We start from the raw sequence: 57,671 nt of genomic DNA, 5'->3' as shown, positions 1-57,671 counted from the left end.
TGACTTCCGTCTCCTTTCCGGCGATGTTTATGAACATACGCTGCCCTGAAGGGGAGGGCTCAAAACGCATATCTGTATTTTCAAGGATTTTTATGAAGGAAATGTCATCATCGGCGAATGACGTTCTGATATATGCGCATGCTCTGTACATTGCGCCAGTGTCAAGGTATGTGAAACCGTATTTTTTCGCTATAAGTTTTGAAACACTGCTTTTCCCGCTGCCTGCGGGGCCGTCAACGGCAACCTGAAAACTCATTAAATCATGTCCTTTACTATAATAGTTCAGAAACGGCACATCCTGTCCGTTTCTTCACACGCTCGCGCCTTGCAAAGCAAGGCTTCGCTTCGCACGGCGCAACTCCGTCCATGGAGTTGTTTATGTCATTGCGAACCCCGACGGGGGTGAAGCAATCTCTGACTTATAATAGTTCGAAAAAACCTACATCCTGTAGTTTTTTCTCACGCGCAGCCTGCACAGTAAAGCTGTTTGCTGCTTTGGTTGCGTTTGCGCTGCCCGCGTTCGCTGTGCTGCGCACTCTTTCGCTTCGCACTGCGCAACTCCGTCCATGGAGTTATAAACACAGTAACCGACTTGTTCATCTTTATCAAATCCCCCTTTTATAAAGGAGGAAGCTGTTGACGCTAAAAGCAAAACCCCCTCCTTTTGTAAAGGAGGGCGGGGGAGGATTTATGCAAATATATACATTGTTATTTTTAAAAGTATTTTATCAGCAAGCCGCCTGTATCCTGCTTCAGCCGAAACTCACTTAACTTCTGTCTGCTCCAGAATGCTTGCGAAGTTGGGAAAAGATACATCAACGCTTTCTGTCTCGTCAACAGAAACCTTCTCCCCGAAACGCTTGCACATAAGGATGGAGAGCATGGCTATACGGTGATCGAAGAAGGAGCGGAGGTGTGCCTGAACAGGTTCTTTTTTCAGCGGATATATCTTCATCCCGTCCTCAAACTCCTCGGTTTCTGCGCCAAGCTGGCGGAGGTTGTAGAGTGTTGAGGCTATGCGGTCGGATTCCTTGACCCGCAGCTCGTGGGCATCCCTTATTTCAACGGGCGAGTCAGCAAACATGCCGAGAAACGCCAGAAGCGGAAGCTCATCTATCAGGTTCGCCACCAGATCCCCGTCCACCCTGCCGCCGCTGAATGACTGATGTTTTATGTGGATGTCGCCCATGGGCTCCACTGTATTTTCATAATAATTGAGCTCAAACTTTACGCCGAATGAGGCAAGGGCGGTGAGGAGCCCTGTTCTGGTTTCATTGAGGCCGACATTTCTGATGGTTATGTCAGAACCTTCAAACATGAGCGCCGCACCGATGAAGAAAGCAGCGGAAGAAAAATCTCCGGGTACTGCCGCATCGGTTCCGGTGAGCGGTCTGCCGCCGTTTATTATGACAGTGCCTCCGTTTACGGAAATATCCGCACCGAAGCTTTTCAGCATTATTTCAGAATGGTTCCTTGTGGGCGCGGGTTCGGTGTATGTTGTGCGCCCCTCGATCTGGGCTGCCGCCAGAAGGACGGAGCTCTTCACCTGCGCGCTCTTGGTTTCGCCTTTGATGTCCGCCGGGTGCATTTTAGCGGGGAGGATGGAGAGGGGAAGCAGCGTTCCGTTGGAGGCGGCTTCCATCCTTGCCCCCATGATGGAGAGGGGTTTGATCACCCTTTTCATCGGTCTCTTGCGGAGGCTGTCATCCCCGGTGAGGACAGCGTAAACTCCCGCGGGAGCAATGAGCCCGCTGATGAGCCTTGCTGTTGTGCCGGAGTTGTCACAGTTGATAACGTCACTCGGTTCCTGAAAAAATCTGTAGCCTTTGGAAACAACAATGAACCCGTTCTCGGCAGTGAGAAATTCCGCACCGAGGGCTTTCATTGCGTTCATTGTGGCTATGGTATCGCGGGACATGAGCGGGTTTGTCACCCTTGTGCTCCCTTCTGCCATAGCGCCGAGCATGAAGGAGCGGTGAGTTATGGATTTGTCCGCCGGAACCGTGATTTCCCCTTTGACTGATTTGATCTGTCCGAAAGTGATCATTTTATGCCTCTCCTGATGCTGCTGGCTTCTTCTATGCGTTTATATATTTTTTCCTCATTCTTAGCCTCTATATCCTCCCGCCATGTTTTGAGGAAGTCTATATAGGCATCAATGAGTCCTATGATTTTTTTGTCATTATCCAGAAATATATCCGTCCACATGCGTGGATTGCTGGCCGCTATTCTGGTGAAGTCCTTAAACCCGCCGCCTGTATAAGCGAAAGCTTCGGGGCATACAAGGTTCACCGCCTCCACAAGGGAAAAGGCGGTAACGTGGGGCAGGTGGCTTATGGCGCCGAACACAAGGTCATGCCTTTCAGCGGTCATCACAGTTACCCGCATGCCGATTCCTTCATGGAGGGCTCTTAAGTCATCTTCGGGAAAGCCTTCCGCAACGGGGGTGAGGACATGTACAGCGCCTTCGAACAGCCCGTTTTGTGATGCTGAAAAGCCCGAAACCTCACGCCCTGCGATGGGATGACCGCCGCAGAAGTTCAGTCCTAGTTCGCCTGCCAGTGCGCAGACCGATGTTTTGGTACTCGCACCGTCTGTTACGGGGGTTGTCACCCCTTTTTCAGCGAGGGTTCTCAGCACGGACTTTGTGGCCTCAACCGGAACGCATATGTATATGAGCTCCGGCTCAAGAGCCAGAAACTGATCCGTCTCATCCGTCAGGGCGCTGAATATGTCAGCCCCTGCGGCTTCCGCCAGCGCGGAGGAAGAGCCGTCAAGCCCGTATACACAAAGACCCCGATCGAAGAAGGCTCTTGCGAAGGAGCCGCCTATCAGACCGAGGCCTATGATACCTATGGATTTAAAAGCCATCGTCAGCTTATTTTCTTGCCTATGGCTTCGGCGATTATCTTCATCCTTTTCATAAGGATGTCGAAATCATCGGGAACTATGGACTGGTCGCCGTCGCTCATTGCATCCTCAGGGCAGTTGTGAACCTCGATCATAACACCGTCCGCTCCTGCTGCCACAGCGGCCTGAGCCATGGGGAGAATGCAGTCTCTCCTGCCTGTTCCGTGGCTGGGGTCAACTATGATGGGCAGGTGGGTGTTTGCCTGAACAACGGGTACAGCGGAGAGATCAAGGGTGTTCCTTGTCTCCGTTTCGTATGTCCTGATCCCTCTTTCGCAGAGGATAACCTGATGGTTGCCGCCGGCTGCTATGTATTCCGCCGCCATGAGGAACTCTTTTATAGTTGCGCAGAGGCCGCGTTTAAGCATAACGGGGGTTTTTATTGTTCCGAGCTCACGCAGGAGACGGAAGTTCTGCATATTGCGTGCGCCGATCTGGATTATGTCGGTGTATTTGAGGATGTCGTCCATGTCTCTGGGGTCCATCATCTCGGTGATTACAAGCATGCCGTACTCATCAGCCACTTCACGGAGATATTTAAGCCCCTCAACGCCGAGACCCTGAAAAGCATATGGCGAGGAGCGGGGTTTGAATGCTCCCCCTCTGAGGATTTTGGCTCCGGCCTCGCTGACCCTTTTGCCTATTGCAAAGAGCATGTCCCTGTTCTCCACGGAGCAGGGGCCTGCCATTATCGCCACATTTTCGCCACCGATTTTTATTCCCTTAATGTCGATTACTGTGGGCTCTGCCTTGAAATCCTTGCTCACAAGCTTGAAGGGCTTCACGATGGGCAGAACCTTTTCAACTCCGGGGATGGAGGAGAGGGGCTTGTCGCGGAGGGTTCTCTCATCGCCGATTGCGCCGATGATTGTTCTTTCCGTGCCTTTTGATATATGGGTCTGGAAACCGTATTCCGTAAGCTTGGTTGCTACGTGGTTTACCTGTTCGTCTGTCGCGCCTTTTTTCAGTACAATTATCATCTTTATGCTCCCTTAAAGGACAGCTTTTAGCTGTTCGATGAATACTTTGTTCTCTTCTTCCGTGCCGATGGAAACCCTTATGTAGTCTTTCAGTCCGGGGCCGAGATAGCGCACTATCACCCCTTTTTTCAGCAGTTCTTTGAAGATTCTCTCCCCTTCGCCGGTTTTGACGAGGATGAAGTTTGCCTGAGTGGGTATATATTCAAAGCCGAGTTTTTCAAACTCGCCGTAAAGGTAAGCTTTGCCCATGCGGTTTTCACGGATGACTTTTTTGAGGTGGTCTGTGTCCTCCAGTGCGGCTTCCGCTGCAATCTGCGCTGCCATGTTGGTGTTGAAGGGCTGGCGGACACGGTTCATCATGTCTATGGCGATGGGATCAGCTATGCAGTAGCCCACACGGAGCGCCGCCAGACCGTATGCCTTGGAGAAGGTGCGCATAATCATGAGGTTAGGGTAGCTTTTCTGCATTTTGAGCGTGTCGGGGAAGTCCGGCGCATCGACATATTCGCAGTACGCCTCGTCCAGAACAACTATGGTCTCCGCGGGAACCTTCTGCATGAAAGCCTCAAGGGCTTCCTGGCTGAAATATGTTCCCGTGGGATTGTTGGGGTTGCCGAGGAATATGATTCTCGTTTTATCATCTATATTAGCCGCAAGTGCTTCAAAATCGAAGGAGAAGTCGCTCCTGACGGGAATCCATCTGCATGAGGCTCTCATCGCCTGAGCTATTATTCCGTAAACGGAGAAAGAGGGCGAAGGGCTCATGACATGTTCGTCACGGGCAAGGAAGGTTCTCATGGCGAGCTCTATTATTTCGTTTGAGCCTGTACCGAAGATAAGTCTGTCAGCACTGATGCCCAGCTTGGAGGCAAGTCTGGTGCGGAGATAGAACACATCGCCGTAAGGATAGCGGGACATCTCCGGCAGAAAATCCGCCACAGCCTTGATGACTTTAGGTGAAGGCCCCAGCGGGTTTTCGTTGGAGGCGAGCTTCACCGCCTTTTCTATGCCCAGCTCTCTTTCCAGTTCCTTAACCGGCTTTCCGGGCACATAAGGGCTTAAACCCTGAATCTCTTTACCTGCGAGTTTTGCGTAATCTATCATTTTTCCCCCTTGGGATATGAACCCAGCACTTTGAAGTGGGTTACGTTTCCTGCAAATTCGTCTATCACGGCTTTCAGGGGTTCTTTGTCCCTGTGACCGTCAGTGTCCACGTAGAAAACATATTCCCACGCCTGTTTCTTTGAAGGGCGGGATTCGATCTTAGTCATGTTTATACCCTTGGAGGCAAATACTTCAAGAGCTTTGTAAAGCGAGCCTGATTTGTGGGTTATGCTGAAAACCATCGAGGTTTTGTCATTGCCTGTGGGCAGGGGCTCAAAGCCGCCTATGATGATGAATCTCGTGTAGTTGTTCGGCATGTCCTCTATGCTGCGCTCAATTATTTTAAGGTTATAGCATATCTCAGCCATTTCGGAGGCGATGGCAGCCGCCCCGGCATCCTTGGAGGCTATTTCGGCGGCTTTTGCTGTGGATTCCACATCATAAAGGGGAATATCCGCCGCATGTTCCGACAGCCATTTCCTGCACTGGGGTATGGCGTGGGGGTGCGAGTAGATTCTCTGCACATCCTCAAGCCTGCCGGACTGGTTCATCAGGTTCTGGCTGATTTCCAGATACACTTCGCCGCAGATTTTGATGGATGAACCGGCGAACATATCCAGCGTATGGTTCACCACCCCTTCGAGGGAGTTTTCCACGGGGATAATGCCGTAATCCAGCCTGCCGCGCTCCACAGCGTCAAAAACGTCCGGTATGCTGCGCATGGGGATAAGCTCGGCGGATAAGCCGAACTGCTTTATGGCGGCGAGGTTGGTGAAGGTTCCCTCCGGCCCCAGATAGCCGATTCGCTGAAGCTTTTCCAGCGAGAGCGAGGCGGAGATAATCTCCCTGTAAACCCTGCGGACGGCTTCAAACGGCAGAGGTCCGTCATTTATCTTTGAAAGACGCTCATAAATCTGCTTCTCCCGCGAGGGAACATAAAGGGGCTTGCCCAGCTCCTTCTTGATTTCGCCGATCTTCATGGCTTCTTTTGCGCGTGCGTTCAGAAGCCTGAGTATCTCGGCGTCCAGCCTGTCAATTTCCTGTCGGTGTTTATCAAGTTCATCCATCCGACAAATCTACCAGAACCCTCTTGTTTAAGCAAGGCTAAAGAACTGTTCAGCGGGGCTTTAACAACAATATGAGCTTGACGGGTATGGGCTGTTTTGGGATAAACTGAAATGAATCTTTTTCCCTGAAATAAAATCAAAGGAAATATTTTGAAGATACTTGTGTTCAACCCTTCATTCCTTGGCGATTCGGTGCTCACCACACCTCTTATAAAAGCTGTGAGGCATTATTTTCCGGACAGTGCCGTGGATTTCTGCGTGCGGCCGGAGAATGCGCCGCTTTTTCAGGGGATGGAGCTGATAAACGAAGTCATTGTCTTTGACAAACGCAGATCGGCAGGCGGCGCGGGCGGTATTTTCCGTTTTGCCCGTGAGCTGAAAAAGCGTGATTACGATATAATAATATCCTGTCACAAGTCCTTCCGCAGCACGCTGACAATGGCTCTGACAGGCGTTCTGCGCCGTGTGGGGTTCAGGCAGTCGGCTTTTTCATTTCTTTATACCGAGACGGTGAACAGAGACATGAGCCTCCACGAAGTTGAGCGCAATCTTATGCTTCTTGAACCGCTTATTGACGGTTTCAGGCAGGATGAGGTGAAAGCGGCTGCGGGAAGCGCGGAGGTTTTTGTTGATGAGAGGATAAGCACAAACGCCGCGAAATACATAAAATCCGCCTCCGGCGGGCGCAGGCTCATCGGCATGAACGCGGGCAGTGTATGGGCTACTAAGAAGTGGCAGGGGGAAAAGTTCGCCGAAGTAAGTGATAAGCTGTATGAAGAGGGTTTTTTCTGCGTTCTCTTCGGCGGCCCCGGTGATTTCGGTGACTGCGAAAGGGTGAAGGCTCACGCCCGGTATCCTTTGATGAATCTCTGCGGCAAGCTTCCCCTGGGGCAGCTTCCTTCATACATAAAGGCTATGGAGGTGCTTGTCACCAATGACAGCGGGCCGATGCACATAGCCTCCGCCGTGGGCACTCCCGCTGTGGGGATATTCGGCCCCACTGTGAAGGCGCTGGGCTTTTTTCCGTATGATGATAAAAGCATCGTGGTGGAAAAGGAGCTTTACTGCCGCCCCTGCGGGCTCCACGGAGGCAACGAATGTCCGGAGGGGCATTTCCGCTGCATGGGCGAAATCAGCGCCGATGATGTGTTTCAGGCTGTTAAAAAGGTGCTCGGTAATGAATAACTCAAAAGATGATAACAGAAAAATAATACATGCTCCTGTAAAGGAGCGCAGAACAAGAGTCCTCTTCGTGCGCCTGAGCTCACTGGGCGATGTTATACTCATCACCGGAGTGATTAAGCTTTTCAGGGAGCAGTTTCCTGATTATCTGTGCGATGTGTTCACCTCCTCCGCTTTTGCCCCGGTTTTTGACGGTCTGGATTTTGTGAACCGTGTTATAGCCTTTGATAAAAAAGGCGGATTCAGAGGGTTTGCAAAAACCGTTCAGGAAGAGCTTAACGATTATGATTATGTTATAGATCTCCACGCAAATCTGCGCTCATTTCTGCTCAGATTCATGGTGGACGCAAAATTCCTTAAATATAAGAAAGATTCCGCCGCACGCAGGGCTTTTGTGAAAAACAGGAAAAGAACAGAAAGATTAGGAATGCACGTGGTGAAAAAGTACGCTGAGGCACTTAAACCGCTGGGTATGAAGGATTACTCAGTAGAGGAGCTCCGCCCCGTTCTGCATTCCGGTAAAAGGGAGGAGGGCGGTATAGTCCTGAACCCCTTTGCCAGCAAACATACCAAGCAGTGGGACAAGTTTCCTGAACTGGCGGAAAGGCTTGCGGGCATGGGGCAGAGGGTTACGGTCATTGGTCAGGGGGATTTCCCGCAGATTGACGGTGTAAATGACCTCACGGGCAAAACCTCTTTACGGGAAATGATTGACGTTATAGCTTCCGCCTCCGTGCTGATAACCACCGACAGCGGGCCCATGCACGCTGGAGCCGCACTGAATAAAAAAGTTATCGCCGTATTCGGCTCCACAACTGCGGACTTCGGCTTCGCGCCGGAGTTTGAGGGATGTTCCGTTGCTGAGGTCAAGGGGCTGGACTGCCGCCCGTGCCATGTCCACGGACAGGAAAAATGTCCTCTGGGGCATTTCCGCTGCATGCGCGATATAAGCACTGATGATGTTTTAAAACTGCTCTGAACCTGCTTTCGTTGACATTGACCGCGCTCATTGGTATATTCTTTTTCTCAAAATATAATGAACATAGTTTTTATAAATTTCAGGGGTGTATAAATGTCCGAGAAAGGCTTCACAGGCTCACTGAGCGAAGCGGAAATCAATGAACTCAAAACCGTAGCGACCCATTGCAGGGGCGACATACTGAAAATGACCACAATTGCCGCCAGCGGCCATCCCGGCGGCTCCATGTCCTCCATTGACATGTACCTCACTGTGTACAAATACGCCAACATCAATAAGGACAACTGCAAATCCTCCACAAGGGACAGGATCTTCGTTTCCCACGGGCACACATCCCCCGGCGTTTACAGCACCCTTGCCAGAAACGGTTTTTTCCCCGTGCAGGATGCCATAGCCTACTTCCGCCTCGCGGGCTCCATATACGAAGGGCACATTGAGCGCATGGTTCCCGGAGTTGAATGGTCAACGGGCAACCTCGGTCAGGGGCTTTCCGCCGCATGCGGAGCGGCAGTTGCGGGCAGGATGCGCGGAGAAGAGTTCGACATATACGTTTTTATGGGTGACGGCGAGCAGCAGAAAGGCCAGATCCCCGAAGCGAGAAGGTTCGCCGCCAAATACGGCTACAACAACATAACAGCGTTCATAGACTATAACAAGCTCCAGATAAGCGGCAATATAGCCTCTGTCATGCCCCAGAACATCAGAGGCGAGTTCGAGGCAGACGGCTGGCACGTTATCGAGATAGACGGACACAGCTACGCGCAGATATTCAACGCCGTTGCCGCATCCAAAAAGATAGAAAAGCCTGTTCTCATCCTCGCCAACACTATAATGAGCTTCGGTGTGAGCTTCATGGAGAACATAGCGGGCTACCACGGCAAACCGCTCACGGAAGCTCAGCTTGCCGATGCTCTTGCCGAACTCGGCATTGAGAACGATCTGGAAGAGCTTAAGGTAAAACGTGCGGCGTTCAAGTTCAGCCACGCTGAGCATGAGCTTGTTCAGGAACCTGCCAAAATTTTCGCAGGAACCCCCAGAACATACGCCGTCACCGATAAAACAGACAACCGCTCCGCCTTCGGCGATGCTCTTCTTGATGTTGTGAAGGAGACCAAGGCTAACGGAGGCACACCCGTTGCGGTTTTCGACTGCGACCTTGCAGGCTCCGTAAAGACAGACGGAGTTGAGAAGCACTGCCCCGAAAACTTTGTTCAGGCAGGTATTCAGGAACACCACACAGCCACATGCGCAGGCGCGGCCAGTGTTAACGGTGTTGTGAGCTTCTTTGCTGATTTCGGTGTTTTCGGTGTGGATGAGGCATACAACCAGCAGAGGCTGAACGACATAAACGGCAGCAATCTCAAGGTTGCCACAACTCACGTCGGGCTTGATGTGGGTGAAGACGGCAAAACCCACCAGTGCCTCGATTATGTGGGCGCTATGCGCAACATATACGGTTTTAAGGTAATAGTTCCGGGAGACCCCAACCAGACAGACCGCGCTGTGAGATACGCAGCCGCTGCGCAGGGGAACTTCCTCATAGCCATGGGGCGCTCAAAAATACCCACAGTGGCAAAAGCGGACGGAACACCCTTCTTCGCGGGAGATTATAAATTCGAATACGGCAAAGCGGATGTGCTGACAGAAGGGGATGCTGCCTTCGTAACCTACGGAGCCATGCTTCCCAGAGCGCTGAAAGTTGCTAAACTTGCCGCAGAGAAGGGAGTTAAACTCGCAGTAATCAACATGAGCTGCCCCCTTGAACCGGACATGGAGCTCCTGAAAAAATATGCCTCAAAAACTGTTTTCGTTTATGAGGATCATAACGCAAACACTGGTCTGGGTTCAATAATCGGCGCTAAGGCGGCTGAGGAAGGGCTCGGACTCAAAGTGAAAACTTTCGGTGTGCGCTCATACGCTTACTCCGGCAACCCCGACGGCATACTCAGGCTGCTGGGGCTTGACGAAGAGACTGTGGCGGCTGAAACAGTCAGGTCAGCCAGATAATAATTACATAGGGAGCCTTTAAAGGCTCCCTTTTTTTGTCAACCAGTCTCCGAATATTCTATTGCATTTTCGGAATGCGGGTATAGTTTATCCGTATTGTATATATGAATACAATATACAATCTAAATGTTTTTACTGTATTTCTAAGCGTTAAAGGGGAACAACAATGAATGTCTCTTTCAGAATGAAAATTCTTATCCCTGTCATTGCGGCCATTATCGGTTCATTTCTTGTCACAGGAGTAATCATCTACAGAGTGGTTTACACAGAAACGGAGTACATCGCCAAAAACGATGTGCGGAACCTTTCCAGAAGTTACGGCAATCTCTTCAGGGGTGACATGGAGAAAACTATAGCGGTTTCCCGCTCTCTTGCTTCTGCCGCCGAAACTTTTACCACAGCCGGAGTAAGCCGTGAGCAGGTCATGGAGCACTTGGTAAAGGTGCTGGATGATAACCCGCATCTTTTTGATGTGTGGATAGTGTGGGAACCGAACCAGTTTGACGGACGCGACGCGGAGCTTGCGGGCTCAGGTGCGGCCGGTACAAACGAACAGGGTCAGTTCTGCCCCATGCCCTACAGAACCGGCGGCGGGATAAGCAGAGCCCACACCACCTCAATGTATGACACAGGGGCGGTGAGCGACTGGTATCAGCTTCCGCTCAGAGACGGAAAGATTCACATCTCCGAACCGGCCACTTACGACTTTGAAGGGAAACAGCTTACGACGGTTACAATCAGTGTTCCCTTTGAAATAAACGGGCGGACAGCAGGTGTTGCCGGAGGCGATATACTTCTGGACAGCCTCACCGACATGCTGAAAGACATCAAGGTTTATGATACAGGCTACACCTTCCTCCTTTCGGATAAATTCACAATGGTAGCCCACCCTGTTAAAGATCGTGTGGGCAAACCCTCAGAGGTTGTTCAGCAGATAGCCCCTTACCTCAGCGAAGGCAAGGAGCATTTTGTTGAGAAAGCAAATGCCACAACAGGCAAAATGGCTTACACCCTCTATACCCCTATCCCCATAAACGGGGCCGACTACAGGTTTATTTTCGGACTCAGCGTACCCCTTGAAGAGATATACGGTGCTCTCAGCCATATAAAATCAGCAATTGCCATGGCGGCTTTTGCCGCCGTTCTGCTTGTGGGCGGACTCATATTCCTCATAGCTCAAAGACTTGTCAGGCAGCTTGGCGGCGAGCCTGAGCAGGTTGTGGTAACTATGCAGAAAATTGCCGACGGTGATTTCACGGCGGATCTCAAAGTTGCTCATGGCGACACAACGAGCCTTACCCATTCTGTTCATGATATGGTGGGGAGACTCAGCAGCATGATAAATAACCTCACCATTGTTGCGGACGACCTGAAAGCCTCAAGCTCAGATCTCTCAGCAGGTGCACAGGAGCTTTCTGCGGGAATGAGCGAGCAGTCAGAACGCTCCGAGCTTATCTCCGCAGCGGCAAATGAGATGTCTGCCACAACAGGCGAGATAGCCCGCAACCTCTCGGATATATCCACATTTGCACATAAAACAGCCGATAAGGCGGTAAACGGCCGTAAAGTAGTGGACGAATCGCTCAAAGGCGTTGTCAAAATAAAAGACACGGTGGATAAATCATCGGTGCTTGTTCATTCTCTGGGTGAAAAGTCTCAGGAGATTAAGGATATTGTCAGCGTGATCAGTGATATTGCAGACCAGACGAACCTTCTGGCTCTCAACGCAGCCATTGAGGCGGCAAGGGCAGGGGAAGCGGGCAGAGGCTTTGCCGTTGTTGCTGATGAGGTGCGCAAGCTTGCTGAGCGCACACAGAAGGCAACCTCTGAAATTTCCGATCTCGTTATGGGCACTCAGTCGGAGATGGACAATGTTACCAAATCCATGGAAGGGGTGACGGGTCAGGTCAATACCGGGCTTGAATCCTCCAAGCAGATAGCCGTTGTTCTCAAGGATATTGAAGAGGGCGTATCCCAGCTTCAGTCCATGGTGGAGAACATATCAACAGCCACTCAGCAGATGGCGGCAACCAGCGGACAGATACAGCAGGATATAGACTCAGTGGCCACTGTCTCCATAGAGGTTAAGTCAACCTCTGACCATCTGGCGGAGAGTGCCTCCGGCCTTGAGAATATTTCCGTAAGGCTCAGGGATATGATGGGCGCTTTTAAGATAAGATAAAGAAATCATATTGCAGATAAATGAGGCGGGGTATAAGCCCCGCCTTTTTGTTTACAGCAGCATTCCGCCGGAAGCCTCTATTCTCTGGCCGTTTATCCATCTGCATTCATCAGAAAGAAGCGCCGCAACAGCCCCGCCTATGTCATCAGGAAGGCCGACCCTGCCCAGTGCGGTGATCGAGGCGATATGTCTGTTGATTTCGCTGTTATCCCTCACGCGTCCGCCGCCGAAGTCGGTCTCAATTGCTCCGGGGGCAAAAGATACCGCACTTATTCCCCTGTGACCGAGCTCTTTTGCCAGATAGTGTGTGAGAACCTCTACAGCGCCCTTCATGGATGCATAAGCCGAATAACCGGGCATGCTGAATCTGGTAAGTCCGGTTGAGATATTCATTATTCTGCCGTTATCGTTCATAAGCGGAAGCAGCTTTTGGGTGAGGAAGAAGGTTCCCTTGAAGTGCGTATTCATCAGGAGGTCAAACTGTTCCTCTGTGGTTTCAGCAAAAGGAGTGTTTATCCCCATGCCTGCATTATTCACCAGCATGTCAAAGCCTGTTTTGCCGAAGTCTGCCAGAACTTTTCTTACTTCATCGGCAAAGGCGGGAAAGGTTTTGCTGTCTGAAACATTAAGCTGAACAGCTGCGGCTTTCTGCCCCTTTGCTGCTATCTGACTGACCGTATCTTCCGCTTCCGTTTTTTTGCTCTGGTAAGTTATTATTACGTCTGTTCCTTTGTCAGCCAGTGCCAGTGCCATGCTTTTACCCAGCCCTCTGCTGCCTCCGGTTATGATTGCTGTTTTCATTTATGCCCTCCGCAGGAATCTTTATACATAATGATAACCACGTTTTGCCGTTTTTAAATACACATAACTGCTCAAGTCTTGCCCGATCCTCCGGCAGAAGCAGATATTTCTTTTTTGTTTCAGCCAGAAAAACTATACTCTAAAGATGCTAAACAGCAGATGTGAGGGTTTATGAACGAGCTTCAACGTCAGGAACTTGCTTTTCTGATTGATAAATACTCCGAGCCGGATGTGGCCAGCCGGACAGTGATTCCGGAACTCAGCGTGCTGAAATCCGAGAGCCGGAGGATTAAGTCATCAGTGGTTTATGTGCCTTCCTTGTGTGTCATTGTACAGGGGAAAAAGGAAGTAATGCTTGAGAATGAACTCTACAGCTATTCTCCTTCGGAGTATCTGGCGGTTTCGGTGGAACTTCCTGTCGTGGGGCAGGTGACAGAAGCTTCCAGAGAGAAGCCGTATCTTGGGCTTACGGTAACCATAGATCCTCTGGTGATAAATGAGATGCTAATGCACGCACCGGAAGGGGGCAGCACTTCCAGAGGGCTTTTCGTAGGCAGGACAGATGAGGGGATGGCAGACTGTATTCTCCGGCTGGTAAGACTTCTGGAAACTCCTGGTGATGCGGGTTTTATGTCGCCGCTGATACTGAAAGAGCTCTATTACCGTCTGCTTAAAAGCCCGCACGGGGCAAACCTAGCGCAGATAGCTGTCGCGGGAAGCAGCATGCAGAGGATAGCAAAGGTGATAAAGGTTCTGAAAACCGATTTCTCAAAAAATATGCGGATAGAGGAAATGGCGGAAATAGCCAACATGAGCCAGTCATCGTTTCATCACCATTTCAAGGAGGTTACGGCGATGAGCCCTCTCCAGTTCCAGAAGAGGCTTCGCCTCACCGAGGCGCGCAGGATTATGCTTTCGGAATCTGCCGATGCGGCGAGCACCGCGTTCCGTGTCGGTTATGAAAGCCCTTCCCAGTTCAGCAGGGAATATTCGCGCATGTTCGGCGCTCCCCCCGTAAGTGATATAGCAAACCTGCGGCGCGGAATCAGCATGGCGGAAACGGCAAGGTAAAACGCCCTAGTTCAGCCCTTTGATAAAACCTGCCACGGCTTCAGTCACCTTCGGCGAAACAGGGTAGGCGGGGTTTGTGTAGCTCTCCTGCTGCTGCTTCATATCCGCTCCTGCTTCCTTCATCACATGGTTGACATCTTTCAGGATGGCAAGGCGGGCTTTCTTATTTGATTTTGCCAGAAGCTCCGCATCGCTCACGCTGACCTGAATGTCTGTGGTTCCCTGAACTATGAGAACGGGCATTCTCAGCCTGCCGGTAATCTCAGCCGGGTTATACCTGTACCATGAAATGACATAAGGCTGAATATCCGGCCTGAAAGCAGGCATCAGTTCAGGAGAGATGCTCCCCACTGTATCCCCTTTTTTCAGGTGTTCATTTATTCTTTTGACCTCGTTCTTAAATGCAGGGAATTTTTCAAACTGCTCCTCAATAACAGTGTATGCGGGTCTGCCTACACCAGCTATGGAGACAAAGCCGTCGGCATTGAGCTTCTCCGCTGCTGCTGCGCCTATTAATGCTCCTTCGCTGTGGCCTATGACTGTCAGTTTCCCGAAACGCCCGCTCAGCAGCAGGTATTCACCCCAGAAAACAGCATCATCTATGTAATGCTCAATCCGCAGATCCTTTTCTGCTGTCGCAAGTTCCCTGCTTGCACCTATTCCGCGCTTGTCATAACGGAGAGAGGCTATGCCGTTTTCTGCCAATGATTCCGCCAGTTGTTTAAGGCTGTCGTTTCTGCCTGCAAAGCGGTTGTTTCCGTTTCTGTCAGTGGGGCCGGAACCTGCTATTATGAGGGCAACTGGCGGTTTTCGGACACCTGCCGGAATTTCTACGGTTCCGTAAAGCCTCCCGGTCGGGAGTGTGAGAACTGCATCCTCCGCTGCCTGTGACTGCACAGAGAAGAGAACGGTAAGTAAAAAAACAGCAACAGCAATACGCATAATTCTCTACCTCGTCAAAAGTTTGAGATGTCGAATTATAGTTGCTTTATTTCATAATGTCTTTAGCAAACAGCAGATCAATTCTGGACTTAATGTATCTTGCACACTCCTGAAAATCGTCTGAGCAGGTATCAAGGTCAGATTCTGTCATGAAAAACTTATAAGGCGGAATATCAAATAAGGAAGCGATTTTCTCTATCATTTCGGCAGATGCAAAACTTTTTCCCGACTCCATCTTATAAATCTGAGTTGTGGATACATCCAAAAGCTCCGCAAGGTGTTCTTGCGTCAATTCCTTGCTGTTTCTGTACTTTTTCAAGTTATAACCGAAAATTTCCTTAATCATCTATGCCTCTGATTACTATATATCATAATAAAAGTTATTTTTGACTGGACAACTGAATCATATTCTTATATACGGTAATTAAATTCAGTTAAACGGATAAAGGCTTGCAGAACAAGCGTTTAACAATAGCTGGATACTATCTGACGGCATAGGGATGCCATGGGGGGCTGAAAAGTCCCCTTCAACTTTCATGATGATTCAGATGAAAAAGAAAAGCTGATAAACAGCTTTTGAAAACAGGTAATCAGGCTTTCATTATGACGGCGGGCTGCCGTACCTAATCCTAAAAGATTATACCTCAGAATTGTTTCAGCGTCATATGAACATCGGCCTATAACTGCGTATTTGCCTGCTGCGTGGAACTATTGATTTTATAGAAGGGCTGTGTGTGCGGTTGCCGTTATTATTTCAAGCCTTTTGTGATTATCGATTTCATGCGGCTATTATCTGCGGAGCAGACGGTTTCTATCGAAGCTTGTATGTATTCTTCAGAAGTGGTCAAGGAGTAATCAATAAACTTATACCCGTTAAAAGCACAGAGAAGGTCAAAGAAAAGACGGGTTGTTCTGCCGTTTAACTCGTAAAACGGGTGCAAGGCAATGATTTCACACTTGAAATATGTAAGTTTCTCTATAAAAATCTTTTTATCTTCAATATTCCGCAGATAATTCTCATTTTCGAGCTCAGAAAATATTCTTTTTGATTGCTCTTCAACAAACTGCCCTAAGCAAAAGGTCGAATCACCTTTGTGTATAGTAATTATTCTGTATTCTCCTGCCCAATCATAAAGGCCTGAGAATGTTCTTCTGTGCAGGGATTTAAAGTAACTTTCATCAAACACTGAATTATCTGACAGTTCTGTCGTAAAAATTTCATAAGCTTTTGTAAGGAGATATTCTTCAACGGCGTGAAGCTGTGCGGAATCGGATATGTTGAGTTTATTTTTAGGTATATCTGTATTTTCCAGATAAATATGGCTGAGACTATGATGATACTTTGACATTGTACTTGCGTATTATTGCAAGCGCTGAAGCCTTGGTTTTCCCTTTGGACATAGAGTATCCTTCTATGCGCTGGCTGTTTTTTACAGCGTTATTAATGTCTTTTTGAGAAAAATTCAGTATTTTCATATTTTAAATATACCTTTGTGTAGTCGTATAATCAAGAGGAAACCTCCCTGATCCGGTTTCCTTTCGCACGGCGGCGGCACATCTGATTACCGCGTAAAAAACTACATCCTGTGTTTTTTACGTACACGCTCGCGGCTTGCAGAGCAATCCTTCGCTTCGCGCGGCGGCGGCACATCCTGTGCCTTGAGTACGCGGTGATTTAAGGTGTTATTCTTTCGGGTCGAGAACGTCCCGCAGACCTTCACCCAGAAGGTTGTAGCCGAGGACAGTGATAAAAATCGCCATACCGGGGAAGAAGGAGAGCCACCACGCAAAAATTATGTTGTCCTTCCCTGCGGTGAGGATATTGCCCCACGAAGGAACCGGAGGCTGAACACCGAGGCCAAGGAAGCTCAGAGCTGATTCAGTGAGAATAGCCCCTGCTATGCCCAGTGTGGCGGTTATGAAGATAGGTGTGAAAACGTTGGGGAATATATGTTTGAAGAGAATTTTCGCAGTGCTGACACCCTGAACCCGCGCCGCTGTGATGTAGTCTCTGGTGCGGACGCTCATTACCTCCGCCCGCACAAGCCTTGTTACGCCCATCCAGCTTGTGAGTCCGATTACAGCCATAACGTTGAACACGGACGGATTTAAAAAGGCGATAACGGCAAGTATAAGGAAAAAAGACGGAAAGCAGAGCATTATATCCACAAAGCGCATGAGCACAGTGTCAATAAATCCGCCGAAATAGCCGGAAATAAGCCCCAGTACAGTGCCGATAATAACGGAGATTCCCACAGCCACAAAACCGACAAAAAGGGATATGCGTGTTCCGTAGACAACTCTGCTGAAAATATCGCGCCCAAGCTCATCTGTGCCGAAGTAATATTCAGATGACGGAGGGAGCAGGACTGATTTGAAGTCAATATACGCTGGGTCATGAGTGGCTATGAACGGCGCAAACAGCGCCACAAGAACGAAGAACGCAACCACGGAAGCCCCGGTGAGGAACAGTATGTTCCCCTTTGCCTTGTCAGCTACTCTTCTTCGAGCCATACCTAATCCTCGGATCCACCGCGGCATATGCTATATCCGCAATGAGATTGCCGGCGAGAGTGAGCATTGCGCCTATCACAAGCACACCCATCACCACCGGGTAATCCCTCATCATTACTGCCTGATAAAAAAGCTGCCCCATGCCCGGAATGCTGAAAATCGATTCAAAAATTACGCTGCCGCCAATGAGGCCGGGCACAGAGAGGCCGATTATTGTGACAACAGGGAGCAGGGCGTTTTTCAGCGCGTGGGTGAAAACAACTTTCCCCTCACTCAGACCCCTTGCCCTCGCAGCGGTGATGTATTCCTCCTTGAGGACATCCAGCATGCTGTTGCGGGCGAAACGGCTTATGCCCGCCAGTCCGCCGAAAACGGAGATCACAACGGGCATGAATGTATGTTTGAAGATGTCTGCTATTTTTCCGAAGGTTGTGAGATAGTCATAATTGAAGGATCGCAGTCCGGAGATGGGGAACCAGCCTTTGACCACGCCGAAGTAATACATGCAGAGCAGAGCCAGCCAGAAAGTGGGCATGGCGAACCCCGCAAATACAAACACGGTCACTCCTTTGTCAAATATGCTGTCCTTATAATAGGCAGAGAGCACCCCAAGAGGCAGGGCGAAAAGGAATATAAGCACCATTCCAGCCACATTCAGCCAAATGGTTACGGGCAGACGTTCCTTTATCTTCTCCATGACTGTTTTGCCGTCCTGACTGAACGAATCGCCGAAGTCAAAGCGGGCAAATTTCCCCAGCCAGTTGATGTAGCGCTCCAGAACAGGCTTGTCCAGATCGTACATTTTGACAAATTTTTCGTAGGCTGTTTCGGAGAGTTTGGGGTTCATAGACGCAATAAACTGCGCCGGATCGCCCGGCGCAAGATGTATCACTACGAAGCTTATTAATGTGATCCCCAGGAGAAGAGGTATCATCCCCGCGAGGCGTTTTGCTATGTATCGGAGCATATCCACCGATTCAGGATTTATTTCTCAAAGCGGTATTTCTGATCCTTGGAGGGGACATACCAGTCTTCAATGTTGTATGTCACCCCTGCGGGAGCCGGAGAAACTTCCTTAAACCTTTTGCTCAGTGCAATCAGAGCGTTGGGAACATAAAGGAAGGTGTAAGGCTGCTCCTCAGCGAGGATCTCCTGAAACCTGTCGTAATATTCCTTGCGCTTGGCAGGGTCAAGGGCGTGTCTGCCGCCTTCAATAAGCTGATCAGCCTCTGCGTTTGAGAAGCATATGAAGTTCAGCATTTTGGGGCCGCATTTGGATGAGTGCCATACATCAAAGGGGTCGGGATCGACAACTATGTTCCATCCGAGGACAATAGCGTCAAACTTGCCTTTGTCTATGTATTCGTTTATGAAGGATGCCCATTCAAGGACTCTTATATCAACTTTTATGCCGACCTTCTGCCAGCTTTGCTGAACAGTCTCGGCTATTTTTGTTCTCACGCTGTTCCCCTGATTGGTGAGCAGTGTGAAGGTGAAGGGCTTGCCGTCTTTGTCAAGGATGCCGTCACCGTTGGTGTCTTTCCAGCCAGCTTCGGCCAGAAGTTCTTTTGCCTTTTCGGGGCTGTACTCATATTTTTTAACGTTGGTGTTCTGCCACATAGTGCCAGGTTTGTAAGGGCCTTCCGCGGGAACGCCTTCTCCGAAGAGTATTCCGTCAATAATTTCCTGTTTAGGGGTAGCGTATGTGAGTGCCTGGCGAACCCTTTTGTCGGCAAACATAGGATTCTTCATGTTATAGCCAATGTATGCGTAGCTGGGAGCTAGATATGTGTATTTGTCATAGCTGTTTGTAAAGAGAGCCGTATCCGTCTGTTTGACCCACTGGGTGGGTGTAAGCCCCATTATGTCAAGGCTGCCGTTAAGCAGTTCCATGAAGGTTGTGTTGAGATCGGGGATAATACGGAAAATTATTCTGTCAAGGTTGGGACGGCCTTCGAAGTATTCCTCATTTGCCTCAAGGGTGATCGATTCGCCGGATTTCCACTCCTTAAACCTGTAAGGGCCTGTTCCGACAGGCGAACGCATAAGGGATGATTTCGCAGCTTCTTTCCCTTCCAGCAGGTGTTTGGGCAGAACCGCCATACTCCAGCTTAAAAGAGCAGGCGCGAAGGGTTCAGCATAGCTGACCTTCACTGTGAGGGGGTCTATAACCTCAAACTTTGTAACAAGGCGGAAATCTGCATCGTAAGAGGTGGGGGTATTGTTGTCGATCATGAAGTTGTACATAAATTCGACATCACTGGCGGTGAAGGGTGCGCCGTCATGCCATTTTACGTTATCCCGCAGCTTGAAGGTTATGCTTCTGCTGTCATCCGAGATTTCCCATGACTCTGCCAGATCACCTGTTATATTAAGGTTTTTGTCCAGCTTCACCAGGCCGTTGTAGATGTATTTGGCCACATCGTGGGATGCGCTGTCTGATGTGATGTTGTAAATCAGCCCGGAGGCATCCCCAAGGCTGGAGGTTACGAGGGCATCACCTGCGACGCCCCCTCTCGCTTTGCGTTTTTCCGCGGATTTGCCGCCTTCCTTGTTCCTGTCCCCGCATCCGGAAATTACGGACACGCATAAAACTGCAAGCAGCAGAAAAACTAACTTTTTCATTTTACTTTGATTCCATCGGTACTTGGGGCGCCGCATCGGAAGGAGCCATAGGGGCTGTCTGCTGAAGGGGCTGAGGAATCCTGTCTGTGATGCTGCCTGATGATCTCTCTTTTGACATAACAGCGAGACCAAGGGAAGTTATCATAAAGGTTATGGCGATTACAGATGTGATTTTGTTCATAATGTTTGCAGGTGCGCCGGGGCCGAAAAGGCTGCCTGAACCGCCGCCGAGAGCCGCTGAAAGCTCAGAGCCTTTGCCTGACTGGAGCAGAACGGCAATGATAAGGAGCATACAAACAAAAATGTGGAAAACGAGAAGATAAGTGTACATTTAAACTGACCTCTTTTATTTGCTTGAATTTATAATACCGAGAAAATCTTCGGCCTTGAGGCTTGCGCCGCCCACCAGAGCCCCGTTAATATCGGGCTGGTTCATAAGGCCTTTGGCATTGTCGGGTTTAACGCTGCCGCCGTAAATAATTCTCAGTTTGTTTGCCATAACGGGTCCGTAGAGGCTTTTCAGCATCTCACGGATTTTGGCGTGCATAGCCTGCGCGTCTGCGGGGCTTGCGTTTACGCCTGTTCCTATAGCCCAAACGGGTTCATAGGCTACAGTAACCTGCTCTATTTTGTCAACCGGTACATCCTTAAGCCCCTTTGCGACCTGAGCCGTGACGGTTTCGAAATGAGCGTCCGCCTCTCTCTCAAATAAGGTTTCACCCACACAGAGAATGACATTCAGTCCGTGGCTGAGGGTAAGGCGCACTTTTTTGTTTATGATCTCATCGGTCTCACCGAAAATCTGTCTGCGTTCCGAGTGACCTATGATGACCGTTGTTACGCCGACGGATTTGAGCATGGATATGGAAGATTCCCCGGTAAAGGCTCCCTTCTCCTCTGCGGATACGTTCTGTGCCGCTACGGTAAGCCTGCCTTTGCTGCTGGCTATGGTCTGCTTAACGGGGTAAAGAACGGGGAAAGCCGGAGCAACGCCTACATCCACGCTGTCGTAGTCTATGCTTGCATGAAGGAGTTTGCCTGTGAGTTCGGCTCCTTCCGCAGCGTCAAGGTTCATTTTCCAGTTGCCTACTATGTATGGCTTCATCATTCCGCATCACCTTTCTTGGGGACAGCGGTTTTCAGGGAGCCGCCCATTTCAAGGCTTCCGTTGAATATAACCCCTTCCTCCATCTGCACAGCAGCGGAGCGTATAGTACCTGTGACATTTGCGGGCTTATAAAGTTCCACTTTGTTTTTAGCGGTTATTGTTCCGTCAAACTTGCCGGAGATTTTCACCTGTCCGGCTTCTATCTCGGCTTTGACATTGCCGGAGTTGGCTATAACAAGCGTGTCGTTGGTCTTTATGTTTCCTTCAAAATTACCGTCCATGCGCACAAGCCCGTCAAAGATGAGTGTTCCCTTGAAGGTTGTGTTCTTGCCGAGAAAAGCGTCGATGCCGCCGTTGTCTTCTTTTCCTTTGATCATTCTTCGCCTCTGATTCTTTTTATGATCCGGTCAAGCTCATCGTCCGAGCTGTATTTGATCTCAATGGTTCCGCCGTTTTTGGCTGTTTTAAGGGTTATTCTGGTTTTGAAGAACTCCTCAAGCTCATCTTTGAGACCCATGAGAAAAACATCCGCCTCAGCAGACTTTTCCGTTTTCTGCGCGGGCTCTTTTTTGAGCTTGGCAACCAGACGTTCCGTTTCGCGGACGGACAAAGCGCCTTCGATGACTTTTTTCAGCGCGCTTATTATCTTCTTATCATCATCAAGTCCCAGAAGCGCCCTTGCGTGCCCTTCTGTTATGAGGTCTTCCTTCATGGCTTCCAGAGCCTTGGCAGGAAGGTTCAGAAGCCTTAGTGTGTTTGCGACCGCGCTTCTGCTTTTGCCTATGACCTTTGCGACCTCTTCCTGGGTGTAGCCGTGCTGCTCCATGAGTTTTTTATATGCCGCTGCCAGTTCGTATGCGCCTAAGTCCTGTCTCTGGACATTTTCAATGAGGGCAAGTTCAAGCCTTTCCGCCTCGCTGTCCACATTTCTTACAATTGCGGGGATTTTCTTGAGCCCGGCGAGCCCTGCCGCGCGGAACCTGCGTTCCCCGGCGATTATCATGTAGCCTTCGTCTGTTTTGGTGAGAACTATGGGCTGAATAACCCCTTTCTCCCTGACGGAGGCCACAAGCTCATCCAGAGGCTCCTGATCGAAGCGTGTGCGGGGCTGGTTTACGTTTGCGTATATGAGGGCAAGGTCTATCTCGCCCACGGGAGCTTTTGTTTCATTTTTGGGTATAAGGGATTCAAGCCCCCTTCCTAGAGAGTTCTTTTTCATAATCTGGGAAGTATCTCTTTAGCCAGATCGATGTAGCTGGCCGCTCCTTTAGATTTTATGTCATATTCTATTATGGACATGCCGAAACTGGGAGCTTCGGAGAGTCTGACGTTTCTGGGGACTATGGTGCGGAACATGCTTTCGCTGAAAAACTCCTCAATCTGCGTCATAACCTCTTTGGAGAGGTTGTTGCGCGGATCGTACATGGTGAGGAGTATGCCTTCCAGAGCAAGTTCTTCGTTAAGGCTTTCCCTGATGAGGCGGATGGTGTTGAGAAGCTGCCCCAGTCCTTCCATGGCGTAGTATTCGCACTGGAGAGGGATAAGCACCGAATCCGCCGCAGTGAGTGCGTTCACGGTGAGAAGCCCAAGGGAGGGAGGGCAGTCAATGAGGATAACCTTGTATTTGTCCTTCACTTTTTCCAGATTTTTTTTCAGCCTTGTTTCCCTTGAAAGGGCAGTTACAAGCTCAACCTCCGCCGCGGTAAGGTTTATATGGCTGGGGAGCAGATCGAGATTGTCCACCTTGCTTGGCACAATTGCTTCCTCTATATCGGCATTTCCGATAAGCACGTCATAAATGCTGGCGTATTCGCCCTTTGTCTCAAAGCCTATTCCGCTTGAGGCATTCCCCTGCGGGTCCATGTCCACAAGGAGAACCTTGGCCTCCGCAAAGGCGAGTGACGAGCCTAAGTTAATGGCGGTAGTTGTTTTTCCAACTCCGCCCTTCTGGTTGGCGATTGCGATTATTTTTCCCATAGAACTCATACATTAGATAATACCTGTACAAAAATCAAGATCAATCACCTGAACCTGTTAAATAAGCTCAAACCCTGAAAATACTGGTGTTTTTGATCCTTTAACATGCGAAACATATGCTTTTACCGTGTAAAGATGAGAAATTTTTCAAATATGTTGAAAACGTTTGAATTTTTAATATAATTCAAGGGCGGTGAAATCCGTATAAAGGCAATTTATATGTTTATATAAATGCTTTTGTGTTTAAACGAGGTTTGTTGATGAAAATATCATGCAGGAAAAAGACTGCTTTCAACTCAAGAAAAGAAGCGGTGATTATTCCCGTATATAAAAATATGGGTTCACTTAAGCTGCTTACAGGAAAAAGGATAGACGATGAGATCGCCAATATAGTCAACTCTGACTACTTCAACTTTGAAGATAAGGAGATAAAAAGCTTCTACATTGATATGAAAAAGAAGCTGAAAAGGATTTTTCTTGTGAATGTTCCGAAAGATCCGGAGGATTACAGGTACTATCTCGAACTTGGCGCACAGTTTTCAAAAATTATCAGAAAAGATAAGCTTTTTTCATTTTCCCTCGTCTCCTTTGAGGATGTCTACGCCGAGAAGAAAGAGGGGAGCTACACCAAGAGCTTCCTTGAGGGGCTGTGCTTCGGCCTGTATTCATTTGAAAAATATAAAAGCAAAAAGGAAAGCTTCGATTTTGAAGAGGTTGAGGTTATCACAACCTTCACCAAACTGAAAAAATTCATAGACACCGGCGCGGAGAGATGGGCAACTATCTTCCAGAACGTTTATCTGGCAAGGGATCTTATTAATACCCCCCCTATGGATATGACTCCTGCGATTTTTGCAGAAACCGTTCAGGCGGAAGAGGGCGCGGATTTCAGCGTCACTGTTTACGATGAGGCAAAAATCAGGGAAGAGGGGCTGAACCTCATAGATGTGGTTGGTATGGGCAGCGTGAACAAGCCCAGATTCGTTATGATCGACTACAAAGGCGATCCCGGAAACGAAAAGCACGTGGCTCTTGTGGGCAAAGGCGTTACATTTGACTCCGGCGGAAGCAACCTCAAGCCCACCGGAAGCATGGAAACCATGAAGTGTGATATGGCAGGCGCGGCAACTGTTTTTGCAGTTACCAAACTTGCCCGTGAACTGAAACTCCCTGTAAACATCAAAACATATATACCCCTCGTGGAAAATATGATAGGCGGCGGCGCCTACAGACCGGGGGATATAATAACCTCCGCCTCCGGCAAAACCGTTGAGGTTCTTAATACGGATGCGGAAGGCAGGCTTATACTTGCGGATGCTCTGTACACCGCCACAAAGACAGACCCGGAGGTTATAGTGGACGTGGCGACCCTCACCGGAGCCTGCGTGGTTGCTCTGGGAAGTCACTGCGCGGGGCTTTTCAGCAACAGGAAGTTCCTTGCTAAAAATATAAGCGACCTTTCCGGCGATGTCGGTGAGGACATATGGGAGCTTCCGCTGCTTAAAACCTATGAAAAAAGAATTAAGAGCGATATAGCCGATCTAAGAAACATAGCCAGACAGAGAACAGAGGCCGGCTCAACCATTGCGGCGCTCTTTCTGCGCGAGTTTGTGGACAACTGGCCGTGGATACACCTTGACATTGCGGGACCCGCTTATCTCGAAGAGGAGCACCCCGTTTTCGGGAAGCATGCTTCCGGTTTCGGCATAAGGCTTCTCCTTGAATTTATAGAAAGGTATTATTGCAGAAATGAAGATTGATATTGATATTTTCAGGGGCAGCGCGGCGAAGGGGCTGGGAATAACAGCCATCGCCCTTGCCCTTGTGTTTATTGTTTCGGCGGGGCTTCGCTATATCCAGCTTGAGAGATGGCGCGAACACAGGGACTATTACTTTGTTGATAAAATGCCGCAGATGACCACCCTCGACTCATACAAGTGGCTCAGGTATGCGGATGAGTATAAAGAGGGGAGCTACTATCCGTCAAATGACGATCCTCTGATGTTTTATCCTGATGTTAAGGCGAAGCATGAAAAAATCCCCATGCTAAGCTGGCTCATTGCTAAGCTTTCCGTTTTCTCCGACGGCAATACCTACCGCACGGCAGTTTATCTCCTGCCTTTTCTGGCTTCGCTTTTTATAATCCCTCTGGGGCTGTACTTCTATTTCACAGGGATGGTTCCCGCAGGGATAGCAGGGGGCATAGCCGGATCTCTGGGGATAATTTATCTTGTCCGCTCATCCATCGGCAGGGTGGACACGGATGCAATGAACCTTTTTTTCCCGTTTCTCTGCTCACTTTTCATGCTTCTGGCTCTGGAGGGGAAGAACTCAAAAAAACTGTTCATTCACTCAGCTTTGGCCGGACTTTCCATGTGGCTTTTTCACTGGTGGTACGAGCATCCGGGAATAACCATAGCCTATCTCGGTGTCTTTGTGCTTGCCCTTTTGGTTTCACGGGCGGAATTCAAAAAAGCGGCGCTGGCAGTGCTTCTGTTTGTGCTCTTCTCAAATCCGCTGCATATATATTCCGGCCTGCACCATCTCTTTGACTTTGCAAAAACCTATATAACTCCCACCGGCAGTATTATTGCGGGCTTTCCTGATGTTTATGCCACTATAACGGAGGCAAAAAGGACGGAGATAGACAGGGTTCTGGCAACCCTCGCGCCTGTTAAGGCTTTATCAGTCGCCGGGCTCTTTTTGTTTGCGGTATGCGTAATATTCAATTTCCGGAGAATGCTACCCCTCGCGCCTGTGTTTATACTCGGCCTTATGGTTTTCAAAAGCTCAAACAGGTTCGGGATGTTCCTTGCCCCTTTTGTGGGAATCGGCCTCGGTTACGGAATTTATCTCCTCGGCAGGGCTCTTGAGGACAGGGTGAAATTCAGCGCACAGATAAAAACAGCGGTTCTTGCCTGCGTGACGGCGGGTTTCATGTTCCTTGTTTACAAATCCTCGTTCGATTTCAATCCTGTTCCGTCCATAGAAGTGGGGATATATAAACAGATTAAGGAGCTTAAAAAGGCCGCTCCGGCGGATTCCGTCATATATTCATGGTGGGACTACGGCCTTGCTTACGAATATGCCGGGTTTACCACTTTTCACGACGGAATGACGCAGAGAACGCCCAAGACATACTATGTTGCGAAATCACTCTCTTCCGACAGTCAGAATGAGTTGTACAACACCATAGCCTTTCTTGCGTCCGAAGGGAAAAGCGGCATAGACAGAATGCTCTCCGAAGGCAAAACCCCGCAGGATATTTCCGCTGTGGCCGCAGACAACTCCCTGCCTGTTGACAGTGATAAATACGTGGTGCTTTTCACAAAGGACATGCTCTTTAAAATCGGAGCAATAAGCCAGCTTGGCACATGGGATTTTGAAACCGGGCAGTACACCCCGTTTACGATCATCAACATGCGCTGCACACAGAAAGAGGGGGATGTGCTGATATGCGGTCAGGACAGGGTTAATCTCGCTACAGGGCTGGTGAATAACACTCTTCCGCTTAAAAGCCACACTGTCACCATCAACGGAAAAGAGTTCAACTCCCGCGCATTTCCGTACAGTCAGGGCGTGCATCTCATTGAAAGCAGATGGGAATCCGGCTTCACTGATTTTATGGTTCTTGATGACGACGCGTTCAGATCAAATATGGTACAGATGTTTGTTATCGGCAATGTTGATAGCTCAAAGTTTACCGAAATTTTTAATGCTGTGCCTTTTATGCGGGCTTTTACGGTTAACGGGCGCTGAATGTAAAGAATTTGTTGTTAAAATGACATAAAACTCAAAAGAACTATTGATTTTATCTATATAGTGCTGATAATATACCTGTCAGCACTACCACTTCAAGGAGTCTCCCCATGGATTTTAAACAGATAGAAGCGTTCGTATATGTTGCGAAATACAAATCCTTTTCCCGCGCTGCTGAAAAGCTTCTTCTCAGCCAGCCCACTATCTCCACGCATATAAGCACCCTTGAAGAGCAGCTCGGAGTCAAGCTTTTTGACAGGCTTTCAAAAGAGGTTATCCTAACTGAGGCAGGGCAGGTTTTCTACCCCTACGCAGTGGATATACTCGACCTGCGTGAGCGTTCTCAGGAAGCTATAAAAGAATTCCTCAACGAAATCAGCGGCCACCTCCACATAGGGTACAGCACTGTTCCCGCTGAGTTCATACTTCCCGAAGTCATCAGGAAGTTTAAGGAGGAGTACCCCAAAACCTTCTTCACCCTCGACATAAACGGAACCCAGAATGTTGTCCAGAGGCTGTCTGACGGCATACTGGATCTTGCGATAGTTGCAAGGAAAATCCCTAAGAAGGATCTTGAGTACAAGGTGCTCCTGCGGGATAAAATAGTTCTCATAGTTCATAAAAACCATAAATTCTACGACCGCGCCAGCGTCTTCCTTGAGGAGATCCTTCAGGAAAGCTTCATTATAAGAGAGATGGGCTCCGGAACAAGGGCGGCTGTGGAACACGCCTTTAAACAGAAAGGGTACGATTTCGAATCGCTGGATGCTGTGGCCATGCTCAGTTCCACATATTCCATAAAACACGCAGTAAAACGCCAGCTAGGCATAGCATTTATGAGCCAGATGGCGCTCTCAGAGGATGAGTGCGGCGGCGGAATAAAGGCTATTCCCATAACGGATCTTGTTGTTGAGAAAGAGATCTATGTGGTTTACAGCAAAAAACGCACTAACAAGAAGCTGATGAAGCACTTCATCGATACTCTTCTTAAACACGCGCGCGAATAAAAAAATCTTCTCCGGGGCGGCTTAACAGGCCGCCTTTTTTCTTCTTTCCCCAAACTTCCCGCCCGCTAAACCGTCATTACTATTAATGTGCAAACTTCCCTGTACAAAATGAGTCGGTGCAGGGTAGTATAAAAACCGTATATTTACTCTTCGGGGGATTTGGTTATGAGACTTAAACACAGTCTTGGAATTTTTCTTACACTCACCTGCGTTTCCTGCGCTTCCGTGCAGCCTGAGCCGCTTTCGGCTATTAATGTTCCTGATGACGACATAAGACCGTTTGTGGATTCCCCCGTCATGCCGGAGGTTAAAAAAGCTGTCCCTGCGGAGGAACCGCCTGTGCTAAGGTTCCCCGACACTGTATTCGCAGCGCCCGCGGAGGAGCCCGCTGCCCCTCCGGTATCTGGTGAACCCATAGAAAAAGATCACAGGATTCCGCCTGATGCCAGAATGACAGGCGCAGTCTATGACAAGCCTTATGTAGTGCGCGGCGAAACCTACCACAGGCTTAAATATGTTGAAACCTTCGAGCAGGAAGGGATAGCAAGCTGGTACGGCGGCCCCGACCACGGACGTGATACGTCAAACGGCGAAATATACAATATGTACGCCATGACGGCAGCCCACAAAAACCTCCCGATGGGCAGCATGGTTGAGGTGGAAAATATCTCAAACGGACGCAAAGTGACCGTCAGGGTCAATGACCGCGGACCCCATGTGGAAGGAAGAATAATCGATCTCTCCAAAAAGGCAGCAAATGAGATAGGTATAAAGGATAAAGGACTCGGAAAAGTCAGAATCAGGCTCCTTTCCCCCGCCGGAGAGAAAAGTGATGACGATTTCGCGCCGGATTCACCCAATATCGCATACGCCGGAACAGTTCAGGCGCTTTTTGCAGTGCAGATAGCCTCATTTACCGATAAGGAACAGGCAGACGCGCTGGCAAATACATTCGATAAAGGGAAAGTGGAGCGCGCCAATGTCAAAGGCACAACCTACTACAGGGTAAAGGTCGGCGGGTTCGAAAGCAGGGAAGCTGCTGAGGCCCACAAATCAAAAATGACCTCAAGATACCCGAAAGCATTTGTGGTGACGGAATAAATAACAATTTTGCTGTTTCAGTTAAATTTTTTGAAGAAACCGTGTCCGCTTTGCGAAGCAGATTAAGAAATTTTGAAGGAGTTCGGGGAAAGCTTTTTTAAAAGTTCCCCATATAAATAAATTTAATAAGGAATAAGTTAATGCGCAGACATAACAGGGCAAATGACAGCATGAGAGAGATAAGGATCGCAGGCGATTATATAAAGCATCCTGCGGGTTCCGTTTTAATAGAGTTCGGCGATACAAAGGTGATATGCACGGCTTCGTTCAGCGAGGGAGTGCCTCCGTTTCTTAAGGGTTCGGGCACGGGCTGGGTTACTGGTGAGTACGGAATGCTCCCCGCCTCCACCCACACCCGCAACCAGCGTGAGGCGCGCAAGGGCAAGGTGGACGGGCGTTCTCAGGAGATTTCCCGTCTTCTTGGCAGGGCGCTGAGGGCTTCTGTTGATATGACAAAGCTCGGCGAGAATACGATCATAATAGACTGCGATGTTATTCAGGCGGACGGCGGAACCAGAACCGCTTCCATAACCGGCGGTTTCGCGGCGCTCAGGCTTGCGGTGAATAAAATGCTTTCTCAGGGTGTTCTGGCGGAAGATCCGGTTATTCAGGCTGTGGCAGCGGTCAGTGTAGGGATCGTAGACGGTGTTGCTATGCTTGATCTTGATTATGACGAGGATTCCTCAGCGGAGGTTGACCTCAACCTTGTTGCGGGAGCGGACGGCAAAATAGTGGAGATTCAGGGTGCGGCGGAGAAGCTTGCCTTCGGGCGTGACAAGCTTAACGAACTGCTTGACCTCGGTTTTCACGGACTTAATGCCCTGTTTGCCGCTCAGAAGAAGGTGATAGAGCTGTGAGACTCTGCGTTGCCACAAAAAATGCCCATAAACTGAAAGAGATAAAAGAGATTTTAAGCGGGCTGAACGTTGATGTGCGTTCGGCTTACGAGTTTACAGAAAATGACTTTGACGTGGAAGAGACAGGCTCCACTTTCGAGGAGAACGCAGCTATCAAGGCTGATGCGCTTTCCGCACTGATAGACGGATATGTGATAGCTGATGATTCCGGCCTGTGTGTGGATGCACTCGGCGGAAATCCGGGGATATATTCCGCGCGGTATGCGGGCGTCAAAGCTTCGGACGCGGAGAACAACGCTCTTCTGCTGAAAAATACGGAAAATACCGCCGATGAGGATCGCACCGCGAGGTTTGTCTGCGCCGTTGCGCTTTCAAAAAACGGAATCACGGAGAAGATTTTCCGCGGTGAATGCAAAGGGATGCTCGGCAGGGCGGAGAAAGGGGCGAACGGCTTCGGCTATGACCCTCTCCTTGTAATGCCGGACGGGCGTTCTCTGGCGGAGTATTCGCCGGAAGAGAAGAACAGGATAAGCCACAGGTTCCGCGCACTGGAGCTTTTAAGAAAATATCTGGCGGAGAAATAGCCGCTTTTATTGAGAAGGTGAGTTAAGGTGAGACTGTTAAGGTTCTTCAGCGGGCTTATAGTTCTTGTTGCCATGCTCTGTTACGGAGTCCTCACTTTTTATAAGGGTGAGAAGATGTTCTTCGAGCATTTTCTCCCTGCTGATTATTCCATCCCCAGCCTGAACAGGCACGGACAGTCCTTCACAGTGTATGATTCCGCAGGAAACCTGCTGGAGCAGAGGACATTTCTGCGCAGCGAACCGTTCACCCCGGAGGAGACGGAGCTTCTGGGCGAGTGGTTCAGGGTGCTGGATCTTGAGCTTGACGGGTATCCGCTTCCGAAGGAGACGGCAGACCTCTACTTTATGGACTGCATGAAGATAGAGACCGAAGCAGTGAAAAGCTACATAGTCAGCCATTATACCGACAGGCTGCTGGAAGGAACTCCCGTTACGGGGATAAGGCTGAGGTTTCTGCGCTATCTCACTGCGGACAGGCTCCTGAAAAGCACCGGATTTCCCGCTCTTTACGCCGCATATGCGGACAGCATAGTCATCGGCGGCGATACCTACGGCATAAAGGCCGCATCCCAGACATTCTTCAACCGCAACATCCACAGGGCAAATCAGAAGGAGAAGGCATTTCTCTTCACCATGCTGAAGGACTACACCCTGTATGACCCGATAGAAAACTTTGCCGCTGCGGAACGCAGGGCTAATATATATCTCCACCTGCTTTACCAGCGCGGCATACTGGAGCGGGAGGAGTATCTGCATGCCAGAGACTACAGGCTTGCCCTCAACATGGCTAAAGACCCCGAACCGCAGGAGATAGAGTACCTCCGTGCAGTGGCGGAAGAGCTCAGGACGCTTGGTGTGGAGGCGGGTGAGCCATGCGAGGTTCATACATTCTTTGACCCTGAAAAGACAGAGATGCTCCGCAGCACTGTTGCTGAATATATGAAAACACAGGAGGCCGGGCTGCAGTCCGCCTTTGTTCTGCTGGATGCGGAGAAGGGCGGGATAGTGGCGATGACCGGCGCCCGTGAAGGGAAAAGCCTGAAAAGGGCGTATTACACCAAAAGGCAGACCGGTTCCACCTTCAAGCCCATAGTTTATGCCTCCGCTTTTGACAGCGGCCTGCGCCCCACTGATTTTGTAAACGACAGAAGGCATGTTTACAAGCTTGGGCGGGGCAGCTATTCCCCCAGAAACTTTGAAGAACTGTACATGGGTAACATCCCCGCACGCAAGGGGCTGGTTTACTCCCTAAACAACGCCACAATCCAGCTTGCTGTGAAAACAGGGCTTGAGCGTGTGGCGGAGAATGCCGTGAAAATGGGTATGAAGGCTGATGTGCGTCCTTATCTGGCGATGCCGCTGGGCATATTCGCAGTTACTCCTGCCAATCTGGCGCAGGTATACGGAACCATGGCCGGATACGGTATTTACAGTGAACGGGGGCTGATTGAGAGAGTGCAGTTCCCCGACGGCAGAATCATAACGCCCGGTGCGGAAAAAACCAGAGTGCTGGATGAGAAGGCAGTGTTTCAGACCCTGTACATAATGCAGGATGTGCCGAGAATAGGCACTGCCAAGGGCAAAGGGCTCATAAAGGGAACCGCGGCAAAGACAGGAACCACTGATGAATACCGCGATGCATGGATGGCCGCCGTTTTCCCGCCTTATGTGGCTGTGGTCTGGGTAGGTTATGACAGCAACAGAAGCATGGGGGAGAAGGGAACAGGGGGAACAAAGGCTGCGCCTCTGGTGGCGGCTGTGCAGAAGAAGCTCTTTGAGGAAGGGCACGAAGCAGTTTTTCCCGTGCCGGACGGAGTAGGTTTCTACAAGGTTTCCTCAGCGGACGGCAGACTGATAACAGACAGATGTGCATCGAAAAGGGGCTACACCGAAGCTCTGGCAGCGGACAATCTGCCTGAGGAATGCGTCAGGTAAGTCAAATATAGCTAAATAATTCAAAATGATATAAAGTATAAAGTAAACTGAGGGCGGTCTTTATGAAAAAAAATATATATTTAATCGGTTTCATGGGAACAGGGAAAAGCACAGTGGGCAGACTTCTAGCTGACAGGCTGGGCATGGAGTTCTGCGATACGGACGCTATGGTGGAAAAGAGAGCGGGAAAGACAATCACAGAAATTTTCGAGGATCTGGATGAGGATGCTTTCCGCGTTATGGAGACTGAAATCCTTAAGGAGATAACCGGAAAAGGGAACCTCGTTGTTTCCACCGGAGGCGGAATAGTTGTCACCAAAGGGAATATGGAGATAATGCGCTCTGCCGGAAAACTGATTACGCTTATGGCCTCCCCTGAGCAGATTTTTGAAAGGATAAAGGATGACCGCGGCAGACCGCTTCTTAATGTGGACAGCCCGCTGGACGAGATAAAAAGGCTTATTTATGACAGGGCTCCGTTTTACATAAATACGGATTATATAGTCGAGACCACCGAGCTCAGCCCGGAGGATGCGGCGGAAGAGATAATAAGGTTTGTGGAAAATGCGTAAGATACGTGTGGAACTCGAAAAACAGGTGGATGACTCATACGATATACAGCTGTCATCAGACTTCATAGAGGATGTGCTGACAGGTTACGAGGATGCATTCTTCCTTGCGGATTCCACTGTATACGCATTTTATGAGGAGCTTTTTCAGGGGCGCAGGACTCTTGTTCTGGATGCCTCAGAAAAAAACAAAAGCATGGAATCTTTTATCAGGGTGCTGGGATTTCTCCACGATAACGGATGCAGAAGAGACGGCAGGCTTGTTGCTGTCGGCGGCGGAATAACTGGGGATCTCGGTGGATTTGCCGCATCAGCGTATATGCGCGGAATAAGTTATGTTCAGGTTCCCACCACTCTTCTTTCCATGGTGGACTCATCAGTCGGCGGAAAAACGGGGATAAACTTTCTCACCTCAAAAAACAACATAGGCGCCTTCCATCAGCCGGGGGCGGTTTATATAGATACTGACTTTCTCAGAACCCTTGATGATGACGAATACCTGAACGGTATTGCCGAGGTGATAAAGTACGGGGCTATTTTCAGCGGTGATTTCTTTGATATGCTGCTGGAAAAGAGGGATGCACTGCTTGAGCGTAATGCCGATGTGCTCCTTGATGTAATAGCCGAGTGCTGCCGGATGAAGGCGGAAGTGGTTAAAGAGGATGAGAAGGAGCAGGGTGTGCGCAAGCTCCTCAACTTCGGCCACACCTTCGGCCACGCAATCGAAACCGATTCGGGCTTCACCGTTAAGCACGGCTTCGCTGTGGCTGCGGGCATGTATCTGGAAAACCTGTTCGGGCTCAGGGAGGGCTACTGCTCTGAGGCATCTGTAAGCCGTCTGGGTGAGATTCTGGATGCTTACGGATTTGAAAAGGAATATAAAATAAACGACCCGGAGGTCTTTTTCTCCGCTCTGTCAGCCGATAAAAAGGCAGATAAGAAGGGGCTCACGGTGGTTTTTGCACCTGAGATAGGCAAAGGCGAATGGGTGAGCGGAATAAAAACAGACACGGTAAAGGACTTTTTCGGCTGATATGGACGAAATAAACCGTTCCAAATATCTTAATGACATAGAATATTTCTCCCGCAAGCTGGAGGAGGATCCGGCCTCAAAGCTGTTTATGCCTCTTTCCGTTGCCCTGCTGAAACTCAATAAATATGATGATGTTATATACTACTGCGCCCACGGGCTGGAGCATTTTCCTGAGTTTCTCGGAGCGAAAACAGTCATGGCTCAGGCCTACATGGGCAAAGGGAAAGTGGAGGATGCGAAAGGGCTTCTGAAGCAGGTTATTCTGGTAAACCGTTTCAACTACAAGGCGAACAAGCTCATGGGCGATATATACCGCGCCGAGAGCGACATCCCCCGCGCACTTGAGTATTACCGCAAGGCATATAAGATTTCGCCGGAGGACAGAAGGCTCGAAGAGGATATTATAGAGCTTGAAAACCTTCTGGAAAACGGATTTCAGGAAGCCGGAGATATTGACCTGCCTGACGGAGACGGCGATTTTGTGGAGCATATGGCGAGTGAGCTTGCGGATGAGGTGAAAACTGAACTCGCGCACGATACCTACGAAGACAAGGAAATAGCTGAGGATGAAATAGAGAAGACCTTTCAGGAAATCTCCGAGAAAAGCACTGAGGATGAAGAAGGCTTTGATATGGATGATTTCGGCAGGGAGGACTTCGAAGAGGAGATCAGGGAAAACCTTCTTGCCAGTGTGGATGAGGAGATAAAGAGAAAAGAGATTCAGGGTGATATAGTTAACCTTGATGAAGAAGATATTCTCTCCGATGTTATCGATGAGAAAATACCCGACAGGAAAGAGGCGGATATTGACGCACCCATCGGGCTTGATGACTTCGCCGCGGAGATAGCAAAGGCGGAGGATGACGCAGTTATGTCATTCATCGGAGACGCTCTTTCATCCTTAGGGTCATCTTCATACGGCGATGAGATAGTTTCTGATTATAAAAAGGATATAATAGAAGACAGCGAAGCTGAGGAACACATCCTTCCAGAAATGGAGGAAGTGACTTTTGCCGAACCTCAGGAGACTCCGGCGGAGCCGGAGGAAGAGTTCAGCGAGGTTTATGAGCCTGAACCGGAGGAACCGTCAACAGCAGAGCTTCCGGAATCGGAGCCGGAACCTGAACAGGAACCGGAAATTCAGCTGTTACCTGAGCCCGTTTCTGAGCCGGAAGAGGAGCCTGCCCCTGAGCCAGAAGAAACCGAAGAGCCTGAACCTGTTCAGCCGGAACCTAAACAGCTTACGCCGCAGGAAAAGCTGGCGGAAGCCAAAAGAATGCTGATTGAGGCGCAGGTGGAAACACTGGAGAACACTCTTGCCTGTGTCCTGAACAAAGCCAGAAAAAGAAAACAGCCCTCGAAGGAGGAAAAATGAAGCTGCTTATAATAAACGGACCTAACCTTAACATGCTCGGCAGAAGGGAAAGCGCGCTTTACGGAACGCACACCCTCACAGAAATCAATACCAGACTCATAGAAAGAGCGGACGGAAGGGCTGAACTGGAATTTTTTCAGTCAAACCATGAAGGAGCCATCATCGACCGCATACATCAGGCATCCGGCTTTGACGGAATCATAATAAATGCCGGAGCCTACACCCACACCAGCATAGCGATAAGGGACGCGCTCCTTGCGGTGAAGATGCCTTTTGTGGAGGTTCACCTCTCCAATGTGTACGCCAGAGAGGAGTTCAGGCATAAGTCATACCTCAGTGACATAGCAAAAGGGGTGATAGCCGGTTTCGGCTGGATGTCCTATGCTCTTGCCCTTGAGTTTTTCATGTCGGAACCGAAATGAAACGCATAGAGCGTCTTCTCGGACTGATGAAGCAGTCAGATGTGAAAAATCTTCTGCTAACAGATCCCGCGGACATTTTTTACCTCACCGGGTTCACGGGCAGCACTGCCTACCTGTTTGTTTCGCCGGAGAAAACAGTTTTCTTTACCGACGGCAGATACGCCGAACAGATCAAAACCGAAATCAGCCGTGATATAAAAGCAGTCATAGTCAAAACCTACGGGACATCACTCTCTGAACTGGCCAGACAGACGGGTAAGCTCACCGTAAGCCCCAAGTGCCCGCTGAACCTTTACAGTATGATGGATGAGAGCGCGGAGGAGATGCTTATCGACGGCAAAGACCTTGTGAGCCTCATGCGCAGCGTGAAGGAACCGCAGGAGATCGAGCTTATCAGCCGTTCATTTCAGGCTGCCGGGGAGTCGTTCAGGGAATCCCTTTCACAGTGGCGCTACGGTATGACCGAAACCGAATGGGCGGCAGTTTTAGAATATAACATGCGTAAACGAGGCGCGAAGGACAGAAGCTTCGAGACGATAATAGCCTCCGGCGAAAGAAGTGCACTGCCCCACGGCACTGCCGACACACGGGTCATAAACTCAGGGGATCCGGTTACCGTGGACTACGGATGCAGGTTTCATTACTGCAGTGATATAACAAGAGTGGTTTATGACGGAAGCGACCCATTTGTTTTTGAGATAATCGACATTGTCAAAGGGGCAATGGATGCCGCAAAGGCTGTGATACGCCCCGGAATAAGGTGCGCGGACGTTGATAAGGCAGCAAGGGATTACATCGAGAAAAAGGGCTACAGAGAGTATTTTAACCACGGTCTCGGACATGGTGTGGGCATAAATGTACATGAAGCCCCCTCGTTCAATTTCCGTGATGAGACAGTCCTCGTGCAGGGCATGGTGCTCACCGTTGAACCGGGTATTTATCTTCCCGGCCGCTTCGGTGTAAGGCTTGAAGACACAATGGCTGTAAGTGAAAACAGTTGTGAAAATCTTACCGCTGTGCTAGAAGACTACGTTTATAAAATCCTTCAGAGGTGAAGCCCGATGATTACCCCCAACCAGTTTAAGAAAGGCGCAAAAATAGAAGTTGACGGTGAACCTTACACTATCGTCGAGTATCTTCATATAAAAATGGGCAGAGGCGGAGCCAACGTCCGTACCAAGATCAAAAGCCTTCTTTCAGGCAACGTTATAGAAAGAACCTACAAGTCTGACGAAAAAATAAAACAGCCGGACTTCGAGGAAAAAGAGATGCAGTACCTCTATAAAGACGGCGAATCTTACGTCTTTATGGACAACGAAACATACGAACAGGTGTTTGTACCCGAAGGTGATGTGGGTGAGCTTGCGGACTTTATGCCCGAAAACCTCAATGTTTATGTGCTCCTTTTCAACCAGAAACCTATGGGAGTGCAGCTTCCCAACTTCGTGGAACTTCCCGTTGCACAGACTGACCCCGGTCTCAAAGGGGACACTGTGAGCGGCGGCTCCAAACCTGCCACTGTTTCCACAGGCGGCGTTGTGCAGGTTCCTCTTTTTATTAATGAAGGGGACGTTCTTAAAATTGATACAAGGACAGGCACTTACATGGAAAGAGTAAGGTCTGCCAGATAGGAGGAAGACTTTGGAACTTAAAGACATCAGGGAACTGATACGCTTCATTGACAAGTCGGAAATTAAAGAATTTGAATACGAAACAGAAAACGGGGAAAGAATTTACATCTCTAAAAAAGACGATACACCTGTATTTGCAGCCGCTCCCGCAGCCGCATATGCACCTGCTCCCGCCGCAGCGGCAGCACCCGCTGCTCCCGCACCCGCAGCGGAAAGCAAGGATTCCGGGCTGAAAGGCAATCAGGTTGAGATAAAAACACCCATAGTGGGTACATTCTACGAAGCTCCCTCACCCGGAGCAGAGGCTTTTGTAAGAGAGGGGGACACTGTTAAAAAGGGTCAGACTCTCTGCATAGTTGAAGCTATGAAAATCATGAACGAGATTGAAGCCGAGTTCGACTGCAAAATAGTGCGTAAAGTCGGACAGAACGCTAAACCTGTTGAATACGGCGAAGTAATCTTCATCGCAGAGCCACTTTAGGATAAGGCAATGTTTGAAAAGGTTTTAGTAGCTAACAGAGGTGAAATCGCGCTGAGGGTTCTGCGCGCCTGCAAGGAGCTTGGCATCAAGACTGTTGCCGTTTACTCCGAGGCGGATAAGGAATCCCTTCATGTCGCTTTTGCCGATGAGGCGGTCTGCATAGGGCCGTACCAGTCGTCAAAAAGCTATCTCGACATCAAAAGCATCATAGCCGCCGCCGAAATAGCTAATGTGGACGCAATTCACCCCGGCTACGGCTTCATGGCGGAAAATGCCAGCTTTGCAAAAATCTGTGAGGAATGCGGGTTCAAGTTCATAGGCCCTAAAGCGGAGCACATTGACCTTATGGGCAATAAATCCCGTGCCAAGGACGTTATGAAAGGCTTCGGCGTTCCCACTGTTCCCGGCAGCGACGGCCCCGTGGCTTCCGCCGATGAGGCGCTTAAGATAGCAAAAGCCATCGGCTTTCCCGTGATGATTAAGGCTTCCGCAGGCGGCGGAGGAAAGGGGATGAGGGTTGCGCTCAATGAAATGAGCTTCCTCAACAGCTTTCAGCTTGCCCGCTCAGAGAGCCTTAACGCTTTCAATTCGGATGAAATTTACATCGAGAAATTTATAGAAAACCCCCGCCACATCGAGATTCAGGTCTTCGGTGACGGCAAGGGCAAAGGTCTTCACTTTTTTGAGCGCGAATGCTCCATCCAGAGACGCCACCAGAAACTTCTGGAGGAGGCTCCCAGCTCAGCCATCAGCGAAGCCACAAGGAACAAAATGGGTGAGATTTCAGTAGCCGCCATTGAATCGCTCGGCTATGAGAATGCAGGAACCATTGAATACCTTGTGGATGATAATGAAAACTTCTACTTTATGGAGATGAACACCAGAATTCAGGTTGAGCACCCCGTGACAGAGATGATCACCGGCTATGATCTCGTTGTGCTTCAGCTGAGGATAGCTGCGGGCGAACCGCTCACCATAAAGCAGGAAGACATCAAAATCATAGGTCATGCCATAGAGTGCAGGATTAATGCGGAAGACCCCGAAACTTTCCGCCCCTGCCCCGGAAAGATCGACGGATATATTGTCCCCGGCGGTTTCGGAGTAAGGGTGGATTCAAACTGCTATCAGGGCTACACCGTTCTTCCTTATTACGATTCCATGATAGCGAAGCTCATAACCTTCGGTAAAACAAGGGAGATGGCCGTAGCAAGGATGAGAAGGGCTCTCGGCGAGTACGTCATAGACGGCATAAAGAGCACAATCCCCCTGCACGAGCGCATACTTGAGCACCACGCATTCATCAAAGGCGATATAACAACCGCCTTCATAGAGAAGTATTTCGGATGAGAAGCTTTCTCATTCCGCTGACTCTCTTACTCACATTAACATTTGCAAATCAGTCAGCCTCTGCCCTTGAACAGGCAGAGGTTGACTCTGTTTACATTGAGGCGCTGTATGCCGCTGATGACGGCGATCTGGACACTGCGACCTCTCTCCTTGAAACAATCAAAAAACCTGCGAACGACCCATACATCTATATAAAACTCTCTGAGCTTTACATAAAACTTCAAATGTACGAAACCGCCCGACACAGGCTCAGCGAAGGTTTGGGAGTTTTTCCGGGTGATGCCGAACTTAACTTCTCCATGGCGCAGCTTTACCTTTTCCACTACAGGGATGCAGGCATGGCTGAAATTTTTGCTGCCGATGCCCTGAAAGAGGAAAGGGACATAAAATATCTCTACCTCATGGCTGATCTCTACAAGATCCTGAACGATGAGGCAAACCTCATGCAGATCCTTGATGAGCTCATTATTAAGGAACCTTCTGCAAGGGTGCTTGTGGAAAGGGGAAACCTGTACAGAAACAAAGGAATGCTGGCAGAAGCCGAAAGTGACTATCTGAAAGCATATGAACTTGATGAAGACCTCGGCGCGGCAGCAAGGCTCGCCGAGATACATATAGAAAGGGAAGACTATGAAAAGGCAGTGAAATACCTTTCCATCCTCTCTGAAAAACGTCCTGACTTCGTTCTCTCCGACCTGAAACTGGCTGAGATCTACAAACGCGCCGACAACAGCACAAAGGCGCTTGAGATCTTCAAACGTATTCTCCCCAAGGTTGAAGGACGTGAGAAAATCTATGTTCTCAGGCAGATAGCCGGAATCTACTACTCCACGGACGACTATAAAAACGCCCTTGTGTACTTCAAGCAGGTAGCGGAACTTGCTCCGAACGATGTTCAGGTTTTTTACTCCATGGGCGTGATAAGCGAGATGGAGAACAAGTTCGCCGATGCGGAGAAGTATTACCGCAAGGCTATAGCAGTACGCCCTGATTATGTCGAGGCAAGAAAACGCATCGGCTTTATCAGCCTCAAGGATAAGAAGTACGATGAAGGCATTAAGGTTATAACAAAAATTCCTGCCGACCTGCGCGATGTTGACTATTACCGCATCACAGGAGAGCTTTATAAAGAGAAGGGAACCCTCTCAAAGGCATATGAAGTGCTGAGAAAAGGTTATGAGGAGAACCCCTCCTCCGTTGAGCTGGTGATAGATTTTGCCCTTGTGCTTGAGAAGCAGAAGAAATATGACGAATGTTTCGAAGTGCTTAAGGATGCGCTTGAGCTTAATCCCGGCAATCCGTCCCTGATGAACTTTCTCGGCTACACCTACGCCGATCTGAGCATAAAGCTTGACGAAGCCTACACGCTTATAGAAAGCGCACTGGCGAAAGACCCCGAAAATCCCGCCTATCTTGACAGCATGGCGTGGGTGCTCTACAGGTTTGAGAAATATGAGGAAGCTTACGGCTACCAGATACGTGCCCTCAGAAAAGCACCTGACGAAAAAGAGATCCGCGACCATATGAAGGCTATTCTGGAAAGGCTGGAGATTAACAAATCGGTTGATGATATTCTCAAAGGTAAATAGAAACCCCCTTTTTCTCAGGTCAGTAAGGCTTCTCTCCGCTATTGTTCTTATAATTGCGTCCGGCGTGTCATGCGCGCCGAAGCATTACTTCCTTATTCAGGACAAAAATACCGTTCTCACTGAAATCGCCTCAAAAAACAGGCAGACCTGCGCTTACAAAGGGCGTATATCCGTGATATATACCGACACTGCAACGGATGAGGATGTGCGCTTCCGCGCTCTTCTGGACAAAAAATGCACCGATGAGTTCGATATGAAAATACTCGGCGCTTTTTCAAGGGTGATCTACGACATCACATACAGGTACGGTGATGTGAAGGCATATGAAAAAGGCGTGGAAAGCAGCGAGAAGATAAGGCTTTTTATGAAAAACCGCGGACTGGACGGTCTGATCCTCGGACTCCGGTTCCCCTACGCTTTACCTGACGAATCGTATGATATGACCCTGACGGAAAACGGCTACATTTTCCGCAAACCGTATGCGGAGATAGAGGCGGGGAGCGATATGATGATCAGAAGCATCAGGCTTGGTGAAGTTGCTTATGAATACGGCTACAGCGGAGCTTCGGTATCATTCATCAAAGTAAAAAACGGCGCAAAAACTCTAGAAATAGGTCTTCAACCTTGATAAGCGTAAAAAGCTTCGCGAAAATTAATATTTTTCTCCATATAAACGGCAGAAGGGCGGACGGTTATCACGACCTCCAGACCCTGTTCGCCCAGACAGAACTGCACGACACTATCACGATTGAGGAAGCTGAAAAAACTGAGCTCAGGTGCAGTGAGGCTTCTGTCCCTGCTGACTCATCCAATCTGATAATAAAAGTGAAAAATATCCTCGCAGAAAAATACGGCTTCCGGAACGAATACAGCATAACCCTTAACAAGAATATCCCCGCCGGCGGCGGACTCGGCGGCGGAAGCTCCAATGCGGCATGCTTTCTTAAGGCAGTCAACAGCCTGTCCGGTCTTGGGCTTTCATACACTGATATGGCGGATATTCTGGGCTCCATAGGCTCGGACACAGTGTATTTTCTCCATGACAAGCCATGCTACGCCGAAGGGCGGGGAGAGGTGATTGTCAGCGAAGCGGAGCTGCCATGTGCGCCCGTTCTTCTGGTTAATCCCGGCATACATGTTCCCACCGGCGAAATATTCCGGGGCGGAAATTTGAAGTTGACGGCTAAGGCAGATCTGTCTAGAATGCCCCTCGTCGCGGGCTATGCGGAGCTTACTGCCATGCTTGAGAACGGGCTTGAGGCGGCGGTTTTCGCCAAACACCCCGTTTTGAAGGTACTTAAAACATCCCTGCTTGATTCCGGCGCGGAAGGCGCCCTAATGAGCGGCAGCGGGTCCACTGTTTTCGGTGTCTACAGAACGGATGAACAGCTTGAGTCCGCATATTCCGTAATCAAAGAAAAATTTGCCGGTTACACGGTATTCAAATCAAGGATAAAAGGAGCAGGTTGATGAATTTTCTTCTGTTTTCGGGCAATGCGAACAGAACACTGGCGCAAGGCATAGCCACGGAACTCGGCGTAAGACTGGGGGATGCCACAGTAGGCTCTTTCAGCGACGGAGAGATAAGAGTAAAAATTAATGAGAGCGTAAGAGGAAGAGACGTTTTCGTTGTTCAACCAACCAGCGCCCCTACTGATAAACACCTGATGGAACTTATGATAATGACTGATGCACTTAAAAGAGCCTCAGCCGGAACCATAACAGCCGTTATCCCTTATTTCGGCTATGCACGTCAGGACAGAACATCAGAACCCAGAGTACCTATCACTGCAAAACTCGTAGCAAACCTTCTCGAAACTTCCGGCATAAACAGAGTAATGACCATGAACCTTCACGCCGGGCAGATTCAGGGCTTTTTTGATATACCCGTGGACAACCTCTATTCCTCGCCTGTTATAGTCAAATATATGATAGACAACGGAATGAAAGGTGAGGACTATGTGGTTGTTTCCCCCGATGCGGGCGGCGTGGCCAGAGCCAGAATATACGCCAAGCTCCTCGGAACCTCACTTGCGATAATCGATAAAAGAAGAAGCGCTCCCAACGCTGCGGAAGCTATGCACGTTATCGGTAATGTTGAAGGGAAAAACGTAATTATAATTGATGACATGATAGACACGGCAGGTACGCTCACTCAGGCCGCTAACGCAGTCATGAAGCACGGTGCAAAATCAGTTATCGCTTCTGCTGCTCACGGAGTTCTCTCAGGCCCCGCCATGGAGAGGATAACCAACAGCGTGCTGGAGAAGGTGATTATCTCCGACACTGTGGAACTGGTTAAGGAAAAACAGAACTCCAAAATAGCAGTTCTCAGCGTAGCAGGCATCTTTGCAAAAGCTATAAACAGAATACAGCATAAAGAGAGCATAAGCTCACTGTTTGAAATGGGGCATGAGTAATCTGCTTATAGTAGGTCTCGGCAATCCGGGGAGCCAGTACGCCAAAACCAGACATAATCTGGGCTTTATGGTGGCTGACAGACTCGCCGAACGTTTCGGAACAGGCTTTAAGGATGGATTCAAGGGGCTTTGGGGCGAGTTTCGCACGGATGAAAAACACTTCATCCTCAAACCCATGACATACATGAACCTCAGCGGCCAGTCCGTTGCACCGTTTATGAGTTTTTATAAGATCGAAGCCGAAAGCCTCATTGTCATTCAGGACGATCTTGATATGGAGTTCGGGCGCATAAAATTCCGTAAGGACGGCTCAAGCGGCGGCCACAACGGGATAAAGTCTATTATCGAGCTCATAGGCACTGATAAGTTCGTCAGGCTGAAAATGGGAATAGGCAAAAGCAGACGCGGCGAAACCGTGGGGCATGTTCTCGGAAAGTTTGAGAGCGATGCCGAGCTGGATAAGTTTATTGAACTGGGCACGGACGCAGCGGAAGCACTCGTGAGAAACGGGCTGAAATCAGCCATGAATTCATATAACAACAAATCGGTTTTCGACGGGGAAGAAGGACAGGATAAGACTCAGCAGGTTTAGCCTGCTTCAAATCCTCCCCCGCCCTCCTTTAAGAAAGGAGGGAGCTGCGCCTTGCGAAGCCGAACTTGGTTTTGCGAACTGTCATGATTAAGGTACATGGATGTACCCGCGGAGTGCGCACCGGAGCGAATGCGAGGAGCGCAAACGAGCGAGAGCAGCAAGAAGCTTTGCTTCGCAGGCTGCGAGTGAGCAGAAACTACAGGAAGTAGGTTTCTGCGAACTATCATGAACGGACAGGATGTACCGTGCACCGAACTGAGAAAACGATGCAGGTTTTGAACAGGGAGAATACATTAACTTATCCTCCTGCTAAATATATTTAATCATTGAGGAGCATGTGACGTAACCCCAACTCCACGGAGGGAGTTGCGCCGTGCGAAGCGAAGCCGTGTTTATCACGGCGCGAGCGTGTGTATAAATCCGACAGGATGTGCGGATTTATACACTGATAAAGCGTATCGGAAGTTAAACGGTGACAGCCGTTAATCGGCTCATGCCGAAACATATTTAATTAATAAGGAGGACCAAATGTCAATGATGATGTACCTCGCACCGGTTTTGGGTGTGGTGGGTCTTATTGTTGCGTATGTGATTTACAGCTCTGTTAAGAGCAAATCCGCCGGCAATGAGAAAATGAAAGAAATTTCAGACATGATCCATGATGGAGCCATGGCGTTTCTTGGCAGAGAATACAAAGTTCTTTCTTTCTTTGTCGCAATAGTTTTTATACTTATGCTGTTCTCTTCCAGCCTCGGAATCTACACCGCAGTTGCTTTCCTTGCCGGAGCGCTCTGCTCTGTGGCAGCGGGCTTCTTCGGAATGAAATCCGCAACACGCGCCAACGTCAGAACAAGTGAAGCCGCAAGAAGCGGCGGAATGGCTGCTGCACTCTCCGTTTCATACAACGGCGGTGCTGTTATGGGACTTTCAGTTGCGAGCCTTGGTCTCATAGGCGTGGGTATTCTGTTCATGATTTTCGGCGACCCCGAAACATCAAAATACATCAATGGTTTTGCAATGGGCGCTTCTTCAATCGCTCTTTTCGCACGTGTGGGCGGCGGTATATACACCAAAGCTGCGGACGTGGGTGCTGACCTTGTTGGTAAAGTTGAAGCAAACATCCCTGAGGATGACCACAGGAACCCCGGCGTTATCGCTGATAACGTGGGCGACAACGTGGGCGACATCGCAGGTATGGGCGCGGATATTTTCGAGTCCTATGTAGGGTCTATAATTGCAACAATCGCAATCGCCGCAACAGCCTCTCCTGAGCTTATAAATCTTATCAGCCAGACAGACGTTGCTTCAGACCTCTTCAAAATAAACATGATGTCACTCCCCATAGGTCTTGCGGTAATCGGCCTCATAGCTTCCCTTGTGGGCGTTTTCTCCATGAAGCTCCTTAAAAACACTCCCCCCGCATCTGCGCTCAGATATTCCACATTCATCGGCGCAGGTCTTTTCCTTATAGCCGCTTACTTCGTAATCGCTATGTACGGAATCAAAGCGGGCGTGTTCTGGGCTCTTCTTTCCGGTACGCTTGCAGGTATCGCAATCGGTCTTGTTACAGAGTACTACACAGCGGCAGGCCCTGTTAAAAGAATCGTTCACGCTTCTGAAACCGGCTCCGCAACAAACATTATCCACGGTTTCGCCGTAGGTCTTGAATCAGTTGTTATTCCCGTAATCCTCATCTGCGTTGCCATCTTCGTTGCAAACGCCTCAGCAGGTCTTTACGGAATAGGTATCGCCGCAGTGGGCATGCTTGCCACAGTGGGCGTTACTATGACAGTTGATGCATACGGCCCCATCGCGGACAACGCGGGCGGTATCTCCGAAATGGCTGAACTCGGACCCGAAGTAAGAAAAATCACTGACAGCCTTGATGCGATCGGCAACACTACCGCTGCCGTCGGTAAAGGCTTCGCTATAGGCTCCGCCGCTCTCACCGCACTTGCGCTTTTCGCCGCATATGCCAGCAGCGCCGGAATCACCAGCATAGACATAACAAAACCCATAGTTGTTATAGGTCTTTTCGTGGGCGGCTTCCTGCCTTTCCTCGTTGCGGCTATGACAATGACTTCAGTTGGTAAGGCCGCAGGACAGATGGTTGATGAAATCCGCCGTCAGTTCAGGGAAATCCCCGGTCTGCTTGAAGGAAAAGAAGGCGTTAAGCCGGACCCCAAAACATGCGTTGACATATCAACTGCTGCCGCACTTAAAGAGATGATTCTCCCCGGTGTTGTTGCGGTTCTTGCACCCGTTGTTGTGGGCTTCCTTCTCGGTAAAGAGGCTCTCGGCGGTATGCTCGCAGGCGCTACGGTTACAGGCGTTCTTCTCGCTCTGCTTATGTCTAATGCCGGCGGCGCATGGGACAACGCTAAAAAAGCAATCGAAAAAGGCGAGTGGGACAGCGCGGGGAAAGGCTCTGACCAGCACAAAGCCGCGGTTGTGGGTGATACAGTGGGCGACCCCTTTAAAGATACAAGCGGCCCTGCTATGAACATCCTTGTAAAACTTATGAGCATTGTTTCACTTATCATCGCCCCCCTTCTTCTGGGCTGATAAGCTGACAGAATATTACGGTAACGAGGGGCAGGCTGAAAAGGCCTGCCCTTTTTTTATAAGGCGTATGCCGAAAACTAAACTCTTCTTTGCTTTTTTTTCAAACTTGTAGCAATATAATTGTTCTTTAAGCAAGCAGACAATATGAGGTTATTATGGGTTTCAACTGCGGAATAGTCGGCCTGCCCAATGTCGGCAAGTCCACTATATTCAACGCACTTACTAAAGCCGGAGCGGAAAGCGCAAACTACCCTTTCTGCACCATAGACCCCAACAGGGGCATAGTTCCGGTTCCTGATGAAAGAATGGATTTTCTTGTGGAAAAAATAAAGCCGCAGTCAACAGTGGCTACCACTATCGAGTTTATAGATATAGCAGGCCTTGTGAAAGGCGCAAGTCAGGGCGAAGGCCTCGGCAACAAATTCCTCACGCATATCCGTCAGGTGGATGCGGTGGCGCATGTTGTGCGCTGTTTTGACGATCCTAATGTTGTGCATGTGGAAGGCGGCGTTGATCCTGTGCGCGATATTGAGATAATCAACACCGAGCTTCTTCTCAGCGATATGGAGCTTGTTGAACGCGCGGTGGACAGAAATAAAAAAGCTGCCAAAGGCGGCGACAAGGAAACTAAAAGACGCGCCGAACAGCTTGAAATGCTCCTTGCTGAAATCCAGAAAGGCAGAATGATCAGAAGCATAGATGGGTTTGAGGAGCTTACCGAATCCCTTAAAGAATACCCTCTCATTACCTCAAAGCCGGTAATGTATGTTGCCAATGTTGATGAGGCGGTTCTGGCGGAAGATAATGAGCATGTGAGAAAAGTACGTGAGATAGCGGCGAAGGAGAATGCCGTTGTTGTTAAAATATGCGGCGCTATCGAATCCGAGATAGCGGAACTTGACGAGGAAGAAGCCAAGGAGTTTCTTGCCAGCATGGGGCTTGACCGTTCAGGGTTGCAGTCTATGATAGCGCAGGGGTACAAACTGCTTGATCTCATAACCTTTTTTACCGCGGGCGAAAAGGAAGTCCGCGCGTGGACAGTAACCGGAGGAACCACCGCGCAGAAGGCGGCGGGGAAAATCCACTCTGATATAGAGCGTGGATTCATCCGTGCGGAAGTTACCTCATTCAGCGACTTTGAAACCGCAGGCTCCATGGCAAAGGCCAAGGAACTCGGTAAAATGAGGCTGGAAGGAAAGGAGTATATTGTTCAGGACGGCGACATCATCTATTTCAGGTTTAATGTTTAGGGCTTTCGCCCTGACTCTTCTTCTGACGCTTTTCTCAGCCGGACTTTATGCGGCTGAGCCGGTGCACATAGGCGAACGCGAGGGAATCCTCGAAGCGCTGGGGCACATCGCCGGTGAAGGAGTCATGGCTCGTGAAAGGCCGGATACCAACAGCCCGGTCATTACCAAACTTCCCAAAGGGAGCAAAATAATTGTGCTTTCCAAAAAAGGGAACTGGTACAAGGTGCGCCTCTATAACCGCAGGGAAGCCTATGTCCGCTCCGAACTGGTGGAGTTCCGCTATGAGCTTAAGGATGAGCATATCACCAAAAGCGATATAGAGAAGAAATTCATGATTGACATCATGAACATGGCCAGCCAGTTTAATCAGATGATCAGGGAATCGATCTTTTCCAGAAGGCAGAACATAGTTCCCAACCTTAAAATTCTAGAAGGAAGAAAAAAAGACGGCACAGCCATAGTTAACGTGCTTTACTGTGCGGTGGACGGAACCGGAAAACCTGTCCCCTCCATGAGAGAAAACCCTTTAAGCGAGACTATGGCAAAATTCATCGAGATTGTTATGATGAAGATGCTGCTTTACGATGCCGATTCATACAAAATTGTTTTCCGTGTCCCCGTGTTTGAGAACGGCAAAGTTGTGGACTATAAGGACAGTGCGGAGTATACAGTCGAAAGAACTGAAACCGACCTGCATGACATCCGCAGCGGAAGCGGCAGAATATGGGACTATATAGTGTCCAGCAGACCTGTGGACGAATTTTTTAAGCAATATCCCCATTAGAGGTATAAATACAATGTCTTTTACCCATTTTGACGAGGAAGGAAGAAGCCGCATGGTGGACGTTACCGCCAAGACGGACACTGTGAGAGAAGCAACTGCAAAAGGGCGCATAATCATGAAGCCCGAAACCCTTAAACTTGTTCTGGAAAGCAGAATGGAAAAGGGTAATGTTTTTGAGGTTGCCCGCGTGGCGGGAATAATGGCTGTGAAAAAAACAGGTGATCTGATCCCCATGTGCCATCCGCTTAATGTAACGGCAGTTGATGTTTATTTCTATCCCGATACCGAAAAGAGTGAAATAGAAATAGAAGTTACCGCTAAGCTCACCGGAAAGACGGGCATAGAGATGGAAGCCCTCACAGGCGTTTCCGTTGCCGCACTCACTATCTATGATATGTGTAAGGCAGTGGATAAAGGCATGGTTATAAGCGATGTGCGCCTTATGAAAAAATCCGGCGGAAAAAGCGGTACTTTCGTGAGGGACGGTGAATAAATGCGGATCTGTCTGGCGCAGATAAAGCCCTTTCTGGGCGACACGGCCAAGAACCTTAAGCTCCATGAGGAGTATATAGAAAAGGCCGTTTCGGAAAAATGCGATTGCATTGTGTTTCCTGAGCTTTCGCTCACGGGGTATTATCTGCTGGACTATGTCAGTGATGTAGCCATGAAGACAGACGACAGGGTGATAAAAAAAATAATATCCCTTTCCAAAGACATATCAATTGTCTTCGGCTTCGTTTACGAAGGTGAGGACAATCTTTTTTATAATGTAAGCGCATATGCCGAAAAGGGCAGGCTGGTTCACCTCCATAAAAAGGTCTACCTGCCCGATTACACCATGTTTGAGGAGGCGAGATACTTCGCCGCCGGCAAACAGTTCTCCGTGTTTGACACCGCACTCGGCAAGTGCGGAATCCTCATCTGCGAGGATGCGCTCCATACAAGCTCCATCTATATCCTGAGCCGCATGGGAGTGCAGACAATCTTCATTCCCTCCAACAGCCCGGCAAGAGGAGTTGTGGGCGATGGGCTGGAAGCCGCCTCAATATGGCAGACATCAAACAAATATACCGCCAGCCTGCTCACCGTTAATCTTGTGTATGTCAACCGTGTCGGTGTTGAGGACGGCGTGGCATTCTGGGGCGGTTCGGAGGCTTATTCGGCTCTCGGTTCCAGAAAAGCCAGACTCCCGCAGTTTGAGGAAACCATGGGAATAGTGGAGCTTGAACAGGAAGATATACGCCTCGCCAGAATACACTCCCCCTTCTTCCGTGACGAAAAATCTCACATACTCCTTGACTATCTCAAAGGGGACGGAAAATGAAGCTTGATCTTAAACTCACAAAGCAGATATTAACCACATTCGTAAAAGAGGAAACAGAGAAAATCGGTCTCCGGAATGTTGTCCTCGGACTCTCCGGCGGTATAGATTCAGCCCTTTCCGCTGCCATTGCTGTTGAGGCTCTGGGGAAGGACAGGGTATTTGGTGTCGGGCTTCCATACAAGCTTTCCAGCAAGGAGAGCATGGCGGACGCGGAACTGGTGGCGGGCGCTCTTGGTATTAACCTTGAAATAGCCGACATAACCCCTTTTGCGGAACCCTTCATTGAGAGTGATAAGGATATGAGCAAGCTCCGTATAGGAAACGTTCTCGCCCGCATGCGCATGGTCACTATATTTGACCGTTCTGCAAAGCACGACGGAATAGTTCTCGGAACAAGCAACAAGACGGAGCTTCTCCTCGGCTACGGCACATGGTACGGAGATCTGGCCAGCGCCATTAACCCCATAGGGGATCTCTACAAGACGCAGGTATGGGAACTTTCCGAATATCTGGGGATTCCCGATAAGGTTATAAAGAAACAGCCCACCGCAGACCTCTGGCCGGATCAGACCGATGAAGGGGAGCTGGGCTTCACATATAAGGATGTGGACAGGCTCCTTTACGAAATGATAGACAACAGGCGCAGAAAAGCGGAGTTGATCAAAATGGGCTTCGATGAGGAATTTGTGCAGAAAATCTCAGAAAGGATAATGAGATACCAATTCAAGCGCAAGATTCCCGTCATAGCGAAAGTGAGCCAGAGAACGATCGGCCGTGACTTCCGCTACAGCCGTGACTGGGGCTACTGAGAAATATAAACAGAGAAACCCTTTGCTCTTCCTGAAAAACCGAATTTCGTTTTTTGACCGGTGAGTTTTTGAAGGGTATTAGGGAAACTTTGTACAAAGTTTCCCTGAATATAACTGAACTGAAAAATTGAAAAACAAAACATAAAAGCAGGCGGTGAACAAAATGTACGGCGATAAAATCGCGATGGAAGCTCTGACATTTGATGATGTTCTTGTGATCCCCGCTCACAGCGAGGTTCTCCCCAAGGACATTGACATGAGCTCAAAGCTTACAAACAAAATTACCCTCAACATCCCGCTGGTAAGTGCGGCGATGGACACTGTTACCGAGGCAAAGCTGGCTATAGCTATGGCTCAGGAAGGCGGAATAGGCTTCATCCACAAGAACATGACAATCGAAATGCAGGCGGATGAGGTGGACAAGGTGAAGCGTTCCGAAAGCGGAATGATAGTAGACCCCATTACAATTTCGCCGGATAAAACGGTTGAGGACGCGCTTGCTATTATGTCCAAGTACAAAATAAGCGGCGTGCCCGTGACGGCAGGCGGCAGACTGGTGGGAATCCTCACCAACAGAGACCTTCGCTTCGTTAAAAATCTCGGTGCGAAGGTTACAGAGTATATGACGGGCAAGGATCTTGTCACCGTGCTTGAAAAAGATGCAAACCTTGAATCCGCTCAGGATATTCTTCAGGAGCACAGGATCGAAAAACTCCTCGTGGTTAACGATCAGTACCAGCTTAAAGGGCTGATCACCATCAAGGACATCAATAAAAAGCTCAAATACCCCAACGCCGCTAAGGATGATATGGGCAGGCTGCTTGTGGGTGCAGCGGTGGGAGTAACAGGTGACAACAAGGACAGGGTTTCGGCTCTTGTGGAAGCAAAGGCGGATGTGATAGTGGTTGACACTGCACACGGACACTCTCAGATGGTTCTGGATATGGTGAAATGGGTGAAATCAACCTATACCCATGTTCAGCTTGTAGCCGGAAACGTTGCAACTCCCGAAGCTGTGGAAGCGCTCTACAACTGCGGGGCGGACTGCGTTAAGGTGGGCATCGGCCCCGGCTCAATCTGCACCACAAGGGTGGTTGCGGGTGTCGGCGTTCCGCAGATAACAGCGATTATGACATGCGCTGCCAAGGCAAAGGAACTCGGTATTCCGATAATAGCCGACGGCGGTATAAAATATTCCGGCGATATAGTAAAAGCCCTCGCCGCGGGCGCATCCACTGTGATGATAGGCTCACTGTTTGCGGGAACAAAGGAATCTCCCGGCGATATAGAGCTGTATCAGGGCAGAAGCTTCAAAGTTTACAGAGGCATGGGCTCAGTGGGCGCAATGAAGGCGGGCAGCAAGGATCGCTATTTTCAGGAAGGAACTGAGAGCGAGAAGAAGTTTGTTCCCGAAGGGATAGAAGGCAGGGTTCACTATAAGGGCGAGCTCAACGAAACTGTCTACCAGCTTACGGGCGGCATACGCTCCGGCATGGGTTACGCAGGCTGCAAAACCATAGAGGATATGCACGCTAAAGCCAGATTCGTAAGGATCACAGGCGCAGGCCTGCGTGAAAGCCACGTTCACGACGTTATGATCACGAAGGAAGCGCCCAACTACTGGGTGAATACGTAATATAAACTGTGATACGTCATTCTGAGGCAAAGCCGAAGAATCCCTAAGCACCTGAGATCCTTCACAGTGTTCAGGATGACGTTTCCGTGACAGTCAGCTAACGAAGGAAGCGCCCAACTACTGGGTGAATACGTAATATAAGCTGTGATACGTCATTCTGAGGCAAGGCCGAAGAATCCCTAAGCACCTGAGATCCTTCACTGTGTTCAGGATGACGTTTTCATGCGCAGCGAAGGATCCTTTTAAACATGCTGATCCGCGTCCATGCTTTTATGCAGGATGCGGACAAACAGTAGATATTCTTTTTTCTTTGTATAGTAAATTACATGACCTTTATGGGGAAATTTGAAATACCCATGTCTGATAAACTCAATATCCACACCCATTTGAGGATTTGCGTCTATAAGTTCCATGCACTCCTTTAATGAAGAAAAGTACGCATCTGTCTGAACCTTGCCGAAGCGGAGCAGAGAATCCTTTAATATATCATAGATGTCTTTTTCTGCAGCTTTAGTCAGCTTATACATCGGCACTGGCAGACTTATAAATATCGTCCGGAGTGCTGTCTGATATTCCGCTTTCTTCTCCGGCCTCAAGTGCTCTTATTAGTGTTTTTTTCTGTGCTGCAAGCTCAAGGTCTTTTCTTATGAGTGCGCGGACATAATCGCTTGTATTGCTGTATCTGCCGGATTTAACCTGAGTTTCAGCCCATTCCTTCATGTTGTCGGGAAGAGAAACATTCATCGTTGCCATAAGTGATCCTCCTGAGAGAAAGATAGGGGGTTTGGCAAAGTTTGTCAATCAGGTTGGGGCATATTTTAAGTGTATTTTTCACGAGAATATATTATCATAACCACTTTAAAGGCTTATACCAGCCCGTTCCGGGCGCGGAAAATCATTGAAAGGAGTTTTGTAACCGATGGACATTCACTCGGAAAAAGTGCTGATACTTGATTTCGGCTCACAATATACTCAGCTTATCGCACGCAGGGTGCGCGAGGCTCATGTTTACTGCGAAATTTTCCCCTGCAACGCAGATTTTGAGAAAATAAAGGCATTCGAGGCGAAAGGGATAATCCTTTCCGGCGGCCCTTCCAGCGTTTATGAAGAGGACGCGCCGAGGGTTGATGAGCGTGTTTTTGAGATGGGGCTTCCCGTTCTGGGCATCTGTTACGGCATGCAGCTTGCCGGACAGCATTTCGGCGGAGTTGTCGCTCCCTCAAACCACAGGGAATACGGCAGGGCGGTTCTCAGCTATGAGCCTTCATGCAGCCTCTTCAAAGGGCTTGAAGGAAGCGGGACGCTTACCGTATGGATGAGCCACGGCGACAGACTGGAGAAAATGCCCGAAAACTTTGACATAGTAGCGAAGACGGACAATGCCCCCGCCGCCGCCATGAAGCATCACAGCCGCGAGATATACGCAATCCAGTTTCACCCCGAAGTCACCCACACTGAGCAGGGCAAAACTATCCTTGAGAACTTCGTTGTGGGCATCTGCGGATGCAGACAGATCTGGACTACGGAAAACTTCATTCAGGCGGAGATTGAGCGCATCCGGGAAAAAGTGGGGAACAGAAAAGTTCTCTGCGGGCTTTCCGGCGGTGTGGATTCCTCCGTTGTTGCCGTGCTTCTCCATGAGGCAATAGGCGATAACCTCGTCTGCGTTTTTGTTGATAACGGCCTGCTCAGGCTGAACGAACGTGAGTATGTGGAAAAAACATTCAGGGAAAACTATAAAATAAACCTCGTGGTGGCTGATGCTGAGGAACGCTTCCTCACTGCTCTTGCGGGCGTGACCGACCCTGAGCAGAAAAGAAAGACAATAGGCAACCTCTTCATCCGCATTTTTGAGGAAGAGGCGAGAAAAATAGGCGATTTCGATTTCCTCGCGCAGGGCACTCTGTACCCTGATGTTATAGAATCAGTCTCTTTCAAAGGCCCCTCCGCCACTATTAAGTCTCACCATAATGTGGGCGGTCTGCCGGATGATATGAAGTTTCAGCTTGTGGAGCCCCTCCGTGAGCTCTTCAAGGATGAGGTAAGGGATGTAGGGCGCAAGCTCGGTCTTCCGGAAGTGATGGTCGGCCGTCACCCTTTCCCCGGCCCCGGTCTGGGTGTGAGGGTTCTGGGCGAGATCACCAAGAAGAGATGCGATGTTCTCCGTCAGGCGGATGCCATCTTTATCGAGGAGCTTCACAACGCCAACCTTTACAACACCATATGGCAGGCATTCGCCGTTCTGCTCCCTGTAAATACTGTGGGCGTAATGGGCGACGGCAGAACATATGAAAACGCCTGCGCAATCAGGGCTGTTTACAGCTCAGACGGCATGACGGCGGACTGGGCGCATATCCCCTATGATGTGCTGGGCAAAATTTCCAACCGCATAATAAACGAGGTAAGGGGTATTAACCGTGTCGTCTATGACATAAGCTCCAAACCGCCTGCGACAATCGAGTGGGAATAATATGAAAACGGAGAATCTGATAGCCACGCGCTATCTGCGCTCCCGCAGGAAAAACCGTATATTTTCGTTCATCTCCACCATTTCCGTAATCGGTATAATGGTGGGGGTGGCGACACTTATAATTGTTCTGAACGTGATGATCGGTTTCTCCGACAATTTGCAGAACAAGATCCTCGGCGCAAACGCGCATATAATCGTAAACCGTCTTGACGCTGCCCCCATCAGCGACTGGCAGCTTGTTGATGCAAAAATCCGCGTGACGGACAAGGTGGCGGGTGTTTCCCCGTTTGTCCTCAGTCAGGTTTTAGTCACCAGCCAGAACAATGTCAGCGGCGTTATCATCCGAGGTGTTATCCCTGAAAAAGAACTCGGCGTTACCTCCATAGAGAAATTTATGAAGGACGGCGAATTTATGGACATAGCTGACAAAGGCGAGAAACCGAAGATTGTTCTCGGAAAGGAGCTTGCCCATTCGCTGGCGGTCAGCGCTGGTGATGATGTGGTGATGGTCTCTCCCTTCGGGCGCAAGGGGCCGTTCGGCATGGTTCCGAAGATGAAACACTTTGAGGTCGCCGGATGGTTTGACATGGGGATGTATGAGTACAACTCTTCCCTCGGCTACATATCCCTTGAGGCGGCGCAGGAATTCTTCGGAATGACTGATGTAGTCTCCGGCTTCAGCGTAAAGGCGGATAATTTTTCAAACGCAATCCCCCTCGCAAAAAAGATAGAAGAGGAACTGGGTTTTCCTTACTGGTCAAGGGACTGGATAAGCATGAACGGCAGCCTTTTTTCCGCCCTCAAGCTGGAAAAAATAGCCATGTTCATCATACTCACACTGATAATCATAGTCGCCTCATTCAATGTGGTGAGCATGATCACAGTATCTGTCAAGGATAAAAAACGCGACATAGCCATACTCAGAGCCATGGGCGCACCCGAAAAAAGCATATACCGCATCTTCATCCGTCAGGGTCTCGTGGTTGGTTTTGTGGGAACAGCGCTCGGCAACGTTATCGGCTACACTATCTGCTTCGTGCTGAAAAACTACAAACTCATAAGCCTGCCGGAGGATGTTTACTTCATGGACAGAATCCCCGTGAAGATAGAGCCCTCGGTGTTCATAGTGGTTACGGTCTGCGCACTGGTTATCACATATGTTGCGGGTCTGTTTCCCGCCAGACAGTCGGCCAAGCTCGACCCCATAGAAGCATTGAGGCGTGATTAGATGAGTCTGCTCGAAATAATAGATCTTAACAAAAGCTTCCTGAAAGGGGACTACAGACTGAATGTTCTCAGCGGTTTCAACATGAGCGTGGGCAAAGGCGAAATGCTCGCCATAGTCGGCCCCTCCGGAGCCGGCAAGTCTACCCTTCTGCACATAATCGGCGGTTTGGATAAGCCTGACTCAGGCTCCATAATGTTTCAGGGCGAGGACATCCTCAAACTTAAAGGAAAGGCGGTTGACCAGTTCAGAAATAAGGATGTTGGCTTTGTGTTCCAGTTTCATTACCTGTTGGAAGATTTTACCGCACTGGAAAACGTAATGATGCCCGCCCTCATAGGCGGAATGAACATTCAGGACGCTGCCAAAAGAGCAAAGGAACTGCTCACCAAGGTCGGGTTGGAAAACAGAATCACGCACTTTCCCGCTGAGCTCTCCGGAGGCGAACAGCAAAGAACGGCAATCGCAAGAGCTATGATGAACAGCCCGAAGGTTATCCTTGCGGATGAACCCACGGGAAGCCTTGATAAAAAGAACAGTGACGAGGTTCTGGACATGATCCGCCTCATGCGCGATGAAGGCGTGACAATCCTCATCGTCACCCACGAAGACGGCATAGCAAACTCCTGCGACAGGATTATCAGAATAGAAAAAAGCTGACCATCCCCAAGGACGGGGATGCGCCGTGCGCAGCGAAGCCTTGCTCTGCAAGGCGCGAGCGTGTATCTGAAACGGGCAGGATGTACGGATTCAGATTGTCAGATAGTCGTTTTTAAGGAAAGCTTTGTCTTGAGAAAACCTTTCTTTAATGGCAAAGAAAGGTCTTCTCAAACTCTTTCCAAAGAAACCAAATCTTTGAGAAACAGCTTGTTTGCGTGTATCAGAAACGGGCAGGATGAACAGATTCGGTTTTTTGAGGGGTTCGGGGAACTTTTTCTACGTTAAAAAAGTTCTCCGGGAAGAATTTAACAATAATGAAAAAGGTACTGTATGAAACTTGGCATAATTGGCGGAAGCGGACTTTACGACATAGAAGGTTTTGAGTTTATCGGCGAGGAATCAGTGGAAACTGAGTGGGGCGCTCCTTCCGATGCTTACAGGCATTTCAGCTATAAGGGCGTTGACTTCTATTTCCTCAACAGACACGGCCGCAGTCACGGCATTCCGCCGCACAGCGTAAACTACAGGGCAAACATAGCCGGATTTGAGAAGCTGGGTGTTGAGCGCATTGTCTCCTTCACTGCGGTCGGCGGAATAAAAGGCGTGAAGCCCGGCGATATAGTAATATCCTCAAATGCCATTGACATGACATCCGGGCGGGCGCACACGTTTTATGACGGCGGCCTTATTCACCACATAGACTTCACAGAGCCCTTCTGTCCTGAGCTCAGGGCGCTGCTTACCGAAAGTGCGCAGAGAGCAGGGGTTGAGGTGAAAGACAGCGGTGTGTATATCTG

56 protein-coding genes (2 of these 56 running past the window's edge) are annotated in these 57,671 nt (G+C 49.4%); 36 read left to right on the top strand and 20 right to left on the bottom strand.

Features of this window, described 5'->3' with window-relative positions; translation table 11 throughout:
* From cmk to pheA, 6 genes are all read right to left on the bottom strand, one after another.
* Positions 1–256, bottom strand: the 5' portion of a protein-coding gene (gene cmk, locus OSQ85_RS06650; protein WP_265822061.1) for a (d)CMP kinase. 419 nt of this gene lie to the left of the window's left edge; 256 of the gene's 675 nt are visible here — the first part of the coding sequence; its start codon is at positions 254–256; its stop codon lies beyond the left edge, outside the window.
* 507 nt (positions 257–763) lie between these two features.
* The gene (aroA, locus tag OSQ85_RS06645) at positions 764–2,047 is read right to left on the bottom strand and encodes a 3-phosphoshikimate 1-carboxyvinyltransferase (protein WP_265822060.1); all 1,284 of its coding nucleotides are present in this window, start codon (positions 2,045–2,047) and stop codon (positions 764–766) included.
* The gene (locus tag OSQ85_RS06640; protein ID WP_265822059.1) at positions 2,044–2,871 is read right to left on the bottom strand and encodes a prephenate dehydrogenase; all 828 of its coding nucleotides are present in this window, start codon (positions 2,869–2,871) and stop codon (positions 2,044–2,046) included. The genes aroA and OSQ85_RS06640 overlap by 4 nt, the downstream gene beginning before the upstream one ends.
* A gap of 2 nt (positions 2,872–2,873) precedes the next feature.
* A complete protein-coding gene (aroF, locus tag OSQ85_RS06635; RefSeq protein WP_265822058.1) occupies positions 2,874–3,890 on the bottom strand; it encodes a 3-deoxy-7-phosphoheptulonate synthase in 1,017 nt (338 codons plus the stop codon).
* A 12-nt stretch (positions 3,891–3,902) separates the two neighbouring features.
* A complete protein-coding gene (gene hisC, locus OSQ85_RS06630; RefSeq protein ID WP_265822057.1) occupies positions 3,903–4,994 on the bottom strand; it encodes a histidinol-phosphate transaminase in 1,092 nt (363 codons plus the stop codon).
* Positions 4,991–6,061 (bottom strand): prephenate dehydratase, encoded by a 1,071-nt coding sequence (gene pheA / locus OSQ85_RS06625; protein WP_265822056.1) that lies wholly within the window; start codon positions 6,059–6,061, stop codon positions 4,991–4,993. Before pheA ends, hisC begins: the two co-directional genes overlap by 4 nt.
* Positions 6,062–6,211: 150 nt before the next feature.
* On the opposite strand from pheA, the gene waaF reads away from it, so the two are divergent.
* From waaF to OSQ85_RS06605, 4 genes are all read left to right on the top strand, one after another.
* Positions 6,212–7,246: a lipopolysaccharide heptosyltransferase II gene (waaF, locus tag OSQ85_RS06620; protein WP_265822055.1), complete on the top strand. Its 1,035-nt coding sequence runs from the start codon at positions 6,212–6,214 to the stop codon at positions 7,244–7,246.
* A complete protein-coding gene (locus OSQ85_RS06615; RefSeq protein WP_265822054.1) occupies positions 7,239–8,222 on the top strand; it encodes a glycosyltransferase family 9 protein in 984 nt (327 codons plus the stop codon). The genes waaF and OSQ85_RS06615 overlap by 8 nt, the downstream gene beginning before the upstream one ends.
* A 93-nt stretch (positions 8,223–8,315) precedes the next feature.
* On the top strand, positions 8,316–10,229 hold the full coding sequence (locus OSQ85_RS06610) for a transketolase (protein WP_265822053.1): 1,914 nt from the start codon (positions 8,316–8,318) through the stop codon (positions 10,227–10,229).
* Positions 10,230–10,395: 166 nt separating this feature from the next.
* Positions 10,396–12,411, top strand: coding sequence for a methyl-accepting chemotaxis protein (locus OSQ85_RS06605; RefSeq protein WP_265822052.1), 2,016 nt, complete (start codon positions 10,396–10,398; stop codon positions 12,409–12,411).
* A 51-nt stretch (positions 12,412–12,462) separates the two neighbouring features.
* On the opposite strand, the gene OSQ85_RS06600 is transcribed toward OSQ85_RS06605, so the two are convergent.
* Entirely contained in the window at positions 12,463–13,212 is a 750-nt protein-coding gene (locus tag OSQ85_RS06600) for an SDR family NAD(P)-dependent oxidoreductase (RefSeq protein ID WP_265822051.1), read from the bottom strand.
* 171 nt (positions 13,213–13,383) lie between these two features.
* On the opposite strand from OSQ85_RS06600, the gene OSQ85_RS06595 reads away from it, so the two are divergent.
* Positions 13,384–14,283, top strand: a complete 900-nt coding sequence (locus OSQ85_RS06595; RefSeq protein WP_265822050.1) for an AraC family transcriptional regulator — start codon at positions 13,384–13,386, stop codon at positions 14,281–14,283.
* A 6-nt stretch (positions 14,284–14,289) separates the two neighbouring features.
* On the opposite strand, the gene OSQ85_RS06590 is transcribed toward OSQ85_RS06595, so the two are convergent.
* The 11 genes from OSQ85_RS06590 to OSQ85_RS06540 form a co-directional block, all read right to left on the bottom strand.
* Positions 14,290–15,225: an alpha/beta hydrolase gene (locus tag OSQ85_RS06590; RefSeq protein ID WP_265822049.1), complete on the bottom strand. Its 936-nt coding sequence runs from the start codon at positions 15,223–15,225 to the stop codon at positions 14,290–14,292.
* A 46-nt stretch (positions 15,226–15,271) separates the two neighbouring features.
* Positions 15,272–15,571, bottom strand: a complete 300-nt coding sequence (locus OSQ85_RS06585; protein WP_265822048.1) for a helix-turn-helix domain-containing protein — start codon at positions 15,569–15,571, stop codon at positions 15,272–15,274.
* 403 nt (positions 15,572–15,974) lie between these two features.
* Positions 15,975–16,574, bottom strand: coding sequence for a Fic/DOC family protein (locus OSQ85_RS06580; protein ID WP_265822047.1), 600 nt, complete (start codon positions 16,572–16,574; stop codon positions 15,975–15,977).
* 334 nt (positions 16,575–16,908) lie between these two features.
* Entirely contained in the window at positions 16,909–17,739 is an 831-nt protein-coding gene (locus OSQ85_RS06575; RefSeq protein ID WP_265822046.1) for an ABC transporter permease, read from the bottom strand.
* The gene (locus OSQ85_RS06570) at positions 17,717–18,706 is read right to left on the bottom strand and encodes an ABC transporter permease (RefSeq protein ID WP_265822045.1); all 990 of its coding nucleotides are present in this window, start codon (positions 18,704–18,706) and stop codon (positions 17,717–17,719) included. Before OSQ85_RS06570 ends, OSQ85_RS06575 begins: the two co-directional genes overlap by 23 nt.
* 17 nt (positions 18,707–18,723) lie before the next feature.
* Positions 18,724–20,364, bottom strand: a complete 1,641-nt coding sequence (locus tag OSQ85_RS06565; protein WP_265822044.1) for a peptide-binding protein — start codon at positions 20,362–20,364, stop codon at positions 18,724–18,726.
* 1 nt (position 20,365) lies between these two features.
* Complete coding sequence (gene secG / locus OSQ85_RS06560; RefSeq protein WP_265822043.1) at positions 20,366–20,695, bottom strand: preprotein translocase subunit SecG; 330 nt, start codon at positions 20,693–20,695, stop codon at positions 20,366–20,368.
* A 15-nt stretch (positions 20,696–20,710) separates the two neighbouring features.
* Entirely contained in the window at positions 20,711–21,472 is a 762-nt protein-coding gene (gene tpiA, locus OSQ85_RS06555; RefSeq protein ID WP_265822042.1) for a triose-phosphate isomerase, read from the bottom strand.
* The gene (locus OSQ85_RS06550) at positions 21,469–21,849 is read right to left on the bottom strand and encodes a bactofilin family protein (protein WP_265822041.1); all 381 of its coding nucleotides are present in this window, start codon (positions 21,847–21,849) and stop codon (positions 21,469–21,471) included. The genes tpiA and OSQ85_RS06550 overlap by 4 nt, the downstream gene beginning before the upstream one ends.
* Complete coding sequence (locus tag OSQ85_RS06545) at positions 21,846–22,691, bottom strand: ParB/RepB/Spo0J family partition protein (protein ID WP_265822040.1); 846 nt, start codon at positions 22,689–22,691, stop codon at positions 21,846–21,848. Before OSQ85_RS06545 ends, OSQ85_RS06550 begins: the two co-directional genes overlap by 4 nt.
* Positions 22,688–23,449 (bottom strand): ParA family protein, encoded by a 762-nt coding sequence (locus OSQ85_RS06540; RefSeq protein ID WP_265822039.1) that lies wholly within the window; start codon positions 23,447–23,449, stop codon positions 22,688–22,690. Before OSQ85_RS06540 ends, OSQ85_RS06545 begins: the two co-directional genes overlap by 4 nt.
* Before the next feature lie 260 nt (positions 23,450–23,709).
* Between OSQ85_RS06540 and OSQ85_RS06535 the strand changes: the two genes are divergently transcribed.
* The 27 genes from OSQ85_RS06535 (at position 23,710) to guaB (ending at position 52,519) form a co-directional block, all read left to right on the top strand.
* Positions 23,710–25,209, top strand: coding sequence for a leucyl aminopeptidase (locus OSQ85_RS06535; RefSeq protein WP_265822038.1), 1,500 nt, complete (start codon positions 23,710–23,712; stop codon positions 25,207–25,209).
* Positions 25,199–27,208, top strand: a complete 2,010-nt coding sequence (locus tag OSQ85_RS06530; protein WP_265822037.1) for an STT3 domain-containing protein — start codon at positions 25,199–25,201, stop codon at positions 27,206–27,208. Before OSQ85_RS06535 ends, OSQ85_RS06530 begins: the two co-directional genes overlap by 11 nt.
* 110 nt (positions 27,209–27,318) lie before the next feature.
* Entirely contained in the window at positions 27,319–28,215 is an 897-nt protein-coding gene (locus tag OSQ85_RS06525) for a selenium metabolism-associated LysR family transcriptional regulator (protein ID WP_265822036.1), read from the top strand.
* Between the two features lie 165 nt (positions 28,216–28,380).
* Entirely contained in the window at positions 28,381–29,316 is a 936-nt protein-coding gene (locus tag OSQ85_RS06520; protein ID WP_265822035.1) for a septal ring lytic transglycosylase RlpA family protein, read from the top strand.
* A gap of 140 nt (positions 29,317–29,456) precedes the next feature.
* Positions 29,457–30,173 (top strand): ribonuclease PH, encoded by a 717-nt coding sequence (gene rph / locus OSQ85_RS06515; RefSeq protein ID WP_265822034.1) that lies wholly within the window; start codon positions 29,457–29,459, stop codon positions 30,171–30,173.
* A complete protein-coding gene (gene rdgB / locus OSQ85_RS06510; RefSeq protein WP_265822033.1) occupies positions 30,170–30,757 on the top strand; it encodes an RdgB/HAM1 family non-canonical purine NTP pyrophosphatase in 588 nt (195 codons plus the stop codon). Before rph ends, rdgB begins: the two co-directional genes overlap by 4 nt.
* 27 nt (positions 30,758–30,784) lie before the next feature.
* A complete protein-coding gene (locus OSQ85_RS06505; protein ID WP_265822032.1) occupies positions 30,785–32,692 on the top strand; it encodes a transglycosylase domain-containing protein in 1,908 nt (635 codons plus the stop codon).
* A 62-nt stretch (positions 32,693–32,754) separates the two neighbouring features.
* Positions 32,755–33,264 carry a shikimate kinase gene (locus OSQ85_RS06500; RefSeq protein WP_265822031.1) on the top strand — a complete coding sequence of 170 codons (510 nt, stop codon included), beginning with the start codon at positions 32,755–32,757 and terminating at the stop codon, positions 33,262–33,264.
* Positions 33,257–34,294 carry a 3-dehydroquinate synthase gene (gene aroB, locus OSQ85_RS06495; RefSeq protein WP_265822030.1) on the top strand — a complete coding sequence of 346 codons (1,038 nt, stop codon included), beginning with the start codon at positions 33,257–33,259 and terminating at the stop codon, positions 34,292–34,294. The genes OSQ85_RS06500 and aroB overlap by 8 nt, the downstream gene beginning before the upstream one ends.
* Before the next feature lies 1 nt (position 34,295).
* A complete protein-coding gene (locus OSQ85_RS06490; RefSeq protein ID WP_265822029.1) occupies positions 34,296–35,669 on the top strand; it encodes a tetratricopeptide repeat protein in 1,374 nt (457 codons plus the stop codon).
* A complete protein-coding gene (gene aroQ, locus OSQ85_RS06485) occupies positions 35,666–36,091 on the top strand; it encodes a type II 3-dehydroquinate dehydratase (RefSeq protein ID WP_265822028.1) in 426 nt (141 codons plus the stop codon). Before OSQ85_RS06490 ends, aroQ begins: the two co-directional genes overlap by 4 nt.
* Positions 36,088–37,146, top strand: coding sequence for a M24 family metallopeptidase (locus OSQ85_RS06480; RefSeq protein ID WP_265822027.1), 1,059 nt, complete (start codon positions 36,088–36,090; stop codon positions 37,144–37,146). The genes aroQ and OSQ85_RS06480 overlap by 4 nt, the downstream gene beginning before the upstream one ends.
* Before the next feature lie 6 nt (positions 37,147–37,152).
* Positions 37,153–37,722, top strand: a complete 570-nt coding sequence (gene efp, locus OSQ85_RS06475) for an elongation factor P (RefSeq protein ID WP_265822026.1) — start codon at positions 37,153–37,155, stop codon at positions 37,720–37,722.
* A 10-nt stretch (positions 37,723–37,732) separates the two neighbouring features.
* Positions 37,733–38,203 (top strand): acetyl-CoA carboxylase biotin carboxyl carrier protein, encoded by a 471-nt coding sequence (accB, locus tag OSQ85_RS06470; RefSeq protein ID WP_265822025.1) that lies wholly within the window; start codon positions 37,733–37,735, stop codon positions 38,201–38,203.
* Positions 38,204–38,212: 9 nt separating this feature from the next.
* A complete protein-coding gene (gene accC, locus OSQ85_RS06465) occupies positions 38,213–39,550 on the top strand; it encodes an acetyl-CoA carboxylase biotin carboxylase subunit (protein WP_265822024.1) in 1,338 nt (445 codons plus the stop codon).
* Positions 39,547–41,139: a tetratricopeptide repeat protein gene (locus OSQ85_RS06460; RefSeq protein ID WP_265822023.1), complete on the top strand. Its 1,593-nt coding sequence runs from the start codon at positions 39,547–39,549 to the stop codon at positions 41,137–41,139. The genes accC and OSQ85_RS06460 overlap by 4 nt, the downstream gene beginning before the upstream one ends.
* Positions 41,114–41,767: a hypothetical protein gene (locus tag OSQ85_RS06455; protein WP_265822022.1), complete on the top strand. Its 654-nt coding sequence runs from the start codon at positions 41,114–41,116 to the stop codon at positions 41,765–41,767. The genes OSQ85_RS06460 and OSQ85_RS06455 overlap by 26 nt, the downstream gene beginning before the upstream one ends.
* The gene (gene ispE, locus OSQ85_RS06450; RefSeq protein ID WP_265822021.1) at positions 41,764–42,609 is read left to right on the top strand and encodes a 4-(cytidine 5'-diphospho)-2-C-methyl-D-erythritol kinase; all 846 of its coding nucleotides are present in this window, start codon (positions 41,764–41,766) and stop codon (positions 42,607–42,609) included. The genes OSQ85_RS06455 and ispE overlap by 4 nt, the downstream gene beginning before the upstream one ends.
* A complete protein-coding gene (locus OSQ85_RS06445; RefSeq protein ID WP_322874088.1) occupies positions 42,609–43,559 on the top strand; it encodes a ribose-phosphate pyrophosphokinase in 951 nt (316 codons plus the stop codon). Before ispE ends, OSQ85_RS06445 begins: the two co-directional genes overlap by 1 nt.
* Entirely contained in the window at positions 43,552–44,151 is a 600-nt protein-coding gene (pth, locus tag OSQ85_RS06440; RefSeq protein ID WP_265822019.1) for an aminoacyl-tRNA hydrolase, read from the top strand. Before OSQ85_RS06445 ends, pth begins: the two co-directional genes overlap by 8 nt.
* Before the next feature lie 528 nt (positions 44,152–44,679).
* Positions 44,680–46,716 (top strand): sodium-translocating pyrophosphatase, encoded by a 2,037-nt coding sequence (locus tag OSQ85_RS06435; RefSeq protein WP_265822018.1) that lies wholly within the window; start codon positions 44,680–44,682, stop codon positions 46,714–46,716.
* Positions 46,717–46,871: 155 nt separating this feature from the next.
* Positions 46,872–47,966 (top strand): redox-regulated ATPase YchF, encoded by a 1,095-nt coding sequence (gene ychF / locus OSQ85_RS06430; RefSeq protein WP_265822017.1) that lies wholly within the window; start codon positions 46,872–46,874, stop codon positions 47,964–47,966.
* Positions 47,959–48,750, top strand: coding sequence for an SH3 domain-containing protein (locus tag OSQ85_RS06425; RefSeq protein ID WP_265822016.1), 792 nt, complete (start codon positions 47,959–47,961; stop codon positions 48,748–48,750). The genes ychF and OSQ85_RS06425 overlap by 8 nt, the downstream gene beginning before the upstream one ends.
* 13 nt (positions 48,751–48,763) lie before the next feature.
* Entirely contained in the window at positions 48,764–49,243 is a 480-nt protein-coding gene (moaC, locus tag OSQ85_RS06420) for a cyclic pyranopterin monophosphate synthase MoaC (RefSeq protein WP_265822015.1), read from the top strand.
* Positions 49,244–50,074, top strand: a complete 831-nt coding sequence (locus OSQ85_RS06415) for a nitrilase-related carbon-nitrogen hydrolase (protein WP_265822014.1) — start codon at positions 49,244–49,246, stop codon at positions 50,072–50,074.
* Positions 50,071–50,883: an NAD+ synthase gene (locus OSQ85_RS06410; protein ID WP_265822013.1), complete on the top strand. Its 813-nt coding sequence runs from the start codon at positions 50,071–50,073 to the stop codon at positions 50,881–50,883. Before OSQ85_RS06415 ends, OSQ85_RS06410 begins: the two co-directional genes overlap by 4 nt.
* Positions 50,884–51,046: 163 nt before the next feature.
* The gene (guaB, locus tag OSQ85_RS06405; RefSeq protein WP_265822012.1) at positions 51,047–52,519 is read left to right on the top strand and encodes an IMP dehydrogenase; all 1,473 of its coding nucleotides are present in this window, start codon (positions 51,047–51,049) and stop codon (positions 52,517–52,519) included.
* Between the two features lie 242 nt (positions 52,520–52,761).
* Here guaB and OSQ85_RS14120 read toward each other — a convergent pair whose 3' ends face one another.
* Together OSQ85_RS14120 and OSQ85_RS06400 are read right to left on the bottom strand one after the other, a co-directional pair.
* A complete protein-coding gene (locus tag OSQ85_RS14120; protein ID WP_407649321.1) occupies positions 52,762–53,046 on the bottom strand; it encodes a type II toxin-antitoxin system RelE/ParE family toxin in 285 nt (94 codons plus the stop codon).
* Positions 53,039–53,272, bottom strand: a complete 234-nt coding sequence (locus OSQ85_RS06400) for a type II toxin-antitoxin system ParD family antitoxin (protein WP_265822011.1) — start codon at positions 53,270–53,272, stop codon at positions 53,039–53,041. The genes OSQ85_RS14120 and OSQ85_RS06400 overlap by 8 nt, the downstream gene beginning before the upstream one ends.
* Positions 53,273–53,438: 166 nt before the next feature.
* On the opposite strand from OSQ85_RS06400, the gene guaA reads away from it, so the two are divergent.
* The 4 genes from guaA to OSQ85_RS06380 all read left to right on the top strand — a co-directional run.
* A complete protein-coding gene (guaA, locus tag OSQ85_RS06395; protein WP_265822010.1) occupies positions 53,439–54,989 on the top strand; it encodes a glutamine-hydrolyzing GMP synthase in 1,551 nt (516 codons plus the stop codon).
* Between the two features lies 1 nt (position 54,990).
* A complete protein-coding gene (locus OSQ85_RS06390; protein ID WP_265822009.1) occupies positions 54,991–56,217 on the top strand; it encodes a lipoprotein-releasing ABC transporter permease subunit in 1,227 nt (408 codons plus the stop codon).
* Positions 56,218–56,874 carry an ABC transporter ATP-binding protein gene (locus OSQ85_RS06385; RefSeq protein WP_265822008.1) on the top strand — a complete coding sequence of 219 codons (657 nt, stop codon included), beginning with the start codon at positions 56,218–56,220 and terminating at the stop codon, positions 56,872–56,874.
* Between the two features lie 330 nt (positions 56,875–57,204).
* On the top strand, positions 57,205–57,671 hold the 5' portion of the coding sequence (locus OSQ85_RS06380) for an S-methyl-5'-thioinosine phosphorylase (RefSeq protein WP_265822007.1). The gene runs 319 nt beyond the window's last position; only the first 467 of its 786 coding nucleotides appear in the window; its start codon is at positions 57,205–57,207; its stop codon lies off the right edge, out of view.

It is taken from the genome of Geovibrio ferrireducens, from assembly GCF_026226615.1.
Lineage (GTDB): Bacteria > Chrysiogenota > Deferribacteres > Deferribacterales > Geovibrionaceae > Geovibrio > Geovibrio ferrireducens.
Note: the sequence above shows the minus strand (reverse complement) of the source record. Positions and strands in the feature narration are given on the sequence as shown.

Bases quoted from the DNA above. Each gene is read 5' to 3' on its own strand.
- efp (WP_265822026.1), top strand. From the start codon at position 37,153: ATGATTACCCCCAACCAGTTTAAGAAAGGCGCAAAAATAGAAGTTGAC.
- OSQ85_RS06605 (WP_265822052.1), top strand. From the start codon at position 10,396: ATGAATGTCTCTTTCAGAATGAAAATTCTTATCCCTGTCATTGCGGCC.
- OSQ85_RS06530 (WP_265822037.1), top strand. From the start codon at position 25,199: ATGAAGATTGATATTGATATTTTCAGGGGCAGCGCGGCGAAGGGGCTG.
- OSQ85_RS06525 (WP_265822036.1), top strand. From the start codon at position 27,319: ATGGATTTTAAACAGATAGAAGCGTTCGTATATGTTGCGAAATACAAA.
- OSQ85_RS06520 (WP_265822035.1), top strand. From the start codon at position 28,381: ATGAGACTTAAACACAGTCTTGGAATTTTTCTTACACTCACCTGCGTT.
- OSQ85_RS06565 (WP_265822044.1), bottom strand. From the start codon at position 20,364: ATGAAAAAGTTAGTTTTTCTGCTGCTTGCAGTTTTATGCGTGTCCGTA.
- OSQ85_RS06435 (WP_265822018.1), top strand. From the start codon at position 44,680: ATGTCAATGATGATGTACCTCGCACCGGTTTTGGGTGTGGTGGGTCTT.
- OSQ85_RS06445 (WP_322874088.1), top strand. From the start codon at position 42,609: ATGAATTTTCTTCTGTTTTCGGGCAATGCGAACAGAACACTGGCGCAA.
- OSQ85_RS06600 (WP_265822051.1), bottom strand. From the start codon at position 13,212: ATGAAAACAGCAATCATAACCGGAGGCAGCAGAGGGCTGGGTAAAAGC.
- OSQ85_RS14120 (WP_407649321.1), bottom strand. From the start codon at position 53,046: ATGTATAAGCTGACTAAAGCTGCAGAAAAAGACATCTATGATATATTA.
- OSQ85_RS06460 (WP_265822023.1), top strand. From the start codon at position 39,547: ATGAGAAGCTTTCTCATTCCGCTGACTCTCTTACTCACATTAACATTT.
- OSQ85_RS06400 (WP_265822011.1), bottom strand. From the start codon at position 53,272: ATGGCAACGATGAATGTTTCTCTTCCCGACAACATGAAGGAATGGGCT.
- OSQ85_RS06535 (WP_265822038.1), top strand. From the start codon at position 23,710: ATGAAAATATCATGCAGGAAAAAGACTGCTTTCAACTCAAGAAAAGAA.
- aroQ (WP_265822028.1), top strand. From the start codon at position 35,666: ATGAAGCTGCTTATAATAAACGGACCTAACCTTAACATGCTCGGCAGA.
- OSQ85_RS06640 (WP_265822059.1), bottom strand. From the start codon at position 2,871: ATGGCTTTTAAATCCATAGGTATCATAGGCCTCGGTCTGATAGGCGGC.
- OSQ85_RS06615 (WP_265822054.1), top strand. From the start codon at position 7,239: ATGAATAACTCAAAAGATGATAACAGAAAAATAATACATGCTCCTGTA.
- OSQ85_RS06410 (WP_265822013.1), top strand. From the start codon at position 50,071: ATGAAGCTTGATCTTAAACTCACAAAGCAGATATTAACCACATTCGTA.
- pheA (WP_265822056.1), bottom strand. From the start codon at position 6,061: ATGGATGAACTTGATAAACACCGACAGGAAATTGACAGGCTGGACGCC.
- OSQ85_RS06545 (WP_265822040.1), bottom strand. From the start codon at position 22,691: ATGAAAAAGAACTCTCTAGGAAGGGGGCTTGAATCCCTTATACCCAAA.
- accC (WP_265822024.1), top strand. From the start codon at position 38,213: ATGTTTGAAAAGGTTTTAGTAGCTAACAGAGGTGAAATCGCGCTGAGG.
- OSQ85_RS06385 (WP_265822008.1), top strand. From the start codon at position 56,218: ATGAGTCTGCTCGAAATAATAGATCTTAACAAAAGCTTCCTGAAAGGG.
- moaC (WP_265822015.1), top strand. From the start codon at position 48,764: ATGTCTTTTACCCATTTTGACGAGGAAGGAAGAAGCCGCATGGTGGAC.
- OSQ85_RS06570 (WP_265822045.1), bottom strand. From the start codon at position 18,706: ATGCTCCGATACATAGCAAAACGCCTCGCGGGGATGATACCTCTTCTC.
- rph (WP_265822034.1), top strand. From the start codon at position 29,457: ATGCGCAGACATAACAGGGCAAATGACAGCATGAGAGAGATAAGGATC.
- guaB (WP_265822012.1), top strand. From the start codon at position 51,047: ATGTACGGCGATAAAATCGCGATGGAAGCTCTGACATTTGATGATGTT.
- tpiA (WP_265822042.1), bottom strand. From the start codon at position 21,472: ATGATGAAGCCATACATAGTAGGCAACTGGAAAATGAACCTTGACGCT.
- secG (WP_265822043.1), bottom strand. From the start codon at position 20,695: ATGTACACTTATCTTCTCGTTTTCCACATTTTTGTTTGTATGCTCCTT.
- pth (WP_265822019.1), top strand. From the start codon at position 43,552: ATGAGTAATCTGCTTATAGTAGGTCTCGGCAATCCGGGGAGCCAGTAC.
- OSQ85_RS06540 (WP_265822039.1), bottom strand. From the start codon at position 23,449: ATGGGAAAAATAATCGCAATCGCCAACCAGAAGGGCGGAGTTGGAAAA.
- OSQ85_RS06550 (WP_265822041.1), bottom strand. From the start codon at position 21,849: ATGATCAAAGGAAAAGAAGACAACGGCGGCATCGACGCTTTTCTCGGC.
- ychF (WP_265822017.1), top strand. From the start codon at position 46,872: ATGGGTTTCAACTGCGGAATAGTCGGCCTGCCCAATGTCGGCAAGTCC.
- OSQ85_RS06585 (WP_265822048.1), bottom strand. From the start codon at position 15,571: ATGATTAAGGAAATTTTCGGTTATAACTTGAAAAAGTACAGAAACAGC.
- OSQ85_RS06425 (WP_265822016.1), top strand. From the start codon at position 47,959: ATGTTTAGGGCTTTCGCCCTGACTCTTCTTCTGACGCTTTTCTCAGCC.
- OSQ85_RS06500 (WP_265822031.1), top strand. From the start codon at position 32,755: ATGAAAAAAAATATATATTTAATCGGTTTCATGGGAACAGGGAAAAGC.
- aroB (WP_265822030.1), top strand. From the start codon at position 33,257: ATGCGTAAGATACGTGTGGAACTCGAAAAACAGGTGGATGACTCATAC.
- OSQ85_RS06580 (WP_265822047.1), bottom strand. From the start codon at position 16,574: ATGTCAAAGTATCATCATAGTCTCAGCCATATTTATCTGGAAAATACA.
- OSQ85_RS06415 (WP_265822014.1), top strand. From the start codon at position 49,244: ATGCGGATCTGTCTGGCGCAGATAAAGCCCTTTCTGGGCGACACGGCC.
- guaA (WP_265822010.1), top strand. From the start codon at position 53,439: ATGGACATTCACTCGGAAAAAGTGCTGATACTTGATTTCGGCTCACAA.
- OSQ85_RS06610 (WP_265822053.1), top strand. From the start codon at position 8,316: ATGTCCGAGAAAGGCTTCACAGGCTCACTGAGCGAAGCGGAAATCAAT.
- OSQ85_RS06490 (WP_265822029.1), top strand. From the start codon at position 34,296: ATGGACGAAATAAACCGTTCCAAATATCTTAATGACATAGAATATTTC.
- OSQ85_RS06575 (WP_265822046.1), bottom strand. From the start codon at position 17,739: ATGGCTCGAAGAAGAGTAGCTGACAAGGCAAAGGGGAACATACTGTTC.
- hisC (WP_265822057.1), bottom strand. From the start codon at position 4,994: ATGATAGATTACGCAAAACTCGCAGGTAAAGAGATTCAGGGTTTAAGC.
- OSQ85_RS06595 (WP_265822050.1), top strand. From the start codon at position 13,384: ATGAACGAGCTTCAACGTCAGGAACTTGCTTTTCTGATTGATAAATAC.
- aroF (WP_265822058.1), bottom strand. From the start codon at position 3,890: ATGATAATTGTACTGAAAAAAGGCGCGACAGACGAACAGGTAAACCAC.
- aroA (WP_265822060.1), bottom strand. From the start codon at position 2,047: ATGATCACTTTCGGACAGATCAAATCAGTCAAAGGGGAAATCACGGTT.
- OSQ85_RS06390 (WP_265822009.1), top strand. From the start codon at position 54,991: ATGAAAACGGAGAATCTGATAGCCACGCGCTATCTGCGCTCCCGCAGG.
- OSQ85_RS06590 (WP_265822049.1), bottom strand. From the start codon at position 15,225: ATGCGTATTGCTGTTGCTGTTTTTTTACTTACCGTTCTCTTCTCTGTG.
- OSQ85_RS06480 (WP_265822027.1), top strand. From the start codon at position 36,088: ATGAAACGCATAGAGCGTCTTCTCGGACTGATGAAGCAGTCAGATGTG.